We start from the raw sequence: 57,671 nt of genomic DNA, 5'->3' as shown, positions 1-57,671 counted from the left end.
TGGACGAAATTTTCGGCATAATGGGGCTGCTGGAAGACCCGCACCTTCTTGCGCAGGCCGGACGTGCCCGGCTTCTGGTCGTCGAAAGGCTGCGTCGCGAAGGTCTGTATCACCCGGATCCCCTTGGTCAGTGGAAAGTCAGGCCTACTCTATGGCGTGGGACTGCGACAGTCCGCAATCCACCCTGGCCATTTCACCGTGAGGGCAGGGCGGACGGACGCGCAATTCGCCCGTCTCAGTCCGCCAGCCGCAGCGCCACCTCATTCATGAACCGCGCATCCTCTCCCTTGGCGAGCCACTCCGCCTCCGCCCCGATCGCGCCCAGCATATCGGCCAGCGCGTCCATCTCGCTCTTGTGATAATTGCCCAGCACATAGCCGTGCACCCGGTCCTTGTGCCCCGGATGGCCGATGCCGATCCTCACCCGGCGAAACTCCGCCCCTATATGCGCATCGGTCGAACGCAGGCCGTTATGTCCCGCATTGCCGCCGCCGCGCTTCACCTTGACCTTCATGGGCGCAAGGTCCAGTTCGTCGTGAAAGACCGTCACGTCCTGCGGCGTCAGCTTGTAGAAGCGCATGGCTTCCCCAACCGAGCGTCCGCTCTCGTTCATGAAGGTTGCCGGTTTCAGCAGGACGATCTTCTCAGGGCCGATGCGTCCTTCCTGCGCCCAGCCCTGGAACTGCTTCTTCGGCGGAGAGAAGCGATGCATGTCCGCGATCAGGTCGACCGCCATGAAACCGACATTATGCCGGTTCATCGCATATTGGGTTCCGGGATTGCCCAGGCCCACCCAGATCTGCATCGCGTCGATACTCCCGATAAGACAAACCCCCGTTCGTCCTGAACCTGTCGAACGGCCTCACTTCTTCGAAAAGAACGGGGCTTCGACAAGCTCAGCCCGAACGGGGGTTGAGCGAACCGATAAACGGCCAGCCAGACTAGGGGCTTATTCGCCCTGAGCCGGCGTCTCATTGTCGCCTTCGGCGCTCTTTAGAGCCGAGGGGGCAACGATGGTCGCGACGGTGAAGTCGGTTTCGTCATGGGCAGCCTTGGCGCCCTTGGGCAGCTTCACGGCGCCGATGTGGATCGACTCACCGACATCCAGGCCGGTCAGGTCGACGACGACATCGTCCGGAATCTCGGCCGCATCGACGATCAGTTCGATCTCGTGCGCGACGATGTTGAGCACGCCGCCCTTCTTCAGGCCGGGCGAAGCGTCTTCATTGCTGAAGACAACCGGCACGTTGACGTGGACGGTGGCATGTTCCGAAACGCGCAGGAAGTCGGCGTGCAGCGGACGGTCGGTCACGGGGTGGAAAGCCACATCCTTGGCGAGGGTGCGGACCTTCTTGCCGCCCACTTCGACGAAGACGACCGAATTGAAGAAATGGCCGGTGCCGAGCAGCTTGTTGAGAAGCTTTTCCTCGACGTGGATCGACTGCGGTTCTTCATTGTTACCATAGATGACGGCGGGTACGCGGCCCTCACGGCGGAGAGCGCGGGAGGCTCCCTTGCCTGCCCGATCGCGTGCCTCTGCCGACAGCGTAAGCTGCTCGCTCATTGCGTGTCTCCAAAAGCAAATTGATGTAGGTGCCCGCCACGCCTCCAGGGATGACCATGTCGGGACCGCGGCCCAATAGCAGAAAGGCGCTGGAAAGCAAGGGCCGGGAAGCGGGATGGGTGCTACTGCATCCGCGTCACCCTGTATCCACCGGCCCGAAGCAGGTCGACCAGATTGTCCTTGCCCGCCAGATGTCCAGCGCCCACCGCGATGAAGGGCCGCCCCTTGAGCGTCTCCACCGACTTCACCCAGTCACGGTTCCGGTCCACCAGCACCGCTTGTTCCACCACTGGATCGGGCGTCTCGCCCAACCTGCCGTCCCGCGCAAGGGTGGCGAGATCGCCCCTGATCCAGGCGTTGAGGATATGATCGTAAAGCCGCCGCATCTCCTTCGCCTCGCGCACCGTATCGACCAGCAGCCGCCGCTGCGCATCCGGGGGGAGCGTATCGAAGGCCCGAAACTGCCGCTCCACAGTCTCCAGCCCGCTTATGGGCTTGCCCGCCTTTCCGAATATCGCGATCAGCGCGGGCTCAACGCCATGATCCTGGCGGACATGCAGGGCCTGTTGCGCCGCCGCCGAAAGCAGCATCGCCGCCGCCCAATCCTTATAAGCGGAGAGAGTTTGCATATTGGTGCCGCCATTCCCGACGATCTCCTCCAGCGTCGCCTTGTCTCCCGCCGGAACGCGCGTCTCCAGCAGGGGCAGCCCCGGACTGCGCCCCATCCTCTCGAACTGCGCCAAAGTGCCCGCCTGATCCTGTATTCCGGCCGATTCCAGCACCAGCCTGTCCGCTCGTCCGATCGCCTCCCCGATCGGCCCGGTCCGCCATTCCACGCCGCCCGGCAATATATGGATGGTGCCGAACAGCCAGCCGTCGACGCCCTTGCCCTCCACCCGCCAGAGCGCGGGCCCTCCACCGGGCGGCGGGGCAGGGGGATTCTCCCTGCAAGCGGCAATCAGGCATAGGACGGCCAGCCCCAGCCAGCGCGCCAGAAGGCCGATCATCCTATTGTTTCACCCTTGCCGACGCGATGCCCAGCGCCGCCAACTGGTCCTGTACGCTGCCCTTGCCCGCCAGATGCCCGGCGCCGACGGCAATGAACAGGGTGCCCGGCTGGTCGAGCCGCCGCTTGATCCATTTCGCCCAGTTGGCGTTGCGCTGGATCAGCAGCACCTGGGCCAGTTCCGGCGTCGCCTCCAGCGATTCGTTCATCTCCGCCGCCAGCTTGTCCGGCTCCCCGCCCTGCCAGTGCGCGACCAGGCTGGCGAACTCCCGGTCCATGTCCGGCAGGCCCTCTATGGTCGCGGTCAGGAAGTTCACCTGCTGCTCCATCGGCAGGCCGGCGAAATAGCCGAGCTGCTGTTCCACCGTCTCCAGCGCGCCGACCTTCTTGCCCGAAGCCCTGGCCGCCGACGTCAGCACCTTCTCCGCGCCCAGGTCCGACTTGTAGCCCAGCGCTTCCAGGGGCTTCACCGACAGCGCCATGCCCGCCATCCAGGGATTGAACATCTCGAAGGCCTGCCAGGGAAGCCCGTTCGTGCTCATCGCCGCCTGATATTTGGCGCGGTCGTCCGCGCCCAGGCGGTCCGACAGCTTCACGCCGTCCCGCGCAAGCGCCGCGCCCGCCATGGTGGACGCCAGCCCATTGGGATCTTCCGGCTCGACGATCTCCAGCACCAGCTCGTCCGACTGATCGAAGGCCGATCTGACCCCGCCCTTGAACCAGTCGACCCCCGGCTTCATCACATGGACGGTGCCGAACAGGTAGATGGTGGTGTCGGCGTCCTTCACCTCCCACAGGGCCGGCGTCACATAGGCGGAGCGCGTCGCCGCACCGCGGGCGGCGGCGGGCTGTTCCAGCGCGCATCCGCCAAGCAGCATCATGGCGGGGGCCAGCCAGCGGAAAGAGGGCCATCTCATCTGAATTGCGGGTCCGTTTCCTTAAGGGTTTTCCCTTCCATGCGGGCCACCGGCCGCCAGAGCAAGCGGATTTACGGTTAAGCCCGCCCTCTTTCCCTTGACCCTGCGCCCTCGCTGCGCCAAGGCGCGCCGCAATCGATCCGTCATTTTCTTAAAGCCGTGATTTCTGGGGACCACCGGTGGCGACAAGTAAAGCGCTTTCCTTTCAGGACCTGATCCTGACCCTGCATGCCTATTGGGGACGGCAGGGCTGCGTGATCCTGCAACCCTATGACATGGAAGTGGGCGCGGGCACCTTCCACCCCGCGACGACGCTGCGCAGTCTTGGCCCCAATGCCTGGAACGCCGCTTATGTCCAGCCCAGCCGCCGTCCGACCGATGGCCGCTATGGCGAGAACCCGAACCGTCTCCAGCATTATTATCAATATCAGGTCATCATGAAGCCCAGCCCGGCAAACCTCCAGGAACTTTACCTGGGTTCGCTGGCGGAGATCGGCATCGATCCGCTGGTCCACGACATCCGCTTCGTCGAGGACGATTGGGAAAGCCCGACGCTGGGCGCCTGGGGGCTTGGCTGGGAAGTGTGGTGCGACGGGATGGAAGTCACCCAGTTCACTTATTTCCAGCAGATGGGCGGTTTCGACTGCAAGCCGGTCGCGGGTGAGCTGACCTATGGCCTGGAACGCCTCGCCATGTACATCCAGGGCGTCGACAGCGTGTATGACCTGAAGTTCAACGATGCGGGCGTCACCTATGGCGAAGTGTTCCTGGAAAATGAGCGGCAGATGTCGAAATGGAATTTCGAGATAGCCGATACCGAAAAGCTGTTCCGCTGGTTCAGGGATGCGGAGGCGGAGTGCAAGGCTTCGCTGGAGGCAGGCGTTCCGTTCGCCGCCTATGATCAGGCGATCAAGGCGAGCCATGTCTTCAACCTGTTGCAAGCGCGTGGCGTCATCTCGGTGCAGGAACGTGCCAGCTATATCGGCCGCGTTCGCGACCTCGCCAAGGGCGCCTGCGAAAAGTGGATGGAAGTGAACGGGTGGGCCGCATGATGGACTCGGTTATCTCCGCCATGCCCACCAAAGCCGGGATTTCGGACCCGGCGGCGTCCCACTTGCGGCGCGGCGCGCCCAACCTGGAGGAAGCCGCATGACTGATTTCCTCCTCGAACTGCGCTGCGAGGAAATCCCCGCGCGCATGCAGATCAAGGCGTCGGAAGACCTTGCCCGCCTCTTCACCGAGGAACTGGCAAGGTCCGGCCTGCAGCCTGAAAGAATCGACAGCTTCGTCACCCCCCGCCGCCTGGCCCTGATAGCCCGCAACCTGCCGCTGGAAACCGCCGCTGTCAGCGAAGAATTCAAGGGGCCCCGCACCTCGGCGCCCGCGCAGGCGCTGGAGGGCTTCCTTCGCAAGACCGGCCTGACCCAGGATCAGCTTGAGGATCGTGACGGCGTCTGGTTCGCCACGGTCAACAAGCCCGGCCGCGCCACTGCCGAGGTTCTGGCCGAAGCCGTCCCTGCCATTATCCGCAGCTTCCCCTGGCCCAAGTCGATGCGCTGGGGCCCCGCGTCGCAGACTACGGAAAGCCTGCGCTGGGTCCGCCCGCTGCAAGGCATCGTCGCGATCCTGGGCGAAGATCTGGTCGACATCGAAATCGAAGGCATCCGCAGCGGCTACGCAACGCTGGGACACCGCTTCCACCATCCCGGCGAGATCACCATCGGCGGCGCGCATGACTATGCCGAAAAGCTGCGCGCATACCATGTGATCGCCAGCCATCAGGAACGCCAGTCGATCATCGAGGCAAGGGCTGCCGAAGCCGCAGCAGCCCGCGGCTACGCGGTGATCGAGGACAAGGGCCTCGTCGCGGAAAATGCGGGGCTGACCGAGTGGCCGGTCCCGCTCTTGGGCGATTTCGACCCGGCCTTCCTTGAGGTGCCGCCTGAAGTCATTCAGCTAACCCTGCGTATCAACCAGAAATATTTCGTCCTGCGCGACGCGAACGGCAAGCTGGCCCCGGCCTTCATCTGCACCGCCAATATCGAGGCGAAGGATGGCGGCGCGGCGATCGTGGCGGGCAACCGCAAGGTTCTCGCCGCCCGCCTGTCGGATGCCCGCTTCTTCTGGGAGCAGGATCGCAGGACGAAGCTGGAGGATCACGCAAAGAAGCTGGAACGCATCACCTTCCACGAAAAGCTCGGCACCGTGGCCGATAAGGTGGAGCGTGTCGCAAAGCTGGCGCGCCGGTTGGTGGAAGAAGGCATCGTCGACCCTGCGAAGGCGGGGGCCCATCCCCAGACCTCTCACCCGGACGCAACATCGGCGATGGATTCCCGCCTGCGTGGGAATAACGAAGGGAAAAAGGCGCTGGCGGACTTGGCCGAACAGGCTGCCCGTCTCGCCAAGGCCGACCTTGTCACCGAAATGGTAGGCGAGTTCCCCGAACTTCAAGGCATCATGGGCGGCTACTATGCCCGGGCCGAAGGCCTGCCCGATGGCGTGGCAGATGCCATCCGCGACCATTACAAGCCGGTCGGGCAGGGAGATGAAGTCCCGACCGCGCCGCTGACCGTGGCTGTATCGCTGGCCGACAAACTGGATACGCTCCGCTCCTTCTTCGGCATCGATGAGAAGCCTACCGGCTCGCGCGATCCCTTCGCCCTCCGCAGGGCAGCGCTGGGCGTCATCCAGATCGTCACCGCCAATAATTTGCGTCTGTCCGTGGCGGAGGGTGAATTGCTCGACTTCTTCGCGGACCGTCTGAAGGTCCAGCAGCGTGAAGCCGGCGTCCGCCATGACCTGATCGACGCCATATTCGCATTGGGCGGCGAAGACGATCTGGTCCGTCTGCTAGCCCGCGTGAAGGCGCTCCAGTCCTTCATCGCCACGGACGACGGCGCCAACCTCCTCGCCGGCTACAAGCGTGCGGCAAACATCCTCAAGAAGGAAGGCGCCGAAACAGCCGGGCAGGTCGAACTCTCCCATGCCCCCGAACAGGCGGAGGCGGATCTGATCGCCGCGCTGGACGCCGCGGAGCCTCGCGCTGACGCCTCTCTGGCGGCGGAAGATTTCGAAGGGGCCATGGCAGCACTTGCAACATTGCGGGCGCCGATCGACGCCTTTTTCGAAACCGTCACCGTCAACGATGCCGATCCGGCGAAACGTTCCGCTCGCCTCGCGCTGCTTGCGCGGGTGCGGAACGCCGTCCACGCGGTGGCCGACTTCTCGAAAATTACGGGCTAATACCAAAACATACCCGCACAAGCGGGAAAATCAGTGGAATCGGAGAGCAATCGTCGTAAAAGCGGGTGCGTTTGTCGCCCGCCTGTTGTTTAAGTTTTGTTGCATCGCACAAATACACGGCAATCAGTGCAGGAGAGCCGCGATTATGTTGACAATGGAAGAGGCCAGCATGAGCACGACCGCAACCCGTTATGTTTATCGTTTCGGCGGCGGCGTCGATGATGGCGGCAAAGGGGACAAGAATCTTCTCGGCGGCAAGGGTGCGAATCTGGACGGCATGGCTGCGATCGGCCTGCCGGTGCCCCCGGGCTTCACCATCACCACGGAGATGTGCACCCGCTATTATCAGGACGGCGGGGTCTATCCTGAAAGCCTGAAAGCGGAAGTCGCCAACGGCATCGCCCATATCGAGGGCATCACCGGCAAGAAGTTCGGTGACAAGGCCGACCCGCTGCTGGTTTCCGTTCGTTCCGGCGCGCGCATCTCGATGCCCGGCATGATGGACACGGTCTTGAACCTCGGCCTCAACGACGAAACCGTGCTGGGTCTGGCTGCCGCTTCCGGCGACGAACGTTTCGCCTGGGACAGCTATCGCCGTTTCATCCAGATGTATTCGGACGTGGTGCTGGAACTCGACCATGGCGCGTTCGAGGAAGCGCTGGAAGTCGCCAAGGAAGACCAGGGCTACACGCTCGACACGGAAATGACCGCCGACGACTGGAAGGCGCTCGTCACCGAATATAAGGGCCTTGTTTCAAAACTTTGGAACAAGCCCTTTCCGCAGGATGTGAACGACCAGCTCTGGGGCGCGATCAGCGCCGTCTTCGGCAGCTGGCAGGCCGACCGGGCCAAGGTCTATCGCCGCCTGAACTCGATTCCCCATGATTGGGGCACGGCCGTCAACGTGCAGGCGATGGTGTTCGGCAATATGGGCGATACTTCCGCCACCGGCGTCGCTTTCACCCGCGACCCGGCGACCGGCGAGAATGCCTATTATGGCGAATATCTGATCAATGCGCAGGGCGAGGATGTGGTGGCGGGCATTCGCACGCCGCAATACCTTACCAGGCAGGCGCGCGAGCGGGCAGGGGCCAAGCCGCTGTCGATGGAAGAGGCGATGCCGGAAACCTATGCCGAACTGGCGCGGGTGTTCCAGATCCTCGAAACCCATTATCGCGACATGCAGGACATCGAGTTCACGGTGCAGCAGGGCAAGCTCTGGATGCTCCAGACCCGCTCCGGCAAGCGCACCGCCAAGGCCGCGCTCAAGATCGCGGTCGACATGGCGAATGAGGGCCTGATCACCGAGGAAGAAGCCGTCGCCCGCGTCGATCCCGCTGCGCTTGACCAGCTTCTGCATCCGACGCTCGATCCCAAGGCGCCGCGCGATGTGCTGACCAAGGGCCTGCCCGCCTCTCCGGGCGCGGCTTCGGGCGCCATCGTGTTCGACGCCGACACTGCGGAGCGCCGCAACGAGCTGGGCGATTCGGTGATCCTCGTTCGTGTGGAAACCTCTCCGGAGGACATTCACGGCATGCATGCGGCCAAGGGCATCCTGACCGCGCGCGGCGGCATGACCAGCCACGCGGCCGTGGTGGCGCGCGGCATGGGCCGTCCCTGCGTTTCCGGCGCGGGCAGCCTGTCGATCGACAACGCCGCCAAGACGCTGCGCATCGAAGGCCGCACGCTCAAGGAAGGCGACATCCTCACCATCGACGGTTCGACCGGTGAGGTGATGGCGGGTGAAGTGCCGACCGTGCAGCCGGAACTGGCGGGTGACTTCGGCACGCTGATGGGCTGGGCCGACAAGGTCCGCCGCCTCAAGGTCCGGGCCAATGCCGAAACGCCGCTGGATTGCCAGACCGCCCGCGATTTCGGTGCTGAAGGCGTGGGCCTCTGCCGTACCGAGCATATGTTCTTCGACGCGGCCCGCATCACCGCCGTGCGCGAGATGATCCTCGCGGACACGGAAAAGGGCCGCCGCATCGCGCTCGACAAGCTGCTGCCGGAACAGCGCGACGACTTCGCGCAGATCTTCATGGTGATGGCGGGCCTGCCCGTCACCATCCGCCTGCTCGATCCGCCGCTGCACGAATTCCTGCCGCATGGCGAAGCGGAGTTCGAGGAAGTGGCCAAGGCTGCGGGCGTCGGCGTGGAAGCATTGAAGCGCCGCGCTGCCGAACTGCACGAATTCAACCCGATGCTTGGCCATCGCGGTTGCCGTCTGGGCGTCACCTATCCTGAAATCTACGAGATGCAGGCCCGCGCCATCTTCGAAGCCGCGCTGATCATCAAGCAGCGCAGCGGCGAGGCGCCGATCCCCGAAATCATGATCCCGCTCGTTGCCACGAAGAAAGAGCTGGAACTGATGAAGGCGATCGTCGACAGCGTAGCCAAGCAGGTTTTCGAGGAGCAGGGCGCCAGCGTCGACTATCTGGTCGGCACGATGATCGAACTGCCGCGCGCCGCGCTGAAGGCAGGCGAGATCGCGGAAGTGGGCGAATTCTTCTCCTTCGGCACCAACGACCTGACGCAGACCACCATCGGCATCAGTCGCGACGATGCCGGCCGCTTCCTGACGCAATATGTGGACAAGGGCATCTTCGCCCGCGACCCGTTCGTCAGCATCGACGTGGAAGGCGTTGGCGAACTGATCGAACTGGCCGCCGAACGCGGTCGAGCGACCCGCGAAGGCATCAAGCTCGGCATTTGCGGGGAACATGGCGGCGACCCGGCCTCCATCGCCTTTTGCGAGAAGACCGGTCTCGATTATGTGTCGGCCTCGCCCTATCGCGTGCCGATCGCGCGACTGGCTGCGGCTCAGGCGGCGCTGGCGAACCGGAAATGACAGGAAGGGGGCGGGAGATTATCCCGCCCCCTTCATTTTCAGACAGGCGTGGCGCGCTGGTCGTAGAGCCGCGCATGTTCATGATCCTGACGCGCATCCAGCAGGCGGGCCTGTTCCCGCCATTCCTCCCGGGAAATCACGCCGCTTCGCAGGCCGAGGCGCGTTTCAAGCGCTGCCTCCTGCTCGCTGCTGATCGCCGCGATCTGATCGTAGCGATGATAGCCCGCCTGATTGAGCGCGATCTCGTCCTGAGGGGTGATGCCCCGGATGCGGCTGAAATCATCCCGCTCATGCGCGCTTCCGGCGGTCCCAAGGGTGGCGGAGCGTGGAGGAACCGACTGAAGTTCCAGTTCGGCAATCCGCTCCTGCGCCGCCGTCAGGCGGGCGTCGCGGTCCTTGACCGCCTGGGCGTGGGCAAGCTGCTCATCACGCCAGTAGCGCTTATATTTGCCGCGTCCGCTCATGATGAGGCCCAGAAGCAGCCCGATCAGCAGCGCGATCACCAGCAGCGCAATTTCGTTGGGAGTGAAGGTCATCTCAGCATCCTTTCCTGCCTCTCGAACGACCGGAGCGGGACAAGGTTGCGGTACGGCGCCTTCGATCAGGCAGTCCGCCAAAAAAGTGTAAAAAGGGCTTGCCCAAATGTCTGGCCGCTTCTATCTGCGCCACTCCAACGCACCCGTAGCTCAGCTGGATAGAGCATCAGACTACGAATCTGAGGGTCGGACGTTCGAATCGTTCCGGGTGCGCCATTTCCCCAAATTCCGTTTTCCCTTGCTCGCACGGGCGTGAAGCCGCTTGTCTTCAGGCTCGGTCGCACGGCATCTTTTAAATTCAAGATTGTCCAGTTTAGGGGTTGCCAGACTGCCCGCCCCCTTCTATCTGCCCCTCCACAACGCACCCGTAGCTCAGCTGGATAGAGCATCAGACTACGAATCTGAGGGTCGGACGTTCGAATCGTTCCGGGTGCGCCATTCCCTTCACATTCCTGCGAAACCCGTTTCAAGGAACGCAGCGGTCCGGTGCGGGCCTGTCCAGGTCCACGACGGTGATGATCGTGGAGACGGTGGCGCTGGCGGACACGCTGCATGTTCTGGCGCGGTCGAAGGTTCCGGCGGGCCATTCCTCCGGATATTCGGCATTGAACGCCGGCTTGCCCGCCGTAACATAGGGCGCGCTGTCGGCACAGAAATCGCCCAGCACGCATCCTTCGAACAATATGGCGTCGAACAGCGGCACCAGCGCCGCGGACGAACCGCTGGCGTTCTTCTGCACCGGTTTCAGTCCATAGCCGCGCGCCCGGGCGGACAGGGCGGTCACATAGGCGATCATGTCCTGTTCGGTTAGGTTGAACCCCGTCGTCGCGGCTCCATCCTCGAACGCATCCATCACGTCGAATTCGACATAGTCGAAACCCTTGTCCCGGCACATGCGCAGCCGGTCGTCCATGATCTGGATGAATTCGGGGTAGCGGCGAATGTCGATATAACGTTCGCCCGCAAAGCCGGGATAGCTGTTGCCCAATAGTCCGGATATGGCCGAGAGGCTGGCATAGTCGGGCCGGTTGCTCTCCGCCGATCCGACATCGAGATAGCAGATCGTCCTGGTTCCACGGGATTTGGCCAGCGCCACATAGGATGCGGCCGTGTCGAACCCGTCGACGTCGAGATAGGCAACGGCAGGCGGCGCCGGGGGCAGGCCCTGACTCTGCAATATCCAGTCCCAACTGGAAAGCGTCGCGGGCGCCGGAGTGGGCGTGGGCGTGGGGGAAGGGCTGGGGGAGGGTGATGGTGTCGGGACCGGGGTCGGCGTGGGTGCGGGGGTTGGCGAACCTTCATCTCCGCCTCCACATGCAGCCAGCATCAGCGTTGCGACGGCAAGAAGGCCGATCGACGATAGTTTTTCGCACGCCCCAAGCACAATCCCAGTCCCTTCTCGCGGAACATCGATCCCGATCTGATGAACGGCCTCCGGCGGGACAGGTGGTCGAAGCGGAAGCGGTATAAAGTAAAATAAAGAAGGTAGGGATATGGCTATGGATATAAACCGTCAGCTATACTTAACGAAGTAACGTCGTTAATTGTCGTCATATTTGCCGTTATTTTGGATTTTTCCGGAGATTCTGTTCATTGAAGTTGACATTGGAACATGCCTAACCGCAAATTAACCATGGGTAAAAACTTCAAAAACCGAGTCGCCCCAGATAGATGCGCGGTGTGACTGTAGCCTTGGGCGGAATCCCGGTCATGGGAACTGCTACGGGCATGAGAAGATGACTTCTATACCCTGATACAGCCTCATCGACATGGATAATGGCTGGGCATGACCCGGAACGGCATCCTTTGTCTTGGGTATCGGGCAAAAGCGTTGTGCTTCATTACCCGATGTGCAGGCGTGGCTGGTTTTTACTTGGAAAAACCAAAAGATATTCGGTCGCAAACTTATGAAATGATTTCGGCATCCATAAGTTTGGGGGTTTGTCATGACCTATGGCCACAGCGTCACCATCGACGGCTCTCTGAATGACTGGCTCGCAACCGACCGGATCGACGACAACAGCGCCCCCGGCTATCAGGTTTATGCGACCCTGGACAATGACGCCTTCGTCTTCGCCCTGACGGCCCCGGTCGCCATAGGCGCGGACACCACCGTCTGGCTGAACACGGACGGCAGGACCGCCACGGGCTATCAGATTTTCGGCTTTGCCGGCGGCGCCGAATATAATGTGAACTTCGCGGCGGACGGCACGGTGAACCTCTACACTGGCGCAGCGGGGGAGACGCTGGTGCTGTCCGGGCTGCAGGCGGCCTGGTCGGCTGACCGGACCACGGTCGAATTCCGCCTCCCCACTTCGGCGGTGGGCAATCCGGCGGCGATGTACACCTATTACGACATCAACAACCTGTCGAACAGCTTCATGCCGTCCAATTATCTGTCGGCGCCGTTCACGGTCTTCAACCAGACGACCGCAACGCAGGCGCCTGACATGCGGATCGGCATCGTCTTCTCCCAGACGACAGCCGACGCCTATTTCAGCCCCACCGCCTATTCGCAGCTATTCATGTCGGTTCAGGCGCAGGCGATCCAGGCCGGCATCCCCTTCGACATATTGACGGAAGCGGACCTGACCGACCTTGCCAAGCTGTCCCATTACGATGCGCTGGTGTTCCCGTCCTTCCGCAACGTGCCCGTCGACAAGGTGGAGGCGATTTCCCACACGCTGGAAATGGCGAGCAAACAACTGGGCATCGGCCTGGTCACGGCGGGCGAGTTCATGACGAACCAGCCCCATGTGCAGGGCGGCACGATCGGCGGCGATCCGCTGCCCGGCGATCCCTATGCGCAGATGAAGCTGCTGTTCGACGCAACCCGCGTCACCGGAGGCACCGGCAATGTGGTGGTGAATGCGACCGACGCGACAGGCCTCGTCCTCGACCATTATGCCAATGGCCAGCAGGTGAACAGCTACACCGGCGTCGGCTGGAACGCCTTTACCAGCGTCAGCGGCACGGGCCACCAGATCGCGACCGAGACCATCGATGGCGGCTCCGTCTATTCGGCCGCGCTCGCGACGCAGACCGGGGCGGCGCGCAACATTCTGTTCTCCAGCGAAGGCATCATGGCCGATGCCAATATGCTGCAGCAGGCGATCTCCTATGCGACGAACGGCACCGGCCTGTCGGTCGGCCTGCACCTGTCGCGAGATTCCGGCATCGTCGCGGCCCGCGTCGACATGGACCAGAGCCAGGAACTGGAAGACGTCAATCCCGCGGGCAGCACGCCCGGCATCTACGACAAGCTGTTGCCCATCCTGACGCAGTGGAAGGCGGATTATAATTTCGTCGGCAGCTTTTATCTGAACGTCGGCGACGGCACGAACGGCACCGGTACCGACTGGGCGGTGTCCCTGCCTTATTACAAGGCGCTGCTGGACCTTGGCAATGAGATCGGCACGCACAGCCTGACGCATCCGGAAAACACCAACCTGCTCAGCGCGCAGCAGATCCAGACCGAATTCCAGAACAGCATCACGATCCTCAACCAGCAGATCGGCGCCTATCTGAACCAGCCGTTCCAGATCACGGGCGCGGCCGTGCCCGGCGCGCCGGAACTGCTGCCGACCTCGCAGGAGATCATGAAATATGTGTCGGACTATCTGACCGGCGGCTATGCGGCGCAGGGGGCGGGCTATCCCAATGCCTTCGGCTATCTGACGCCGGACAATCAGAACCAGATCTATTTCGCGCCCAACACCTCCTTCGACTACACACTCATCGAATTTCAGAAGAAGACCGTGGCGGAGGCGACAGCCGCCTGGATCGGGGAGTTCGACAAGCTGGTCGCCAATGCGCAGACGCCGGTGATCGTCTGGCCCTGGCATGATTATGGCGCTGCGGATTTCCTGTCGGGCAGCCCGACGGTGGACAGTCCCTATGATATTTCGATGTTCGCGAGCTGGTTGCAGCATGCGGTGGCGGCGAACATGGAGTTCGTCACCCTGGACGATCTGGCCGCGCGCATGACGGCGGTCAGGAATGCGACGATCACGACCACGGTGGCGGGCAACAGCATCACCGCCAGCGTCGGCGGCGCCAATGTCGGCAATCTGTCGCTGGACGTCGACCGCCAAGGCGCTCTGGTCATCCAGAATGTGACCGGCTGGTACGCCTATGACAGCGACAGCGTCTTCCTTCCCCAGAGCGGCGGAACCTTCAGGATCAATCTGGGAGCAGCGGCGGACGATGTGACGCACATCACCGACCTGCCGATGCGGGCCGTGCTGCTGAGCGTCGCCGGCGACGGTCACAATCTTGCCTTTTCCGTTCAGGGGGAGGGGAAGGTCGTCATCGACATCGCCAATCCGGGCACGGACGGGATCGTCGTCACCGGAGCCTTGGGCTATAGCCGGGTCGGGGAGATCGTGACGGTCGATCTGGGCGGCTATGGCCTGCACAATGTCACGCTGGAATATAAGAATCCGCCGGTGATCGTCTCCGGTGGCGGCGGTCCGACAGCGGCGCTTTCCATGGCGGAGAACGGCACCGCGGTGACGACCGTTGTCGCGACCGACGCGGATGTCGGAACGGTGATCGGCTATTCCATCTCCGGCGGAGCGGACGCCGCGAAATTCAAGATCGACAGCGCGACGGGCGCTTTGGCTTTCCTCACCGCGCCGAATTTCGAAGCGGCTACCGATGCCGGGACGAACAATGTCTATGACGTCGTGGTGCGTGCGTCCGACGGCACGCTGTACGATGATCAGGCGATCGCGGTCACGATCACCAATGTGAACGAGGCGCCGGTCATAACCTCCAACGGCGGTGGCGCGTCCGCGGCTATTTCCGTCGCCGAAAACACAACCGCCGTGACCAGCGTGACCGCGACCGATCCCGATGCGGCTACGGTTCTCGCCTATTCGATCGTCGGCGGACCCGATCGCGCGCTTTTCTCGATCGATGCATCGACCGGCGCGCTCGCCTTCCTCAGCCCGCCCAATTACGACCTGCCCGGCGATGCGAACGCGAACAATGTCTATAGCCTGACGGTAAGGGTGTCCGACGGCGCGCTGTTCGACGATCAGGCCATCAACGTCACCGTCACCAATGTGAACGAGCATGCGCCGGTGATCACTTCCGGCGGCGGCGGCGATACGGCTGCCGTTTCCGTCTCCACCGGCACGCGGCCGGTGATGAAGGTGACGGCGGTCGATCCGGATGCCAACACGACGCTGGCCTATTCCATTGCGGGCGGCGTGGATGCGAGCAAATTCACGATCAACGCTTCGACAGGGCAGCTCAACTTCGTCAACACGCCCAATTATCTGCTGCCGACGGACACCGGCAAGGACAATGTCTATGACGTCATCGTCCGCGCGTCCGACGGAACATTCTATGACGACCAGGCCATCGCCGTCACCGTCACCATCCTCAACGCCGCGCCGATCATCATCTCGAATGGCGGAGGCGCGTCCGCAACCATCCGAATGGCCGAAAACGGCACGGCCGTGACGAAGGTCGTGGCGACGGACGTCAATCTGGGCCAGACAATCACCTATTCGCTGGGGTCAGCCGTTGACGGCGCACTCTTTTCCATCGATCCCCAGACCGGCGTCCTGACCTTCAAGAGCGCTCCGGATTTCGAGGCGCCCGCAGATTCCAACCTGGACAACCGCTATCAGGTGCAGGTGCTGGCCACGGATAGCCTGGGCGCGCAGGATTCCCAGAACCTGACGGTCGTCGTCAACAATGTCTCCGGCCTGTCGCTGACGGCGGCAAGCGGTGGATCGACGCTCATCGGTCAGGGGGAGGAAGACACGCTGAGGGGCGCCGGCGGCAACGACACGCTGATCGGCAATGGCGGGTCCGACACGCTGAACGGCGCGGGCGGCAACGACATTATCGATGGCGGGGCAGGCGCCGACCGCATCACGGGAGGGGCGGGCGCGGACATATTGACCGGCGGCGCCGATGCCGACCTGTTCATCTATAACGCCACAGGCAACAGCACGCCTGCGATCATGGATCGGATCATGGATTTCCAGCAGGGGATCGACCGGATCGACCTGTCCGCAATCGATGCCATGCCGGCGCTGTCGGGAAACCAGGCCTTCAGCTTCATCGGCAATGCGGCCTTTTCAGGGCCGGGCCAGCTTCATGTCTATTCCAACGGTACGGACAGCTTTGTCGAGGCGAATGTCGACAATAATCCGGCGACGGTGGATTTCGCGATCAGGCTGATCGGGGTGCACAACCTGACCGCGAGTGACTTCCTGCTTTAGCGACGGGGCCGGGGGAATGGCTGGCATCGGCTTCAGACTGGACCGGATAGCCCGGGAGGACGGCTTGGGCGGGATCGCCAATGCCGCCTTCCACGGGGCCGTTGTCAGTTCCGGCCCGTGGCTGATGACCGCGCTCGCGGTCTTCCTGCTACAGGGCTGGACGCGGTCCACCATGGTTGCGGCCGATCATGCGATCATCCAGACCAGCCTGGTCTATGCCTTCGGCGTTTCAACGGTGATCACCGCGCCATTGGCGATGATCGCGACCCGCATGGCGTCGGATCGCTTCTACCTGGGGGAACGCGACGCGATCCCCGCCATCCTGCTGGCGGCGCTGGTCTGGGCGACGCTGGCGTCGCTGATCGCGGGGGGCCTGCTGTTCGGCCTTGCCGGCGGGATGCGGCCGGACCTGTTCCTGCTGGCCACCGCGATCCTGACGCTGTTCTCGCAAATCTGGATCGCCAGTCCCTTCCTGCACGCGACATGGCGGCACCGGCCGATATTCCTGGCCTATCTTTGCGGGATCGCGATGGTGGCCCTGTGCCTGGCGCTGGTCCGGCCGACCGCGCCCGCCGCTGTCCTTGCGGCGATCGCGGCGGGTCTGATCGTGACGCTGGCGCTGCTGATCGCCGCGATTCGGGATGATTTTCCCAACAGTCCCGAATGGCGGCCGGGCTGGATCGGCAGGACGCCCGGCGTCCTGGCGCTGGGCGCGGCGGGGTTGACCAACGCGCTGGCGATCTGGATCGACAAATGGCTGCTCTGGTGGGCGCCGGGCAGCGTCCAGGCCGTTGGCGCCCTGCGGGTCAATCCGGTCAACGATCAGGCCAGCTTCCTCGGCCTGCTCACGATGATTCCCGGCCTGACGCTGATCCTCGTCACGACGGAGACGCGGTTCGACCGGGCCTTTGCGGCGCTGATGAGCCATTGCATGGGCACGGCCAACCGGCGCCGGATCGAAAAGGCGCGGCAGAAGGTCGGCATGACGATCCGGCTGGACCTGCGCCTGTTGATGGTCGAGCAGGCGATCCTGGCCGGCTTCTGCTGGGTTCTCGCGCCGGAGATCATCCGCCTGCTCGACATGAACGCGCGCGGCATATTCGGCTTTCGGCTGACCGCGGTGGGCGTCGTCTTTCACCTCGTCGCGATCCAGATGAGCATCATCCTGTCCTATTATGACCTTGCCGGCCGGATCGTGGCGGTCTGGGGCAGCTTCCTGCTGGCGAGCGCGGCGGGCACGCTGCTGTTTCGCGACAGCGGCTTCGCGGGCTTCGGCTTCGGCTATCTGGCGGGTGCGGTGACGGCAGCCTCGCTCGCCGTCGCGCTGGTGGCGGAGGCGACGGGCAAGCTCACCTATCTGCTCTTCGTCGGCAATAATCCGGCGGTGGCGGGCAATAGCGGCCTGTGGGCGAGATTCTGGCCATGAGCGTTCTTCCCTTCCGCCGCCGCGATCTGCTGGCGCTGTCCCTCATGGTGTTCGGCCTTTCGGCCCGCGCCCTGCCCGAAATCGGCGGGGCCAACGCCTGGGGGGTGGATTATGGCGAAGCGACCGATCCCGCCATCGCCCGCCGCTTCGGCCTTCTGGTGCTGGAGCCCGACTTCGCCCGCCCGCTTGCCCCGCTGCGTGGCCCCGGCAGCCGCCTGCTGGGCTATATCAGCCTGGGGGAGGTCCATGACGGTCGTCCCTTCGCCGCAGAACTGGAAAAGGCGGGCGCGCTGCGGCAGGCCAATCCGAACTGGCCGCAGGCGCGGCTTGTCGACCTGCGCGATCCGGCCTGGACCGCCTTTGTGGTCGATCGCCTGATCCCCGCCATATTGCGCAAGGGCTATGACGGCATCTTCATGGACACGCTCGACAATGCGGAGGCATTGGAGCGGCAGGATGCCGACCGCAACAAGGGCATGGTGGCCGGCGCCGCGCGGCTGGTGCAGGCCATTCGCACGCGCTTCCCGGACATGGCGATCATGATGAACCGGGGCTATGCCCTGCTGCCGCAGGTTGCGGGTCAGATCGACCTCGTGCTGGCGGAAGCCATGGCGTCGCGCTGGAACTTCGCGGAGGGGCGCTATGAGATGACCTCCGCCGACGACTGGCAATGGCAGGCGGACCATCTTTTCGCAGCCCGGCGGATCAATCCCCGTCTGGGGCTTGCCACGCTCGACTATTGGGACCCGCGCGACAAGGCCACCATCGCCAGCCTCTATGCGCGGGAGCGCGCCGCCGGATTCCAGCCCTATGTGTCCACCCTGGCCCTCGACCGGCTCATACCGGAGCCCCTGTCATGAAGATCGAAGCGCTGCGCCACCCGAACATGGCGGTCATCGGACCGATCGCGGGAGGTGGGCTGCTGCTCGCCGCTGCGGTGCTGCTGATGCCCAGCCACTGGCAGATTGCCGATGCGATCCGGCGAGCGACATTCGCGCCGCCGCCGGTCGCCATCCCCTTGCCTCCACCCGATGCGGCCATGCTGATGCAGCGCTTCGCGCAAGGGAAAAGGCTTTCTCCTCCGGACCTTCAACGGTTGTTGAACGCTTCCGTGACGACGGCCGACGCGAAGGTTCTGGGGCAGCTTGCGGATGCGCTGGCGGGGAAGGGCGCGCCGGTTCCGAGCGCAAGGCTGACCTATGACATCATGGCGGGCGGCCGTCCGGAGGTCGCGCTTGCCTTTCTGGAGGGCCGTCCGGACCACGCCGCCCCCGCCCATTGGCGCCTCCGCTTCGACCTGCGTCGCAAGGCCAGAGACGCGCAGGGTGCCGCCGACATGGTTCGGGCGGCGGCCATGAATCCCGGAACGGCTCCGGCCAAGGATCTGGTCGAGGCCAGCTATGCGCTCTGCCAGCCCGATCTGCTGATCCTGGCGGCGGAGCATGGCGCCATAGCGCCGCTCGACCCGGCACAGTCGCTCGATCTGGCGTCCTGGGCGAGTGGGGCGGGGCGCTATGACCTCATTGCTCGGATCGACCGGTCCGGGACGCCGGGCTGGCGCGACCGGAACCCCTGGCTTGCCATGACGCTGGCGCAGCGGTCCGGCGACATCCGTTCGGCGCTTCGCTATGCCGCAATGCTGCTGACGGGGCGCGATGCTGCGCGGGAAAGCATCATCATGGGCTCCGGAAACAGGGATGCAATACGGCAATGGCTGCTGGGTCGGGCGGCCGAGACAGGCGCCGACCGCCCCGCCATCGCGCAACGCCTGCTGGAGAAGGGTTTCCGGTCGGACGCCATCGCGCTGCTTCGGCAGCAATCGACGGCCAAAAGCGATGACCCATCCGACGCGCGCATGCTGTACCTCATGGGGCCGCGCCCTGTCGCGCAGGACCTTGCCTGGTTGAAGGCGCGGGCATTGGCCGATCCGAAATGGGCGCAGGCCTATGTCGAGCGCGCAAGGCCTGCGGACGCGCTGGCGTTTCTGGAAGCGACTGACGCCGCCGACAGCAGCGACATGCTGGTCCAGCGCATCGCACTGGCCAATGCGGCGCGCGACAGGGCGGCGGCGGCGCGGGCGCTCGACCGGCTGCTCGACGGCCGCACCCTTTCCGCCCAGCAGTTGAAGGCGGCAGCCGGCGCGCAGGTTCCGCCCGATAGAGCGGCCTATTATGATCTGGCGCTTGCGAACGCCCGCGTCGCCAACAGCGCCGCTGAGCCGTCGGATCGCCTTCGCCTTGCCTGGGACGGCTGGAACAGGGGGGATGCGCGGGCGACCGCCGACCAGTTGAATTTCTATCTTCGCGAACGTCCCGACGACCGGGCAGCGCTGAGCCTGATGGCCGATGCGCAGACGAAGCTGAAGGGCGAAGCCGGGGCCCGCCCCTGGATCGAAAGATCGCTGGCGCTCACCCCGCCGCTTTCGGTGGAGCGGGCGGAACTGCTGACCCGGCTGGGCCGGACGTCGGAGGCGACGGCCATGGTCGAAGCACTGCGCCGGGCCACTCCGGCAGACCGCAAGCTCGACATCATGCTGGCCCGCTTGCTTATCGCTTCGGGTGATCCGGGACGCGCGCGCAAGGTGTTGCGGCCATGACGCCACTGGCCGCCGCCTTGCTGCTGATGGGGCCGCCGCCGCTCATGGTCGCGGCATTGCCGCCCGACACGGATGTGACGGCATCGGAAGTCAGGACTGTGGACCTGCAATGGAGCGGGGACGTGCATCTCGAACTGGAAGACAGCGGCTATGAGCTGGTCGTCCGGTTCGACCGGCCGATTGCCGATGCCGTCCTCAAGGACTTCGCCGCCGACGCCGGGGCGGACCTGGCGGATTTGCGCTGGAATGACGAGAGTCTGGTTCTGCGCGCCGCCGAGGGGCGGAAGCTGGAGGCGGTGGCGGACAAGCATGGGCTGCACGTGCGTTTCCTGCCCGATGGGGAGCCAGCGCCTGTCTCCCCCATCGCAGGCGAACCGCAAACGTCGCATCTCGACGTCGAACTCGCCATCGCCCGGGCGCAAGCCGATGCCGCCGCCGGTTATCCCGACCTGGCGCGGCGGCGGCTTGCTCCGCTGGCGGCGGCATATCCCGGCGACAAGCGAATCCAGCGCCTGCTGGGCGACATGGAGGTTGCGGAGGGCGCGCTGGCCCTTGGCGCGGCCCGTTATCGCAATCTCGCCGCGGACGATCCCTTCGCCCGGCAGACATTGGCCGAATCGGGCGGCAATGTCGCCGGGGCCGTGACGGCGCGCGGCGGCAAGGTCTTCTGGCAGGCGGAGGCAGGCCTCAATGCGCTGGTGCCGTTCAACAACCGCCTCTCGCTCGGCGCTGGCGTCCGCTGGTTCCGCTCCGAAGCGGACACCGTCCATGGCGCCAACGGCATTCTTGCCAACCGCACGTCCCGCTCCGCCATCGGGGACCTGTTCGCGACCGTCAATCTCGGCGCGGTTTCCCGCATCGAGTTTCAGGGCAGTGCCCAGTTGGACGAAAAGGTGGCGGGCGCCGGCCTTCGGCTGTTCACCGGTCCTCCCGAAAGGCAGGGAAGGCTGGTCCTCGCCTACCGCCTGCCGGATCTCGCCACGCCGGAACAATCGACCTTCGGCGGTCATATCAGCCGCGTGGGGATCGGGGGGACGATCCGCCTGACGCCGGAACTGGCGGTGCAGGCGGATGGCGGCTGGAATGGCTATGGATTGACCGGCACCGGCGTCCGGACGCGCAGCATCACCGTGGCGGGCGGCCTCGATTATCTGCTCCGCCGCGGATCGCCATCGCTGGCGGTCAGCTACCGGCTGGATGCGGAATATGTCGGCCGCAGGGCGCTGCGGCCCAATGGCCTTGCCTATATCCCTCTCAGCGACAGGGAAAATCACAGCTTCCAACTGCTGTCCGGCATGTCCTGGACAGGTTGGCAGCTCAGCGGCGCGGCAGGCTGGACCTTCGACCGCAAGGGCAAGACCGACGGTCCCACCGCGAACGTCAGCGCGACCGGGCGGCTGAGCGAGGGCTGGCGCCTTCAGGCGAGCGGCGGGATCAGTTCGATCAGCCGGCCCGGCATTTCGGGACGCCAACTCTATCTGCGCGTGGCGCTCACTCGCTTTCTTGGGAGGCATTGATGCTGAAGAAGCGGCCCATCCTGCTGCAATGCGCGGAAATGCTGATCCTGTTCGCCACGCTGATGGCGATCGACCAGGGATTGATGAGCGGCAATGCCTTTTCCGACATCAACCCCAATCCCTATTGGCTGCCGGTGCTGGTCATGGCGACGACCTATGGCACCGGATCGGGGCTAGCCGCCGCCGCGATCGCCTCCGCCATCTGGTTCCGCTGGTCGAACCCATGGTCGGGCGCGACGGATCATATCGAACAGCAGCTGCGCCTCTCCATCCAGCCCATGCTGTGGATGGTGACGGCCCTGGTGACGGGCGAGGTGACCGCGAGCCGCAGGAACCGCATTGCCGATCAGGAACGGCAGCATCAGGCGATGGACCGCAACTGGAAGAAGCTGGCGGAAATCATCGCCCGTCTTACCGACACCAACCGCAAGCTGCAGGTCCGGATCGCCATCGGGCAGCGCACGATCGTACAGGCCATGGCTGCCGGCCTCGACCTTTCCAAACCCGATCCGGAAAGCCAGGCCGACGCGGTCGCCCGCCTGATCGCGCTCGCCGCGCAGACGGAGGATTTCACCTTCTACGATGTGCGCGGCGCCCAGGTGACGGCGCGCTTCGGCGGCAAGGCGGCCCAGGGGCAGGCCCCGGACCTTTCGCGCTCGCCGATGGCGCAGGCGATGCTGGCGACGCCCAGGCCGTTGCGGGCCGATCGTGCCGCCGACCGGCCGCTGCTGTCGGAATGGGGTCTTCTGGCCGTGCCGGTCGCGGGGGCGGAGGAAGGATTGGCGGCCATCATTCTCGTCCACAGCGCCGCCGGGATCAGGATCACGGAGGCCTATGTGGCGCAACTGCTACAGGTTGCAGACCTGCTCGGCAAATGCCCGGCGCTGTTCGGGCGTGAACAGGCCTTTGCGCCGAAATGGCTGGTCCCGGAAGGAAAAGTGGCTTGATCGCCCTGCTCATCCTGTTTTCGGCTGCCGATCTGTTCCTGCTGTTCACCGGTTTGGCGGTGGGAGAGGGGAGCATCCTCTGGTTCGCGCCCATCCATCTGGCGCTCTCCTGCGCCGCGCTGCTGATCATGATGAAAGGGCTGGATGGGCTGGGCGTGCGCCAGCGTTTCGCCCTGCCGATCGGTGCCGCCATTGGGCCTGCCGGTATGCTGGCCTGCCTGATTCTGGCCCCGCTGGTCCGGCCGTCGAGACGGAAAAGGCAGATTGCCTATCGGGACGTCCGAACGAGTAAGCGGCGGGACGTCAACGACCTGTCGCCGGTAGAGCGGCTGGGCCGGATACTCGACGATCGTGTGCGTTATCCCGAAAGCGACGAGATCGGTTCACTGGCCACCATGCTCCGCTACGGAAATCTGCAGGCCCGCTATCGGGCCCTGGAAACCGCCGTGATCTCTTTCGAGCCGCGATTGTCCCCCCTCATCGTCATGGCCCTGTCGGACGAGGACCAGACCATCCGGGCGCTCGCCGCCGCTGCGGCCGCGCAGGTCAGCTATAATCTGGCGCAGCAACGCAGCGAATTGCAGGCGAGGATCGCCCCCGCCCAGCATCTGGACGATCGCTATGCCCTTGCCATGCTGCTGGCCGATCATGGCTGCTTCAACCAGTTGCTGCCGCAGGGGCAGAGGCTTCGGCTCTGTCAGGACGCGAACAGGAAGCTGGATGAGATTGCCGGCTTGCTGAAGAGCGGTGACATAAGGCGTCGGTCATTGCAGGCGGCGCGCGCCCGGATAAGGCGCGCGCTGGAACGGCATCTGGCAGGCAAAGCCCGGCCCACGCGTAGGGGGGACGTGGAGCCGGCGTCATGATGTCCGAGGGGCAGGACAGCGACATATGCCTGATCGTCGAAGGCGCTTATCCATTTGTGGTCGGGGGCGTTTCCAGCTGGTTGCAGGACCTGATCCTCAGCATGCCCGACCTGCGATTTTCGCTCGTCGCCATCAAGGCGGGCAATGGCGCGCAGCCCTGGCGCATGGCGCCGCCGCCCAATGTCGTCGAAGTGGTGGAAATCCCGCTGCTGATCGAACCCTGCCTGCCGCGCCGCTATCCGGCGTCGCAGATGAAGCGGATCGGCCGCCTGCTGCTCGCCTTCCTGTCGACGGGCGGCAAGGATGAACTGATCCGTCTGCGGCAGGCGCTGGAAGGATTGAAGCCGTGCCCCGGCGCGGGCGATCTCCTCTCCAATCCGGAGATATTCGACCTCTTCACCCATTATTACGACACGGCTTTCCGCTCGGCCTCCTTCCATCATTTCTTCTGGGCGATGCGGGTGCTGCTGGGCGGGCTGCTCAAGATGCTGCTCGCGCCCTTGCCGAAAGCGCGTGTCTATCACACCATATCCACCGGCTTTGCGGGCCTGCTGGCTGCACGGGCCGCTTATGAGACCGGCCATCCCGCCTTCATCACCGAACATGGAATCTACATGCTGGAACGGCAGATAGAGATCATGATGGCCGACTGGATCGGGGACCAGATCGAAACCGGGCTGACGCTCGACCGGGAAGGGCATGATCTGCGCGACCTGTGGCTGGCGGTCTTCCAGACCTATACCCGCGCCTGTTACGACGCCTGCGACCCGATCATCGCGCTGTACGGAGCCAACAACCAGACGCAGCGCCGCCTGGGCGCCCGGCAGGAACGGCTGCGAGTCATTCCCAACGGCATCGACGCGGAGCGCTTCGCGTCGATGGAGCGCGCCTGCGATCCCGCCCGGCCGCTGGTGACGCTGATCGGCCGGGTCGTGCCGATCAAGGACGTCAAGACCTTCATCAGGGCGGCGGCGCTGGTCCTGACGGACATGCCTGAAGTCCGCTTCGCCATATTGGGGCCGCTCGATGAGGATGCTGACTATGCCGCGGATTGCGAGGCGCTGGTCGCTGAATTGGGCATCGGCAATGCGGTGCAATTTGCCGGGCGGGTCAATGTCGCGGAATGGCTGCCCCGGATCGACCTGATCGTCCTCACCAGCCTGTCGGAAGCCCAGCCGCTCGTCATATTGGAAGGGGGCGCGTGCGGGGTGCCGGTGGTCGCGCCCGATGTCGGCAGTTGCCGGGAAATGATCGAGGGGCGGGCGCCTGGGATCGACCGGCCGGGCGGCATCGTCACCGAACTGGTCAACCCGGAGGGCACGGCGGCGGCGATCCTGCACCTGCTGCGCTCGCCTTCCTTGCGCCGGGCGATGGGCGAAGCGCTGCGCGAGCGGGTCGTGCGGGATTATGACCGTAGCGCCATCATCGCCGAATATCGGCACATCTACGAGGCGCTGGGCGCGCGGGTCCGCTTTTCCGAACTGCAATGACCGTCTGGCTCAATGCTCCCGGAAGGACAGCCAGAGCGACTGGGTCAGCGGTTCCAGCGCATATTGGAGCGCAGTCCGCCGCCGCAGCGGCACCAGAACCTGCACCGGCATCCCCGCCTTCAGGCTGAAATCCTTCCCCCGCACGCTCCTGATCCTGTCCAGTTCCATCGGCGGCACCATCACCTCTGCGGTGTAGAAGGAGACTCCCGCCTTTTCATCCTGGAAGCTGTCGGCCGAAAGCCGCGTGATCCGGCCGTCCATGATCGGCAGGTCGCGTTCATGCAGGCTGCTGAACTTGATCTGCGCCTGCTGCCCCACTTTCAGGTCGTCAATGTCTTCCGGCGAAATCCGCGCCTCTATGACGAGGCCCGCCCGGTCGGGAACGATGTCCATCAGCTTCTGGCCGGCGGAAATGACGCCGCCGACAGTGAAGACGTTGAGGCCGACGATGGTGCCGGTGGCGGGTGCGCGGATTTGCAGCCGGGCAAGCTGATCCTTGGCGGCGCGATATTTGGGCAGCACTTCGTTGAGCGAGAATTCGACGTCGCGCAATTCCGATGAGGCGCGTTCCTTATAGGCCTTTTCCGCTTCGAGCGCCTTCAGCCGGTTTTCCCCCGCTTCCGCCCCGGACCGGGCGATGCTGGCGGAAAATTGCCCCTCCTGTCCCTGAAGATCGGCCCTTGCGCGTTCCAGGGCCCTGATCCGGGATTGGGACACAAACCCCTTTTCCGCCACGCCGCGCAGGCTCTCCAGTTCCTCTCCGATCAGACGGGCCTGCTCTGACGAGGCCGCCAGTTGCGAACGATAGCCGCGCGCCGTCTGCTGCACCTGACTGGCCTGCTGGCGCAGCACGCCGGTCTGCGCCGCCAGTACGGAGCTACGCGCGTTGAACTGGGTCAGCTGAAGGCGGATCGCCTCCTCCGCATCCGCCTTCTCCTGTCCCTTCAGCATCGCAAATTCGGCAGGCCACAGGACATGGCTTGCGCCAAGCTGCTCGGCAATCAGCCTGGCCCGCTGCGCCTTCAACTCGATATATTGCGCGCCGAATATGCGCGCCTGCGCCCGCACCTCGGCGGAGGCCAGTTCCATCAGCGGCTGGCCTTGGCTGACATGCTGGCCTTCCTTCACGAAGATCGCGCCCACCACGCCGCCGTCGCGATGCTGCACCGATTGCCGCTGGCCCGACACGGTGAGCCGCCCTGGCGCATAGGCGGCCGCATCGAGCCGCGCAAAGGCCGCCCAGCCGAGAAACAGGACGAAGAACAGCGCCGCGATGATCATGCCGGCGCGCATGTCGCGCTCAGGCCGATCATCGATGATCTCCGCGCCGTTTCCGGCGGGATAGTAAAGCTCGACGGCGCCTGCCGCATCCCTGATCTGAATAGTTCCCATGGCGCCTTACCCCTCCGCCGTCTGGGGAGCGGGACGTTCTTCCGACCGGATCGCCTTCAAACGGCCCAGCACGTCGTCGCGTGCGCCAAAGGCCTCGACCCTTCCGTCACGCATCACCATGATCTTGTCGACCACGCCCAATATCCCCATGCGATGGGCGACGATAATGACGGACGCATTCCTCTTCTTGAGGTCGGCCAGCGTCGCGACCAGCCGCACCTCTCCCTCCGCGTCGAGATGCGCATTGGGTTCGTCCAGAAAGACCAGCGGCGGCGCACCGTAGAGCGCCCGCGCAAGACCGACGCGCTGCGCCTGCCCGGCGGAAAGGCCGCGTCCGCCCCAGCCGAGCGTCAGATTATAGCCGCCCGGCAGATGCTGGATCATGTCATGCGCGCCGCTCAGCCGGGCGGCTTCGATGGCGGCATTGTCTATCGCTTCCTCATCGTCCGACAGGAAATTGCCGAAGCGGGCGATATTCTCCTTGATGGTCCCTGCGAACAGGGACGTGTCCTGCGGCAGATAGCCGACGAAGCTCGCCAGTCGTTCCGATTCCCAGTCCTGGATGTCCGCGCCGTCATAGCGGATCGATCCGCGCAGCGGCCGCGCCGCGCCGGACAGCATGCGCAGCAAGGTCGATTTGCCCGCGCCGCTGGGTCCGACAATGGCGATGACCTCCCCCGGCTCCACCGTGAAGCTGATGTCGGCCAGCACAGGTCTTTCCTGGCCTGGGTTGAAACAGGTCAGATGTTCGACCGCGATATGGCCGTTCGGCGCGGGCAACCGGGTGAGGGCGATGTCGGCATCCCTCGCGGCCAGCAGATCGTTGAGCGTCGCATAGCTCGCCCGCGCATGGACGACGCTGCGCCACGCGCCCAGCAATTGGTCGATCGGCGCCAGCGCCCGGCCGACCAGAAAGGAGGAAGCGAAGATCGCGCCCGCCGAAATCTGGTCGTTGATCGCCAGCCACGCGCCCAGGCCCAGCGCCAGCGATTGCAGGGCGAGGCGGATGAACTTGCTGATGGCGACATAATGCCCGCCCGCGAAGCTGGCATGGGCCTGAAGGTTCAGCATCGCCCGGCGTTCGAGCAGGTGCCGCCGGACCAGCGCGTTCCGCATGCCGAGCGCGCGGATCACCTCCGCGCCCGCGATCGTCTGTTCCTGGCTGACATAGGCCTTGTTGGCGGCGTCATTGGCCTGCTTCAGCGGCGAATTTGTCCGCCTTTCATTGCAAAGCGCGATGAAGAGGAGCGCGCCGCCGCCGGCCACCGCCATGGCTGCAATGGCCGGATGGATCAGGAAGCAGACGACGACATAGATGGGGCTCCAGGGAAAATCGAAGATCGACAGGATCGTCGGCCCGGTCAGCGTCTGGCGGAGCGTGTCGAATTCCCGGAGGGCCTGTCGGTTCATCGCCTCGCCCGTCGAGCCGCGTCCACTGAGCGTCGTGTCGAGCAGCAGCCCCGAAAGCTGCCGGTCGAAGCGGATGCTGGCCCGCACCAGCAGGCGGGAGCGCACCTGCTCCAGCAGGGCGAGCGTGCCGATCACGAAGATGATGATGATTGTCAGGAAGAACAGGGTAAGTCTGCCCTGTCCCGTCACGACCCGGTCATAGATTTGCAGCATGTAGAGAACGGGTCCGATATAAAGGACGTTCATCAATGCGCTGAATATCAAGGAAGAAAGAAAGTGGCGCCTGCATGATAACAGGGCAGCCTTCATCGGAGCGGATGGTTTATGAAGGTCACGCAACATAAGTTCCGCCTCGCCCCCATGTCGCGCCATACTGTCGGCGCTATGTCCTATGCTTTGCTTATACTATCCTGCTGATTTTCGGTAAATATAACCAATAGCATAGGTGCGCATGCGTGCCGTAATGGCCCGGCCCGCCGGCAAGGCTCCAACCGGGTCAGGCGGTGGCGATCCGGATCAGCGCCTGCACATCGACATGCTCTTCCAACTGCATTGCGATCTGGTCCAGCGCTTCATGCACCGAAGCCTGATAATCCTCCGATGCGGCTTCATGCCCCAGGCGGGACAGAAGGGCGGCGCGCAGCGCGGTGCTGGCGAACAGGCCGTGGACATAGGTGCCCATCACCGCGCCGTCTCCGCTCGATGCGCCATCGGGACGACCGCCCTCCAGCATGGCGAACGGGCGCGCGCAATCGGCGCCGTCCGTCCGTCCGACATGCATCTCATAGCCCGAAAAGGCCCGGCCCATGGCGGTTCCGCCGGTCCTTTCCAATGTCTTGACCTGTGTCAGCCGGGTTTCCACGTCTAGCAGGCCAAGCCCCTCGATGCCGCCGGGCGGCCCCTCGATTCCGTCCGGATCGTCTATCCTGCGGCCCAGCATCTGGTAACCGCCGCATATCCCCAATATCGGCCGCCCGCGCCGGCGATGGGCGAGAATGTCGATGTCCCATCCCTGATCGCGGACCGCCTGCAGGTCGGCGATCGTCGCCTTGGAACCCGGCAGGATGATGAGCGCGGCCTCCGCCGGAATGGGCTGGCCCGGCGGCACCATCATGACTTCGACGCCCGGCTCCAGTTTCAGCGGGTCCAGATCGTCGAAATTGGCGATCCGGGGCAGGATGGGGCAGGCGATCAGCAGCTTTTCGTGGCCGCCGCCCTGTCGGCGTTCGAGCACCACGGCATCCTCGCTGGGTAAGCGGCTGGCCTGTCGCAGCCAGGGGATGACGCCAAAGCCCTTCCAGCCGGTCAACTGCTCGATATGGCGATAACCGTCCTCGAACAGCGCGGGGTCGCCCCGGAACTTGTTGATCAGGAATCCCCGGATCATCGCCGCATCGGCGGGATCGATGACTGTCCTTGTTCCGGCGACGGCCGCAATCACGCCGCCGCGATCGATGTCGCCCACCAGGATCACCGGCACATTCGCGGCCCGCGCAAAGCCCATATTGGCGATGTCGCCGGCGCGCAGGTTCACCTCTGCGGGCGATCCGGCGCCCTCCACCACGACAATGTCGCATTGCGCCTGCAAGCGGCGGTAGCTGGTCAGCACGGCCTCCAGCAATTCGCCGCGCGCAGACCGGAAATTTTCGCTGCCCAGCTTGCCGCGCACCTGGCCATGGACGACAAGCTGGGACGTGCGGTCGGCCTGCGGCTTCAGCAGCACCGGGTTCATGTCCGTATGCGGTTCGATTCCTGCCGCCATGGCCTGAAGAGCCTGCGCCCGCCCGATTTCTCCGCCATCGGCGGTGACGGCGGCATTGTTGGACATGTTCTGCGGCTTGAAGGGCCGGACGCTGTATCCGCGCCGCACCAGCGCGCGGCAAAGGCCCGCCACCAGCAAGGATTTGCCGACGTCCGAACCCGTTCCCTGAAGCATGATCGCAGCCATGACGCCGCTCCTGCATGGAGCGGGCGGCAGATACAAGTTAAATGGCGCTGTGCCGCATCTCCACGGCGTCCAGGATCATGCCGCCGGCCATGAAGACGCTGCCGGTGCAGGCCAGCGCCAGCAAATGCCCCCCGGTGCCGGGATATTGCTGCATGTAGACGAAGCCGCGCTCGGTCGCGCCAAGGGCCAGGGCGTAAATCACCAGAAACGCCTCGAACTTGGTCTTGATCGTGAAGAGGCGCTTGATCCGTTCCATCGGTCCCACTCGGCTTGCCCGCCGTCAGGGGATTAGATCGCCTGAAAGTTGCAAATGGTCAACAACCGTTAACCATGATTGTTCGATGCGGGCGATCAGCCGGGTATCGGCCAGATCCTCTGGCGCTATGGCTTCTGGCCAATAGTTGCGGACGATGTCGGCAATGCCGTCCAGCTTCGCCTCGTCCACCAGGAAGCGGGGATCGATATTGGCAGGATCGGCCACCACGCGCAGGCGCAGGCAGGCAGGACCGCCGCCATTGGCCATGGATTGGCGAACGTCGACGGGCACGAGCTTGCGAATGGGGCCGTTGCCCGCGACCATCTTCTCCAGCCAGTTCCAGATGGCGGGCATATCCCGCGCCTCCGTCGGCAGGATCAGCGCCATGCCTGTCCCGGGCAAATTCGAAGGGTCGCCCGTGGGCAAGGTGACGAGCTGCGCATTGAAGATATAGCTGCGGATCGCGTCTGACAGGCTGATGGCGCTGGCGGGAACCTCCACGATCTCCACCGACGGCAGCCTGGCGCGGAGATCGGCGTAGAAGCGCTCCTTGTCCGCAAAGGCATGTTCATGCGTGAAGAGCACGCGTTCGTTGGCGACGGCGACCACGTCATTGTGGAAGGCGCCCGCCGCGATCGCTTCCTCCGACTGCATGACGAACAGCGTGCGATCCGGATCGAGCCGGTGCAGCCGGGCGACGGCCTTGCTCGCCTCGACATGCTGGCGGGCGGGAAAGGGGCCGCCGGACTGGCCATAGACGAACACCTCGACGCCTGCCTCGCCATGGCTGTCGCACAGGCGCATGTGATTGGCCGCGCCCTCGTCGCCGAAGGGGGCGGGGACAGGGCCATGCACGGCGAAGGCGTTCCGGTCGGAAAAGGCAAGGCGCAACTGGGCCAGCGTCTGCGGCCATTCATGGCTGCGATGCGGCATGGTGACGAGATTGGCGACGGTCAGGTGCGTGCGCCCATCGGCCGTATCGGCGGCCGGCGAAACGGTCGCGGCATTGGCGGCCCACATGGAGGAGGCCGACATGGCGGCGGCGCGGATATGCGGCTCCGCATTGCCGACATCGGTCCCGAGAGCTGACAGCCAGGCGCCATCCGGCCGCCACTGGGGCAGGAACAGCCCCTGCGGCAGCCCGAGGCGAAGGTTGGACCGCATCTTCTCTATCCCCTGGAGCGCCGCCGCTCGGGGATAGGAGATGGCGCCCGCGTTGCGCGCGGAGGCAAGGTTGCCCAGGCTGAGGCCCGCATAATTGTGGCTGGGACCCACCAGGCCGTCGAAATTGATCTCCCTTGCCGTCATGCCCGTTCCGCCATGGTGAATGTCTGTCCCGGTTCCACCCCCAGCAGTTCCGCGGAAGCCCGGTCGAGCGATATGCCGCCATCCTCCCGTTCCGTCACGAAGCCATAGGTGCAGCGGAAATCCGCGAGCCGTCCGGTGGTCACCAGCATCTTGTCTCCGCCCTTCTCGTGCACCGCGCCCAGCACCGCGTCGGAGGCATGGGCGATGGTGCGCAGCGAATTGATTTGCCCCACCATCGTCGGTCCGCCGTCGAATATGTCGACATAGCCGGGATTGGTGAAGCCCTCCGTCTCCAGCATGCGCATGGCCGCGCGGCCATTGGGGTGGGGCATGCCGATGACGCCGCGCGCGGTGTCGGTCAGCATGGCGGTGTAGATCGGCGTCTTCGGCATCAGGTCGGCAATGAACTGGTTGCCGTTCACCGCGTTGAACTCGTCCGCCTCCTGAAAGCTCATGCCGAAGAAGCGCCCCGCGAGGCCGTCCCAGAAGGGGGAACCGCCTGCCTCGTCGATCACGCCCCGCAGTTCCGCGATGATCCGCTCTCCGAAGCGGGCGCGATGGTTGCGGATATAGAGATAGCGGCTGCGCGCCAGCAGCAGACCCAGCCCCTCCGCACGCTCGCGGGGGTGAAGGAACAGGCCGCCCACTTCCGTCGACCCTTCGAGATCGGTGACAAGCGAGAGCATCTCCGCCCTGAAGGTGCGCGAAAGCTCCCGGCTATGTTGGGTGAGAACGCCCAGCCGATAGGAATAGAAGGGCCAGCTTTGCCCGACCTTGCTGAATATCTGGCAAGTGCCGCGGACCTGACCCGTCTGGCTGTTTTCCAGCACCATGACGATCAGTTCGTCCTCGACCCCTTCGCCTTGCCGGGCCAGCGCCTGTTCCGTCCGCTCCAGCTTGGCGGCAAGCGACTTCCGGTCCGGCGGCAGGTTGGTGAACCCGCCCCCGGTCAGCTTCGCCATTTCATAAAGGGTCTGCAAATCGTCGGCGCGCGCCGTGCGCATGAAAAAACTCACGCCTTCATCCCCCCGGTGAAATGCCCCTGGGCGATGCGGAGCAGCGCCAGGGCCGATAGTTGCGCCCGTTCGGCCAGGCTGTCGACGATCAGATATTCCGAATCGCTGTGGATGTTGCCGCCCCGCACGCCCATGGTGTCGACCACGGGCACGCCGCAGGCCGCGATATTATTGCCGTCGCACACCCCGCCGGTATCCCGCCAGGCGATGGAAAGGCCCAGGTCCGCGCCGCATTGCCGGACTAGCCCGAACAAGGCTTCCGCCCGCCCATCCATCGGCTTGGGCGGCCGGCCGAAGCCGCCATGCCGATGAAGCGTCACCTCATGCTCCAGGGCGATCCGCGCCATGGCGTCCTTCAGCAGTTCGTCCGCGGCCTGCTCGTCGGCAGGCGTCTTCGGACGGAAATTGACGTGCAGAACCGTGTGGTCCGGCACGACATTATTGGGACTGTCGCCCTCGATCCGCGCGGGATTGCAGGAAAAGCCGCCGCCGCTCGCCGCCTTCAGCCGCAACGCCAGGTCGGCGGCCGCGAGCAACGCGTTGCGGCCATCCTGCGGATTGCGCCCGGCATGGGCGCTTCGTCCGGTGACGACGATGGCGAAGTTGCCGCTGCCGGCGCGGGCCCCGGCCAGCGTGCCGTCGGGCAGGGCCGGTTCATAGGTGAAGGCCGCGATCTTTCCCGTCGCAACCTGCCGCAACAGCGCCGCCGAGGAAGGGCTGCCGACCTCCTCATCGCTGTTGATGATGACGTCATAGCCCAGCCGCCTTGCATCCGGTGCGGCTTCCACCGCGCGCAGGGCGGCCAGCATGACGGCGATCCCGCCCTTCATGTCCGCGACGCCCGGTCCGTTCAGCGTCGCAGGATCGACCCACCGCAGCGCCTGAAAGCCATGGTCGGCGGGGAAGACCGTATCCATGTGCCCGGTGAGCAGGATCTGCACCGGAGCCTCCGGCCTGACCGAGAGGCGCAGGTGGCTGCCATGCGCGACCATCGCCAGACGACCGTCGGGCCGGACGGTTTCCACCGGCTCTGGATCGACAAGGGACATCGCGCCCGGCAGGCCGGCGAAGGCATCGGCAAGCATGGCCGCCATGGCCGCAAGACCGGGAAGATTGCGCGACCCGCTGTTCACCGCCGCCCATTTTTCAGTCTGGGCGAGCATGGGCGCGTCGGCGGCGCTTTCCATGACGCTCCGTTCGAACGACGAAATGCCTCTCATCCTAACGACCCTATCAGAGCGGAGGGCGCGCCTCCACCCCTGGTCCTGAAAGTCGGCGACCGCCTAGAAATCATAAGTGAGGGTCAGGCGACTCATCGTGTCCGAATCCCGCGCTGAAAGCAGCGTCTCCGATTCATATTGCACATTGTAGGAAAAGGCAGCCGACCAGCGTGTTCCCACCTTCGTCACCAGCGAGGTCAGCGAATTCAGCGTATAGACGTCGCTTTCGGCATAGCCGGAGGCTGTCTGCCTGAAGGTCAGCGCAGGGGTCAGGCGCCAGGCGAAGTCCATGGACGCACGGGCGCCCAATTTGGTCTCCCGCTCTCCCGTCACATATTTGGCGTGGCGGATCGAAGGACCGGCATCCAGCGAGAGGTCGACCGGATCGCTGACGATCAGCTTGTAACCGATGCCGGCCGAGGCGGTGTAGCGCGCGTCATAGCCGATCGACGTATCCCGCTCGAACTGCGTCAATCCATAGGCGAAGCCCCGTGGATCGAATTCGTAGCGCGGCTCATAGCTGGCGGTATAGCGTTCGCGCGAGGTCACGCCGTTGGCGCGCCGGTAATCGACGCTGGCGGCCAGCTTGTGCGACCATTGGATGCCGGTGCGCTTGACCGCTGCGCTGGCGCTGATGCCGATTTCGCTTGTGGAGCCGGTGGAGCGGAAGCCGCCCGCTTCGATCTTGCCCGTCCACAATTCCGTGAAGCGCGCCTCGCGGATCACAGTTTCCTGCGTCGCCCTGGTCCGTTCCTTCCAACTGTTGACCATGCGCTGAATCTCGTCGGCGGAACCGGGATTGGTCTGCTTGGCGATCTTCGCGACGGTCGCGATCTCGGTCTCATTGCCGTTGGCGATGGCCGCCTCCAGCATTTCCCGCACCGATGGCGGCAGGAGCACGGGGTAATCGGCGAGCGCCGGGGTGGAGAGGAAGAGGGGCAGAACGGCCAGCCAGTAACGCATGCGCCTTCTCATACTGGCATGGCGGCGGATTTTAACCCTTGTTTTCAGATCAAATCCCTGAATTCCTGCAAAATATCCCGATACAGCTTGCGCTTGAACGGCACGATCAGGTCAGGCAGGCTCTCCGGCTCCGTCCATTTCCATTCGCGGAATTCAGGATGCGCCGTCTGGATGTCGATGTCCTCATCCGACCCCAGGAAACGCGCAAGGAACCAATATTGCCGCTGGCCGCGATATTTGCCGCCCCACAGCTTGCCGATCAGTTCCGGCGGCAGATCGTAGAAATGCTCTTCGCGCGCCTTGGCGATGATCTCCACATGCTCGCGAACGATGCCGGTCTCCTCGTTCAGTTCCCGAAGGGCGGCCGCCTTCATATCTTCGCCGTCGTCGATGCCGCCCTGTGGCATTTGCCAGGCTTCCACCGCATTATCGATCCGCTGACCGACGAAAACCTTGCCATCCATGTTGACGAGCATGACACCGACGCATGGCCGGTAGGCGAGTTCTGAATCATTCGGCATCGAAGCCATCATAGTCCCTGGTCGTTAATCCCGACAAGCCGTCCGGAGGCTCCAGCCCGCCCGTCGCTTTGTGCAGTGCAAGAATAAGCGGGGCGGGGCGGCGCGTCCATGCCGGAAAAATCCTGACGCGGCGATTTGTGCTGTGCATCGCTTCAAATGGGCGGGGGCTTGGAACATCGGGCGGCCCATGGCATGCCCGATCGCATGTCAGACCCCGTAATTCTCTGGTTTCGTCAGGACCTGCGCCTTGCCGATCAGGCCGCACTGGCAGCCGCCGTGCAGGAAGGGCCGGTGATTCCCGTCTATGTGCTGGACGATCAGGCGCCGCGCCAATGGAAGGTGGGCGGAGCGTCGCGCTGGTGGCTGCACCATAGCCTGAAGAGCCTGGACGAAAATCTTCGGGAGAAGGGATCGCGCCTGATCCTGAGGCAGGGAAACTGCATCGATCAGATCGTCCAGATCGCTGAGGAAACGGGCGCCCGGCGCGTGCATGCCCTGCATCATTACGAACCCTGGTGGCGCAATGCGGAGAAGGCGCTCGTCAAAAGGCTGGAGCTGTGCCTGCATGACGGCGCATTGCTGCTGCCGCCCGGCGCGGTGCGGACGGGCGAAGGAAACAGCTATCGGATCTATACCCCCTTCGCCCGCGCCGTGATGGAGCATATGCCGCCGGCCGAACCGGTTCGCGCGCCTTCGCGCATCGATGCGCCAGGACGTTGGCCGAAAAGCGATTCGCTGGACCGATGGGGCCTTTCGCCGACCAAGCCCGATTGGGCCAGGGCCTTTTCACGCGACTGGACTCCTGGGGAAGCGGGGGCGCGGGCCAATGTCGCCGCCTTTCTCGACCAGGTGGCGGATTATGACAGGGCCAGGAACCTGCCCTCGCTGGAGGGGAGCTCTCGCCTGTCGCCGCACCTCCATTTCGGGGAGGTCTCCCCCGCCTATGTCTGGCGCCGGGTTGCCGGAGCGCCCGGCGATGCGACGACCTTCCTCAAGGAACTGATCTGGCGCGACTATGCCCATACGCAGATATGGGCCATGCCCGCCTATGGATCGGAAAATGCGCGGCCAGCCTTCGACGCGATGCCCTGGCGCGATCTTCGCGAGGCTGGTGCCGATTTCAAGGCGTGGAAGACAGGGCGCACGGGCTATCCCATTGTCGATGCCGGCATGCGGCAGCTCTGGACGACGGGCTGGATGCATAATCGGGTGCGCATGATCGCGGCCAGCTTCCTGATCAAGCATCTGCTGATCGACTGGCGGCATGGGGCGCGCTGGTTCTGGGATACGCTGGTCGATGCGAGCTACGCCAATAATAGCGTCAACTGGCAATGGGTTGCAGGCAGCGGCGTCGATGCCAATATCTTCTCGCGGATCATGGCGCCCCTGACCCAGTCGGGAAAGTTCGACGCCGCGGACTATATCAGGGCCTGGGTGCCGGAACTGGCGCATCTGAACGATGACATCATTCACGACCCCGAAGCGCATGACGCGCGTCCGTCCGATTATCCGGCCAAGTGCATCGGTCATCGGGAGGGGCGTGAACGGGCTCTCGCCGCATGGCGCGGGATCAGGCCATGATTGCGACGCGTTAAACCATCGGGCAGAGTGGAAGCATGAACGCCATTGAACCCCGTCGTGGCCGGGCCGCAGTGCCGGTCAGGCGACCGCTGGAGCGCCGCAGCCATGGCTGGCCGGATCGTCTCGCCGCCCGGCAGTTCCACAAATTGCTCGACCGCATCGACCTTGGGCTCGAACAGGGTTCTTTGCTCGCCATTCTGCCGGACGGCAGCCAGCGCCTGCTCGGCGGCCGCGCAGCGGGACCGGAATGCGAGGTTCATCTGCTGCGCTGGCGGGCGCTGATTCGCCTGATCGCCGGGGGATCGGCCGGCTGGTACAGGGCCTGGGCCCGGGGAGAGTGGACCAGTCCCGATCCGGTTCCGCTCTTCGCCCTGTTCATGGCCAATGCAGCCAGCCTGGGCAATGTCGCCCGGCCGCATGGGCCGGCACGCTGGATCGGGCGCGCGTTCCATTGGGCGCGCCGCAACAGCCGCAAGGGTTCGCGGCGCAACATCGCCTATCATTATGATCTGGGGAATGATTTCTACCAGCCATGGCTCGACAAGGGCATGCATTATTCCAGCGGCCTGTTCCGCGACCCGGACGACCGGATCGAAAGCCTGGAGCGGGCGCAGCAGCGGAAGGTCGACGCCATTCTCGACCGGCTCGACATCGGCGATGGCGATTCGCTGCTGGAAATCGGCTGCGGCTGGGGCGGCTTGGCCGAACAGGCGATGGCGCGTTGCCCGATCCGTTATGACGGGCTGACCCTGTCTGTGGAACAGGCGCATTTCGCACGTGACCGCCTGGGGTCGGGAGCGAACATCATATTGCGCGACTATCGCGACGCGCAGGGGCAATATGACGCCATTGCCAGCGTGGAAATGGTGGAGGCAGTCGGGCAACGTTACTGGCCGGCCTATGTCGGGGCGATCGAGCGTCTGCTCAAGCCCGGTGGGCGGGCAGCCATACAATATATATTGATCGATGACGCGATCTTCGAAGGCTACGCCCGGGGCGCGGATTTCATCCAGACCTATATCTTCCCAGGCGGCATGCTGATTTCGGAAAGCCGTTTCCGGGCCTTGGCCGAAGCGAGTGGTTTGGAGTGGCGTGATGTACGCCGCTTCGGCCTGCACTATGCCGAAACGCTGCGGCGGTGGCGCGAACGCTTCGATCGGGCGGTCGACAGGGGATGGTTGCCGGCCGGTTTCGACCAGCATTTCGTCGATCTATGGCGCTATTATCTGATGTATTGCGAAGGCGGCTTTCGCGGCGGCACCATCGATGTCGCGCAGGTCACGCTGGTGAAGCCGGCTTAGGGCGGGAGGAATTCGGTTCGGCTAGAGCGTTTTCCAAGCAGATGGGATCATCTGCTGACCCGGAAAACGCGACAAAACAAAAATTTAGAGCAGTCGAGCCGATGCAATCGGATCGGAATCTGCTCTAGCGGCCTTGGCGGGTGGATGGGGGAAGTGCTATGCCCGCAACCGGCCAGTCTAGTCATCCCCAGGGCTCAGCCTCTAATCGATACGCGTCCGGTATCCGTCGGGCGTGTCCGCAATCACCAGGTCGAGAATCGCCTGACCCACGGCAGCCGGTTCCTTGAGCGTCGCCGGGTCTTCACCCGGAAAGGCCCGCGCCCGCATCGCTGTACGGGTGGCGCCGGGATCGACGATATGGGTGCGGATGGCGGAAATGTTCTTCACTTCCTCGCCATAGGCGCCGACCAGGGTTTCGAGCGCCGCCTTCGAAGCGCCATAGGCGCCCCAATAAGCGCGCGGCGTCGCGCCGACCGAAGAGGTGATCGCCACCACGCGCGCATCGCCGCTCGCCCGCAGCATGCCGTCGAACGCCGCGATCAGCGCCTGGGGCGCGGCAACATTGAGCGTCAGCAACCGGGCGAATTCCTTGGCGTCGATGGCTGGAACCGAAGCCAGGCTGCCCAGCGTCGCCGCGTTCAGGACCAATATGTCCAGCGCCTGCCAGCGACCCGAAATGGCATGCGCCAATCGTCCGATGCTTTCGCCGTCGATGAGGTCCAGCGGCGCGATGGTCGCATTGCCGCCGCCCTCGTGAATGCGATCCTCCACCTCTTCCAGCCCGCCAGTGGTGCGGGCGGTCAGGATGACATGGGCGCCGGCGGCGGCGAGTGCTTCCGCCGTGGCGGCGCCGATGCCGCGGCTCGCTCCGGTGACGAGGGCGAGCTTACCGGAAAGGGGTTGGCCGGAAAGGGGTTGGGTCGACATGAATGTCCCTCATGGGGTCAGGAAGGAGCAAGCCCGAGGCCGCAAAGCGTCGGGCTGTCCGTCCAGCGGTAGGAAAGGCGTTCAGACCACTCGTTCGGCCAGCAGTTCGAGCTGGTTCTGAACCACGGCTTCGTCCTGGTCGGTCAGAGTGGTGGGATAGTCGCCGGTGAAGCAGGCGTCGCAATATTGCGGCCGTATGTCGGCGCGCTTCGCCTCGCCCAAGGCCTTGTACAGGCCGTCGATCGAGATGAAGGACAGGCTGTCGGCATGAATGAAGTCCTGCATCCCGCCAATGTCCAGACGGTGCGCCAGCAGCTTGGTCCGTTCCGGCGTGTCGACGCCATAGAAGCAGCTATGCTTGGTCGGCGGACTGGCGATGCGCATGTGCACTTCCTTGGCGCCTGCCTCGCGCATCATCTGCACGATCTTGAGCGAAGTGGTGCCGCGCACGATCGAATCGTCGATCAGGACGATCCGCTTGCCCTCGATCAGGGCGCGATTGGCGTTATGCTTCAGCTTCACGCCCAGATGGCGGACCTTGTCGCCCGGCTGGATGAAGGTGCGCCCGATATAGTGCGAGCGGATGATGCCCAGCTCGAAGGGAATGCCCGATTGCTGGGCATAGCCGATTGCTGCCGGAACGCCGCTGTCGGGCACGGGGATGACGAAGTCCGCCTCGACCGGATTTTCGATGGCCAGTTGCGCGCCGATCGCCTTGCGGACCGAATAGACGCTGGAGCCGTCCACGACCGAATCGGGACGGCTGAAATAGACATGTTCGAAGATGCAGGGCCGGGCATGGGTGTCGCCGAAGGGACGGTGGCTGCGCACCTCGCCGTCATGGGTGACGATGACCAGTTCGCCCGGTTCGATGGAGCGGACATGCTCCGCGCCCACCACGTCGAAGGCGACGGTTTCAGAGGCGAAGATGATCGAATCGCCCAGCTTGCCCATGACCAGCGGCCGGATGCCCAGCGGGTCGCGGCAGGCTACCATGCCTTCGGGCGTCATGACGATCAGCGAATAGGCGCCCTCGACCTGCTTCAGCGCATCGATGAACTTGTCGAGCAGCGTGCGATAGGTGGACGTGGCGACCAGATGGATGATGACTTCCGTGTCCGACGTCGACTGGAAGATGGAACCGCGGCGGATCAGTTCCCGCCGCAGCTTCATGGCGTTGGAGATGTTGCCGTTATGCGCGACGGCGAAACCGCCCGAACTCAGTTCCGCATAAAGCGGCTGGACATTGCGGAGCGATGTCTCGCCGGTGGTGGAATAGCGGACATGGCCGCAGGCGGCGGTGCCGGGAAGGCCCCGAATCACTTCGTCGCGGTCGAAATTCCCGGCCACATGCCCCATTGCCCGATGGGTGTGGAAATCATGGCCGTCCCAACTGGTGATGCCCGCGGCTTCCTGGCCGCGATGCTGGAGCGCGTGAAGGCCAAGGGCCACCATGGCGGAGGCGGTTTCAGCGTTGAAGACGCCGAAAATGCCGCATTCCTCACGCAATTTGTCGTCGTCGAACGGGTTGGTCGTAAACATGGGTTTTTGATGGTCCACTGCCGATCCTGTGCGCCCTCATCGGGACGGCTTTCGCGCGCATATAGTGCGTTGAGGACGATTTGTCGCCTGCCTGTCACAAAAAAGGGATGCAATACCTACCGGCCGCTATTTTCCAGCGATGAAATTGGGAAAAAGGCCTACTGGCCTTGAGCCATTGGGGAGGCTAATAGCCTCTTCTCATGCATCGTTTCGCCAATCCTGCACGCTTCCTCAGAATTGCCCGGCCGTTGACCGCCTGGCTGTTCTGGCCGGGGCTGATCCTGCTGCTGGCCGGCGCCGGCTGCGGCCTGTTCGTGACCCCGGCGGACTATCTTCAGGGGGATACGGTGCGCATCCTCTACATTCATGTGCCGGCTGCGTGGCTGGGCATGGGCGGATGGACCGGAATCGCCGTCGCTGCCCTCATGCAGCTCGTCTGGCGCCATCCGCTCGCGGCCGTCGCGGGCCGGGCCATCGCCATGCCGGGCGCTTTCTTCACGGCGATCTGCCTTGTCACCGGATCGATCTGGGGCCGGCCGACCTGGGGTACATGGTGGGAATGGGATGGACGCATGACCTCCATGCTGGTGCTGTTCTTCCTCTATCTCGGCTATATCGCGCTCGCCAATGCCAGCGCGCGGCAGGGCAGCGGCGGGGTGAGCCCGGTGACAGCCATTTTCGGGCTGGTGGGCGCGATCAACATCCCGATCATCAACCGCTCCGTCGTCTGGTGGAACAGCCTGCATCAGGGGCCCAGCATCACGCTGCGCGGGTCCAGCATCGATACCGCGCTGCTTTGGCCGCTCGGCTTCACCCTCGCCGGATTTACCTTGCTTTTCGCCGCGATCGTGCTGATGCGCATGCGCGCCATATTGGCGCAGAACAAGATCGAAGCGCGCATGCAAAGGCTGGCGCGGGGGTGAGGATATGAACCAATGGGCTTTCGTCATCGGCGCCTATGCGCTGACCTTGTCGGGCACCGGCCTCATCAGCCTGTTCAGTTGGCGCGCGATGCGCAACGCTGAACGCAGGGCATCGGCGGACAGGGTATCGGCGGACAGGGCATGAAGGCAAAGCATCAAAGGCTGATCCTGGCCGTGGTGGCCCTGCTCGCGCTGATCGGCGCGGGATTGCTGGCCGCTTCCGCGCTGAAGGACGAGGCGGCTTATTTCTACGCGCCCAATGACGTTAAGACCAAGGGCGTCGAGCCGGGCAAGGCGATCCGGCTGGGCGGCATGGTGGTCAAGGGCAGCCTGAAGCGCGCCAGCGACGGCGTCACCATCCATTTCGACGTCACCGACGGCAAGGCGACCGTTCCGGCGAGCTTCAAGGGCATCACGCCAGACCTTTTCCGCGAAGGTTCAGGTGTGGTGGCGGAAGGTGCTTTCGATGCGGGCGGCACCTTCCAGGCCACCAACCTGTTGGCCAAGCACGACGAACGCTACATGCCGCGTGAACTGGAAGGCATGAGCTATGATGAAAAAAACCACAAGATGAAGGCCGAAAGGTGAGCGAGAGCCAGCGTCATCGGCAAGGTCATGCTGGGGTTGGTTCAGCATCCATCAGGCCCCGCGCTCCGCAACTCGAAGGGGCGGAGCAGGCCCGGCATCTGGTTCATGGCCATGAAGCATTCGGGAGGAAAGCGGCAGCATGATCGCTGAAGCCGGCCTTGCCGCATTATGGCTCGCCGCGTCCTTGGCGCTGCTTCAATTGGCGCTGGCCGCGATCGGCCTGGCGGGTGGCAAGAGCGAGCTGCTGGGCGCCGTCCGTCCGGTGGCGGTCGCGCAGGGGGTGCTGACCGCGACGGCCTTCGCCTTGCTGATCATGCTGTTTCTGCGATCCGACATGTCGGTCCTGCTCGTCGCCACCAACAGCCATTCGATGAAGCCGTGGCTCTACAAATTCGCTGGAACATGGGGCAATCATGAAGGGTCGATGCTGCTTTGGGTGACGGTGATGGGCGTCGCCGGATCGGCCGTCGCCTTGTTCGAGCGGGCCTTGCGGCGTGACACCCATATGGCGACGCTGGGCGGACAGGCGGCGATCAGCCTTGGTTTCTACGCCTTCCTGCTTTTCGCCTCCAATCCCTTCGCGCGGATCGACCCGCCGGCGGCAGACGGGCAGGGGCTCAATCCGCTGTTGCAGGACCCCGGCCTCGCCTTTCATCCGCCGACGCTTTACCTTGGCTATGTCGGGCTGTCGGTTGCCTTTTCCTTCGCTGTCGGCGCATTGCTGACCCGGCAGGTGGACGCCGCTTTCGCCCGCGCCATGCGGCCCTGGGTATTGGGGGCGTGGATATTGCTGACGCTCGGCATCACGGCGGGCAGCTATTGGGCCTATTATGAGCTGGGCTGGGGCGGCTGGTGGTTCTGGGACCCGGTGGAGAACGCCTCGCTCATGCCGTGGCTGGCGGCGACGGCGCTGCTGCATAGCGTGACCGTGCTGGCCACCCGCGACGCCCTGCGCGCCTGGACGGTGATGCTGGCGGTCGTCGCCTTCTCCATGTCGATGGTCGGCACTTTCCTCGTCCGGTCGGGCATCCTGACCAGCGTCCATGCCTTTGCCGTCGATCCGGAGCGCGGAACCTTCATCCTGGCGTTGCTCGGCTTCTATATCGGCGGGGCGCTGGCGCTGTTCGGCTGGCGCGTGGGCGCGGTCCGCGAGGGCGCGCCGTTCGAGCTGGTCAGCCGGGAAACCATGCTGGTCGTCAACAATCTGCTGCTGTCGGTCATATTGGGGCTGGTGCTGATCGGCACGCTTTATCCGCTGCTGACCGAGGCCTTCGGCCATAAGGTGTCGGTCGGCGCGCCCTATTTCGACCGCATCGCCGGGCCTGTCGCGCTTGCCTTGATGATCGTCATGGTCCTCGGGCCGCTGACCCGCTGGCGGCGCGACCGGATGCGGGAGGTGAGCCGGCGCATAGCCGTCCCGCTGATAATGGCGGGATTGGTTTTCCTCGCCTTGTCGGCATTCGCCTGGGGACGGATCGGCATATTGCCTTTCCTCGGCCTGGTGATCGCCCTGGCCGTCGCTGTGGGGAGTGTCGCGCCGCTCTGGAAGCGCAATCTGCGTCGCACGCCGCTTTTCACCTGGGGCATGGTGATCGCGCATCTGGGCTGCGCGGTCAGCCTGGCGGGCATGGCCTGCGATTCGGCTTTCACGGTGGAAAAGCTGGTGGCCGCCCGCCCTGGCGATACTGTGGAGACGGCGGGCTGGACGATCCGGTTCAAGCAGATTCTGCCGATAGCGGGCGATAACTGGACCGCGCTCCAGGCGGATATGGAAGCCAGCCGGGATGGTGGGGAGCCGGTCCTGATCCACCCGCAGTCCCGCTTCTTCGCCTCGCCGCCCACGACGACGACGGAGGCCGCTCTGCTGACCCGCTGGAATGGCCAGCTCTATGTCGTGCTGGGGCAGGAGGCGGATGAAGGCCGCTGGCAGCTCCGCATCTGGTGGAAGCCTTTCGTGACGCTGATCTGGCTGGGCGGTTTCCTGATCGCTGTGGGCGGCGCGCTGGCGCTGGTCGGGCGGGAACGGCGCGGATGGCTGCTCAAATGGCGGGCACGCAGGGCCGTGGAGGCCGGCGCATGAGGAAGCTGCTGATCTGGCTGCCGCTGGCGCTGTTCCTTGGTTTTTTCGGGCTGTTTGCCAGCGGGCTGCTGCGTCCGGACGACCGGATCATCAATTCGAAACTGGTGGGCAAGGCGCTGCCTGCCTTTGTCCTGCCTGCCGCCGCGAGCGACCGGCCGCCGCTGGCAAGTTCGGAACTCGCGACCGGCAAGCCGCGCCTGCTCAATATCTTCGCGAGCTGGTGCGTGCCCTGCGCGGCCGAGGCGCCGCAGTTGCTGGCGCTCAGGCAGGCGGGCGTGGAGATCGACGCCATCGCCATCCGCGATGCCCGGCCCGATGTCGACGCCTTCCTCAAGCGCTATGGCAATCCCTATTCCCGCATCGGCCTGGATGCGCGGAGCGAGGTGCAGATCGCCATGGGTTCGTCGGGCGTGCCCGAAAGCTTCATCATCGATGGAAGGGGCCGCATCGCCTATCAGCATGTCGGCGACATCCGTCAGGATGATGTGCCGATGATCCTGGACCGGCTGAGGAATGCGCAATGAGGATGCTGGTCGCCCTGCTGGCGCTGATGCTGAGCGTGCCGGTCTTCGCGCAGTCCGCGCTGCCGCCGGCGCCCTATGCCGACCGCCAGATCGAAGACCCGGCCCTGGAGAAGAAGGCGCGGACGCTGATGGAGACGATCCGCTGCCTCACCTGCCAGAGTCAGTCGATTGCCGACAGCAATGCCAGCATGGCCGGCGACATGCGCTCCCAGATTCGCGAACGCATCATGGCGGGGGAAGAGCCCGAGCATATCCGCGCCTGGCTGATCGAGCGCTATGGCGACTGGGTCAGCTATGAGCCGACAGCCGATCCGATCCTCTGGCCGCTCTGGGCCGCGCCCCTGATCCTGCTGGGATTGGGGCTGCTGCTGCTGCGCGGTCGGATCAAGCGGGGGAGGCGGGCATGACCGGCTGGATCATTGCCGGCGCCCAGCTGGTCCTGGTGAGCGTGGCGCTCGTCCTTGTCGGGCGGGTGCCGAGGTCGGCCTGGGAAATCACGGCCGCTGCGCTGTTGCTGGGTTTGGCCGGCTATGCGTGGCAGGGCCGTCCCGGACTGGCTGGCTCGCCCCGGCAGGCGGCCGACAGGGGCGGCGCCGCGTTCGACGAGAAGCTGGCCGAGCAACGCCGGGGCCTTGCCGAGCGCTATGGCAAGGCGGGCCAATGGCTGATGCTTTCGGACGGCCTTGGCCGACAGGGGAAGACGAAGGAAGCGGCGAACGTCCTTTTGTCCGGACTTCGCGAGACTCCGGACGATCCCAATTTGTGGCTGGGCTTCGGCAATGCGCTGGTCGCGCATGCAGGCGGAGTGCTGTCTCCCGCCGCCGATTTCGCCTATCGCCGGTCGATGGCGATCGATCCCGAAGGTCCGGCGCCCCGCTATTTCTACGGACTGGCCCTCGCCCGGGCGGGGCAACTCAAGGAAGCACGCGCCCTTTGGGGCCCGCTGGCCGCCAGCGCCCCCGAAGGCAGCGAGGTCAAGAAGGAACTCGAAGGCAATATCGCGCGTATCGATGCCATGCTCGGGTCCGAAGGCCGATAGACGGTCGAAGCCGCAGCGGCATCATTGCCACCACCCGGGAGCCGTGATAGGGCGCGGCGGTTTGCGGGGGCTTATGGAATGACAAGACGGGCCGCTTCCCCGTTCGGGTGTCCAAAGATCATGACAATTCGGCATTTTCTTCATGGCTGACGAGATCACCAACGGCGCCGTGCGCGTCGATGACGAGGGCGCCCATGATCACGGTCATGCCGGACAGAAGGCCACGCTGAAGCTGGTCGTCGGTGCGATCGGCATCGTCTTCGGGGACATCGGCACCAGCCCGCTTTATGCCTTCCGCGAAACATTCGCCGGGCATCATCATCTGGACCTCGATCCGGATCATATATTGGGCGTCATCAGCCTGATGTTCTGGTCGATGATGCTGGTCGTGACGCTGAAATATGTCACCGTCATCATGCGTGCGGACAACAAGGGGGAGGGGGGCAGTCTCGCCCTGCTCGCCCTGATCAACGGCCAGACCAGGACGCAGCGATGGTCGCGCGGCATCGTCCTGCTCGGCGTGTTCGCGACGTCCCTTTTCTACGGCGACTCGATGATCACGCCCGCCGTGTCGGTGCTGTCGGCGGTCGAGGGACTGGCGGTCTACAACAGCAGCCTTGCGCCGCTGATCCTGCCGGCCGCGATCGTCATCCTGCTCGGCCTGTTCTGGATACAGGGACTGGGGACCAACCGGGTCGCATCGCTGTTCGGCCCGATCATGCTGTTCTATTTCCTGACCATCGCGGTTCTGGGCATCATCAGCATCGTCAAGACGCCGGGCATCCTCCACGCCTTCAATCCCTATTGGGCGGTCATGTTCTTCGTCACCGACCCGCTGCCGGCATTCCTCGCCCTGGGCGCGGTCGTGCTGGCCGTGACGGGCGCGGAAGCGCTCTACGCCGATATGGGGCATTTCGGACGCAGTCCGATCCGCGTGTCCTGGCTGACCTTCGTCCTGCCTGCCTTGATGATGAACTATATGGGGCAGGGCGCGCTGCTGTTCCGGGAGGGCGCGGCCGCCCTTCACAGCCCCTTTTATTATCTGGCGCCGCAATGGGCGCAATTGCCGCTGGTCGGGCTGGCCACGCTGGCCGCGATCATCGCCAGCCAGGCGGTGATCTCCGGCGCTTTTTCCGTTACGCAACAGGCGATACAGCTCGGCTTCATGCCACGCCTGCGGATTGCGCATACCAGCGCGTCGACGGCCGGCCAGATCTACATCCCCCTCATCAACTGGGGGCTGATGGTCATGGTGATCCTGCTGGTGCTGGTATTCCAGACCTCCTCGAACCTCACGGCCGCCTATGGCATCGCCGTCACGGGCGCGATGTTCATCGACAATGTGTTGCTGACGGTGCTGCTCTACCGGCTATGGAAATGGCGCTGGTATTATTCAGCGCCCCTGCTTTCGGTGTTGTTCCTGGTGGACGGCGCCTATCTGGCGGCCAATTTCACCAAGGTGCCCGATGGCGGCTGGTTCCCGCTGCTGATCGGCTTCGTGATCTTCACCCTGCTCACCACCTGGTCGCGCGGGCGCCGTCTGGTTCAGGACCGGCTGCGCGAAGCGGCCATGCCGATTCCCGTCTTCGTCGCGTCCGCCGCGAACAGCGCGGTTCGGGTGCCCGGTACGGCGGTTTTCATGACCTCCACGCCCGATGGCGTTCCGCATGCGCTGCTGCATAATCTCAAGCACAACAAGGTGTTGCATGAGCGCGTCATCCTCTTGACCGTCAAGATCAAGGATGTGCCGGTTGTAGAAGATGACGGGCGCTTCAAGCTGGAGGATCTGGGCCGCGGATTCTTCCGGCTGGTGCTGCAATATGGCTTCATGCAGGAGCCCGACGTCCCCGCCGCGCTCAAGAATGTGACTGGTTGCGGTCAGGCGTTCAGGATGATGGACACCAGCTTCTTCCTAGCCCGGCAGACGCTGCTGCCGTCGGCCAAGCCGGGGATGCCGCTGTGGCGGGAGAAGATTTTCGCCTGGATGCTGCGCAATGCGGAAAGCGCAATGGAATTCTTCCGGCTGCCGACCAATCGCGTGGTCGAACTGGGCAGCCAGGTCGAGATCTGATCCATATAAAAGGGCGCGGCAGAACCGCCGCGCCCCATCTTCCATCCACGCGGATCAGGCCGCGTCGCGATCGGCATTGATCTCGACGAGCTGACCGCCGTTGATCGCGATCTTCTTCGGCTTCATCGCCTCCGGAACCTCACGCACCAGTTCGATCGTCAGCAGACCATCGGCCAGGTCGGCCTTTTCGACCCGCACGAAATCGGCGAGTTCGAAGCGGCGTTCGAAGCTGCGGTTGGCGATGCCGACATGCAGGAAGCGAGAGCGGTCGCCGCCCTGCGATTCTTCCTTGCGCCCGGTGACCTGGAGCAGGTTCTGCTGGGCAGTGATGTCGATCTCGTCCGTCCGGAAGCCCGCGACGGCCAGCGTGACGCGATAGCGATCTTCGGAAATCCGTTCGATGTTGAACGGGGGATAATTGTCGCCTTGCTGCAACCGGGCGTTGTTCTCGATCAGGTCGAAGAGACGATCGAAGCCCACGGTCGAGCGGCGATAGGGGGTAAGGTCAAAACCACGCACTGTCATAATCTCCCAAAGAGCAAAATGAACATGCCGGACCCAGAACAAGGCATCCGGCGGTACCATGTCCAACCCCATATGGCGGCTGAACGGCTTTGATATGGTTCGATGGAAAAGCGTTTCAAGTGGTCTGGCGACGGGATTTTGGATGCGTGGCGGGCGCCATGCGCAGCCTTGTTCACATGCCCGGAGGCGGCCCAATGGCTGGTCGTTCAAGCCCGAAAAGAAAAGTACCCGGGCCGTGTTTCCACGACCCGGGTACTAATGGACGATTGCTCGTCTCCCCCTTGGCCTGCCTCAACCGCTTCTCAGCCCCCTAAGCTCGAAGCGGGATGCAGTATCCCTGAACCACGGCCATTTACCTGTGCTTCGTCGCCTGTGCTATGTATAGAGCAGGCCGCTGTCACGGGCTATTTCCCAGCCTTGTGATTTTCCCCGCGAGGCTGTGGCTCCGGTGCAACAATCCGGCAATGCTTGCCGTCGTTCGATAGCATGCTAGACGGGCTGCCTGTCCAATCGAGAGGCCATTCGCGCCGTCATGATTCTATCCCGATACGAACGCATGATTGCCAAGCGTTACCTGCTGCCCGGCAAGGGGGAGGGGTTCATATTCCTGGTTGCCGGCATCAGCCTGGCCGCCGTGATGCTGGGGGTGGCGGCGCTGATCATCGTGATGAGCGTGATGAACGGCTTTCGCGCCGAACTGTTCGACAAGATCGTGGGCCTTAACGGTCATGCCGTCGTCCAGGGCTATGGCGGACGCCTGCCGGACTGGAAGGCGGTGTTGAGGGAGGCGAAGGCGACGCCCGGCGTGACCAGCGCCACGCCATTGATCGAGCAGCCCCTGCTGGGCAGCTTTCAGGGGCGGGTGGAAGCGGTGCTGGTGCGCGGCATGACCGTGAACGACATCCGCAACAATGCAACGCTGAAGGCGAAGGTCGTGGCCGGCAGCCTGAGCGCGCTGACCCCCAATGGCGGCAAGGTGGCGATAGGGTCGCGGCTGGCGGAAAATCTGGGAATCCAGTTGGGCGACAGCCTTACCATCATCAATCCCGCGGGCCGTTCGACGCCCTTCGGCACGGTGCCGCGGCAGGTATCCTATCAAGTGGCCGCCATTTTCGAGGTCGGCATCTACGATTATGACAAGGCCTTCGTCGTCATGCCGGTGGAGGACGCCCAGACATTGCTGCTGTTGGGCGACGTCGTCAGCATGATCGAGGTGGAGACCGTCAACGCCGACCAGGTGGCCGCCATATTGGAACCCTTGGCCGGCAAGGTCGCGGGCCGCGCGATCGTCACCGACTGGCGGCAGATGAATGCCTCGCTGTTCGAGGCGCTGGCGGTCGAGCGCGTCGCCATGTTCGTCGTGCTGTCGATCATCGTGCTGGTGGCGGTTTTCAACATCCTCTCCTCGCTCATCATGCTGGTGCGCGCGAAGACGCGCGACATCGCCATCCTGCGGACCATGGGTGCGAGCCGGGCCGGGCTGGTGAAGATATTCATGACCGTGGGCGTGACGATCGGCGCGCTGGGCATGGCGGCGGGCATGGTGCTGGGCTTCACCTTCCTGTTCTTCCGTCAGAGCGTGGTGAACGCGATCCAGTTCATGACGGGGCAGAATCTCTGGGACCCGTCGATCCGCTTCCTCACCGAATTGCCGGCCAAGCCCGATCCGGTGGAGATCGCCATCATCTGCCTGATGGCGTTGATGTTCAGCTTCCTGGCGACGCTCTATCCCGCGTTCAAGGCCGCCAATACCGATCCCGTGCAGGTGCTGCGTTATGAATGAGATATTGAAGGTCGCAGGCCTCAAGCGCAGCTTCACCCAGGGCGGCGTCACCATAGAGGTGTTGCGCGGTGTCGAGTTGTCGGTGGCGCCGGGAGAAATCGTGGCGTTGCTCGGTCCGTCGGGATCGGGGAAATCGACGCTGCTCCAGGCGGTAGGACTGTTGGAGGGCGGCTTCGACGGATCGATCCGCATCGCGGGCGAGGAAGCGGCGAAGCTCGACAATGACGGACGGACGCGGCTTCGCAGGGATGCGCTGGGCTTCGTCTATCAATTCCACCATCTGCTTCCCGACTTCAATGCGGTGGAGAATGTCATCCTGCCGCAGGTGATCCGCGATGAGGAGATGGCAACGGCCCGCGCTCGCGCCGAATCCCTGCTCGGGTCATTGGGGCTTGGCCATCGGCTGGAACATCGGCCCAGCCAGCTTTCCGGCGGCGAGCAGCAGCGCGTGGCCGTGGCGCGGGCGCTCGCCAACCGGCCTGCGCTGGTCCTTGCGGACGAGCCCACCGGCAATCTGGACGAGCGGACCGCCGACGTCGTGCTGGCCGAATTCCTGCGGCTGGTGCGCGAGGAAGGTTCCGCCGCGCTGGTGGCGACGCATAATGAAAGACTGGCGGAGAAGATGGACCGGGTTGTCCGCCTTCATGAAGGACTGCTGGAGGAAAGTTCAGGCGGAATGTGATGCCGCATCCCGGACCGTCGCGATGACGATCTGGTTCCTTCCCTGATTCTTCGCCCGAAGCAGCGCGGCGTCCGCCGTCCGGACCAGTGTTTCCGCCCTGCCATGGTCGGGGAAGACGGCAAGGCCGAAGGAGGCTGTGATCGGCCCCAGTTCTTCGCCCCGATGCTCGACTCGCAGTTCCTGCAATTTCTGCTGCACCTGAATGGCGCGGTCGATGGCCTGATCCTGCGCGAAGCCGGGCATCAACAGCACGAACTCCTCCCCGCCCAGACGGAAAGCGCAATCCTTTTCCCGCAACGCTTCGTCCAGCACGCCGCCCACGGCGCGCAGCACGGCATCGCCCGCATCATGGCCATGGGCGTCGTTGAACCGCTTGAAATGATCGATGTCGACCATCAGGCAGGCCAGCGGCGTCAGGGCGCTTTCGGCATGGGCCACCTGTTCGTTGAACACCGCATCGAAGCGGCGACGATTGGCCAGCCCGGTCAGCGGATCGGCCATGGCCATCTGCCGCAACGCATCGCGCAGCCGCAGATTGGCAAGAGCCAGGCCGATATTTTCCGCCAGCATCTCCAAATATTTCTCGGTGCGGCCGATCTGGTCGGCGGTACGATCCTCGGGCTGCTCGACATAGAGCAGGCCGATGCTCTCCCCCTGCGCCGTCAGCGGTATGCAGATGGTGCGGACCTGCGCATTTCCCGTCAGATGCTCGCAGGGAATGTCGACCAGATCGCCGGCCGGCTTGTGAATCTGCCCCCGCCGCAGCGCCCAACAGGCGGCGGGTGTAAAATCGCCGCCCGACTGCCGGGGCGACAGCCAGTCGCAGGCCTGCACCATCATGTTGCGGCGCGTGTCGTGAATGTAGAGCCGCCCGGCAAAACCCGGCGCGATCTCAGGCGCGAAACGCCGGACGACCTCGACCAGATCGCTGGTGCTGTCGCATCCCTGCAGGCGTTGCGTCATGCGGGAAAGCTGGTCGCGCGTGATCCGGTCCGCATCGCGTTCCTGCTCCAGCCTTTGCCTTTCCAGGCCGTTTTCCCGGAAAATGCGGATGGCCTGCGCCATGTCGCCAATCTCGTCCACCTGGGGAAAGTCGGGCGGCACAGCGGCGTAGTCCTGCGCGGCAAGGCGCGTCACGACATCGCTCAGCCTCACCACCGGACGCAATATGCGCTGCTTCAGGATGAAGTAGAGCACACACAGGAACAGCAGGGCGGTAGCACCCAGCATGATTTCCGACATGATGCGCCACTGCCGGGCCGCTTCGGTCGCCTGCCGGACGGTGTTTTCCGCCCGCTGATCCAGCATATACTGGAATTTGCCGATCTGGGCGGCGACGCGATCGAGTTCCCGGCCATATTCGTCCCCGAAGACTATGGTGCGCGCGGTCTCCCGGTCTCCCTTTTCGGCGGCGTTGATGGCGGCTTCCTGCTCATCGGTCAGCGCGTCGGCCCAGTGCAACCCCTGCCGCAACGCCGCCAGTTCGCTGATGCTTGCTCCCCGGTCGCGCAGATGCAGAATACGCTGCTCGACAGAGCGGAGCGCCGCCTTCTCCCGCCGATAGGCGATGATATGCGACGGATCGCCCGTAATCACATAGGCGCGGGCCTGCTCGGTCAGCCGATAGGTGTCTTCCTCCAGCGTGGCGGTCATCTGGTCGAACACGGCCCGCTGCTCGACGGCGGCCCGCTCCTTTTCTTCCGCGCTGGAGGCCATCAGCATGACCGCCCCCGAAGCGAGGGTAAGGGCCACGGTGGCGCCATAGGCATAGTTGGTGATGGTGGATAGACGCATGATCCGCTCAGGCTAGAACTCAATAGTTGGAGATGTGTTAACCATCGGCCAGTGACGGTGCAATTTTACCCACGACTTTCTGCGTCCGGGGGCTGGCGCCGAATCGGTGGGAATGCCTAGATGAGGTCATGCCTCATGCCGGTTTCGTCCCCCTTCGCGTCTTTTCATCCTTCACCATGCTGGAGGGGGCGATCGACCCCAAGAAGATCGCGAAGCAGGCGAGGGCTCTGGGCTTTCCCGCCGCAGCCATCACCGACCGTAACGGCCTGTATGGCTCCATGGCCTTTTCCGACGCCTGCAAGGGGGAGGGGGTGCAGCCGATCATCGGCGCGATGATCGGCATTTCGCGCCCCGACCGCCCGGCCAATGCGGCGCCCGTGCACGACTGGATCGCCCTCTATGCGCAGGATGCGGCCGGCTATGACAATCTCTGTGCGCTGGTATCCATGGCGCATCTCGACCGGCCCGTCGAAGAGGTGCCGCATATCAGCCTAAACATGCTGGAGGGGCGGACCGATGGCCTGATCGCCTTGACTGCCGGAGGGGAAGGCGCGCTGGCGCGGCTCTTCGCCGAGGATCAGCCCGCTGCGGCGCTGGCCTATGCCAGGCGGCTGGAAGCGCTGTTTCCCGGAAGGCTCTATATCGAAATCTGCCGCCGTTTCGACCCCATCGAAGGGAAGGCGGAACCGGAACTGCTCGACCTTGCCTATGCCCGCGACCTGCCTCTGGTGGCGACCAACCCGACCTGCTTTGCCGAGCCGCATTTCCACGAAGCGCATGACGTGATGCTCTGCATTGCCGACAGCGCCTATGTCGAGACGCCCGACCGTCGCACCAGTTCGCCGGACGCCTGGATGAAACCGGCGGCGGAGATGAGGCGGCTGTTCGAGGATTTGCCCGAAGCGCTCGCCAATACGCTGGTGGTCGCCCAGCGCTGCGCCGTTGCCGCCCCCAAGCGCAAGCCCATCCTCCCCAGCCTGGCCGGCGACATAGAGGGCGAGGCGAAGATGCTGCGCGAGCAGGCGACGGCAGGGCTGGAAGCCCGGCTGGCCAAGGCCGGCATCACCGACGAGGAAGCGCGAAAGCCCTATTTCGGCCGGCTGCGGTTCGAAACCGACATCATCATCCAGATGGGATTTCCGGGCTACTTCCTGATCGTGGCCGACTTCATCAAATGGGCGAAGGATCATGACATTCCGGTGGGGCCGGGACGTGGTTCGGGCGCTGGATCGGTCGTCGCCTGGGCGCTGACGATCACCGATCTGGACCCGCTGCAACTGGGATTGCTGTTCGAGCGCTTCCTGAATCCGGAACGCGTCTCCATGCCGGACTTCGACATCGACTTCTGCGAAACGCGGCGAGGCGAGGTGATCCGCTATGTCCAGCAGAAATATGGCACGGACCATGTCGCGCAGATCATCACCTTCGGAAAGCTGAAGGCGCGCGCCGTTCTGAAGGACACGGGCCGCGTCCTGCAGATGAGCTATGGGCAGGTCGACCGCCTGGCCAAGCTGGTGCCCAACCATCCGACCGATCCCTGGACGCTGGAACGCTCGCTGAACGGCGTGGCGGAGTTCAGGGCGGAATATGACAATGACGCGCAGGTCAGGCGACTGATCGACTATGCGATGAAGCTGGAGGGCTTTCCGCGCCACAGCTCCACCCATGCGGCGGGCGTGGTGATCGGCGACAGGCCGCTGTCGCAACTGGTGCCGCTCTATCGCGATCCGCGCTCCGACATGCCGGTGACGCAGTTCGACATGAAATATGTCGAGGGCGCGGGGCTGGTGAAGTTCGACTTCCTTGGCCTCAAGACGCTGTCCGTCTTGCAGAAGGCGGTGCAACTGCTTGCGGGCCGGGGGGTGGAGGTCGACCTCAATTCGCTCGGCTGGGACGATCCGGCGGTCTATGAACTGCTCCAGCGGGGCGATACGGTCGGCGTGTTCCAGTTGGAATCGGAGGGCATGCGCAAGACGCTGGCCGCCGTGCGTCCGACCAACTTCGGGGACATCATCGCGCTGGTGTCGCTCTACCGCCCCGGGCCGATGGATAACATCCCCATGTTCGGCCGTCGCAAGAACGGTCAGGAAGAGATTGAATATCCACATATATTGCTGAAACCGATCCTGGAAGAGACCTATGGCATCTTCGTCTATCAGGAACAGGTGATGCAGGCCGCGCAGATATTGGCGGGCTATTCACTGGGCGATGCCGACCTTCTGCGCCGCGCCATGGGCAAGAAGATCAAGGCGGAGATGGATGCGCAACGCGCCCGCTTCGTCGAGGGGTGCGCGAACAGCGGCATCGCGGCGGGCAAGGCGAACGAACTGTTCGACTTGATCGACAAGTTCGCGGGCTATGGCTTCAACAAGTCGCACGCCGCCGCCTATGCTCTGCTCGCCTATCAGACCGCCTGGCTGAAGGCGCATTATCCGGCGGAATTCTATGCCGCGTCCATGGCCTTCGACATCCACCTGACGGACAAGCTGACCGTGTTCGTGGACGACATGCGGCGCATGGGGCTGAGCTGCCTGGCGCCGGACATCAACCGCAGCCTGGCGGATTTTTCGGTCGAGCCGGTCCAATATGAAGGCGACGACCCGCGCCTGGGCTTTGCCGTACGCTATGCGCTGGGCGGGCTGAAAGGCGTGGGCGAGAAGGCGATGGAACAGCTTGTGGCCGAGCGGGAGGTTGGCGGCCCGTTCAAGTCGCTGGATGATTTTGCCGACCGGATCGAGCCGCGTCTGCTCAACCGGCGGCAATTGGAAAGCCTGGCGGCGGCTGGCGCCTTCGACGGCGTGCATGCCGACCGGGCCGGCGTCCATGCAGCGGCGGAAACGATCCTCAGCGTCGCCTCCAGCGCTGCGGAGGCAAGGGAAAGCGGTCAGGGCGGTCTGTTCGGAGATGTCGAAACGCCGCATGCGGATGTCCGCATCCCGCCGCACCAGACCTGGTCGACGGCGGACCGCATGGCGCAGGAAAAGGATGCCTTCGGCTTCTATTTCTCCGCGCATCCGGTGGACCGCTACCGCCATCTGGCAGAGGCGCGCGGCGCGAAAAGCTATGGCGCGATTTGCGCCGAACCGGTGGCTGAGGGCGGACGTGCCACCGGCGTGATGGCGGCCATGGTCGAGGATGTGCGCTGGCGTGAAACCAAGCGGGGTGCGCGTTATGCCGCCGCCACATTCTCCGACAGCAGCGGTCAGTTTCAGGCGAGCTGCTTCGATGAGGATGCCTGCAAGGCTATCGAGGATATGGCGCGCGAAGGCGATTGCGCGTTGCTGATGGTTGAACTGGACCGCTTGCCGGGCGAAGAAACGCCGCGGGTGACGGTTCGCGGGGTGGAGCCTTTCCGCCAATTGGCCAATAGTTCCCGCATGGAACTGGTGGTCGATGTGAGCGATGCAGCCGCAATCGGGACGTTGGCGCAACTTCTGGCGCGCGCGAAGGGAGGACGGAGCGAAGTCTTCCTGCGTGCGCCCGTGGGGGGAGGCAAGGCGGCGCGGTTGTTCCTGGGCGACGATTATCTGATCGGCGCGGACCAGGTCGACAGCATCGCGACGATTGCCGGCCTGCGCATTGGCTCGTTCGAACGGATGGAAGCCAAAGCGGACGGCTATCGCGCACGCAATCGGCGTTCGGGCTTGCGCTTGGTGGCGGGTTGAGCTTCCTCCGGCCAAGGACAGCTTGCCCTCACCGTCGCCATGTGCAGGAACCTCAGTTTCGAAGCTCGATCTGGAGCCTGAAACCCTAGAATAGGCTCATCTGGTCACCCTCCGGCCTTCGGAACAGATCGGTGCGCAGAGTCACCCGTTCTCCAGTGAAGCCCGCCCGTTTACGTGCCTTTTGGAAGCGCGTGCGGATCAGGTCGGCCCATACTCCCTGTCCGCGCATCCGGCTGCCGAAATTCGCGTCATTGTCGCGACCGCCCCTTATGTCATGGATGATTGCCATCACCTTGGCCGCGCGGTCGGGATAATGTTCTTCCAACCAGGCGCGGAACAGCGGGGCGACTTCATGGGGCAGGCGGACGGGGATATAGCTGGCGTCCCGTGCGCCAGCCGATGCGACACGAGCGACAATATCCTCTATCTCATGATCGGTGATAGCGGGAACGATGGGCGATATGCTGGCGACGACCGGTATGCCCGCATCCGCCAACCGCCGGATCGCCTCCACCCGGCGAAGCGGATGCGGCGCGCGCGGTTCCAGCGTTCTGGCCGTGGCGGGATTCAGCGAGGTCACCGAAATCATCACCGCGACCAGCCTTTCCCGCGCCATGCAGGTCAGCAGGTCGATGTCGCGCAATATCCGATCGGATTTGGTCGTGATATAGACCGGATGACGGCATTCCCACAATATTTCAAGGCATTGTCTGGTGATCCTCCAGTCCCGTTCGATCGGCTGATAGGGATCGGTATTGGTGCCCATCGCGATCGGGTTGACCTGATGGGATTTCTTGGAAAGCTCCTTGCGAAGCAACGTTGCCGCGTCGGGCTTCGCAAACAGCCGGGTTTCGAAATCCAGGCCCGGCGACAGGTCGTGATAGGCATGGGTCGGACGGGCGAAGCAATAGATGCAGCCATGTTCGCAGCCCCGATAGGCGTTGATCGACTGGCTGAAGGCAATGTCGGGAGAGTTGTTGCGGCTGATGATGGTTCGAGGGCGTTCTACCGTCACCTCCGTACGCCGCCGCGGCGGGACGCCGTCAATGTCGGTCAGGGCATCCAGCCAATCGCCGTCGGACGTTCGTTCGGGCATGTTGAAACGCCGGCTTTCGCCGTTTACCGTCGCACCTCTGCCTTTCTCAACCGCCATATCGGAATTAGAACATAAAGGGAACATGTTGACAAGGCCGTATCCGCCGGTTCATCTGAAGCCCGTTCGAAAAGGGGGACATGATGCGGAAGATCATCGCCGCGGCAGGCTTGTGGATGGCTCTGGCAACGCCCGGCCTGGCTGCCGACACTGGGGCCTGCGATGCGGGCCTGATATGCGCGAGCGATCCGCAAACCGTGGTGCAGGCGCTTCAGGCCGCCGGATACAAGGCGCTGTTGGGCAAGAGCAAGCAGACCGGCA

The 57,671-nt window shown here is 64.2% G+C and carries 46 protein-coding genes and 2 tRNA genes (2 of these 48 only partly in view); 27 read left to right on the top strand and 21 right to left on the bottom strand.

All coding sequences use genetic code 11. The annotated features are described in order from the left end of the window. The 5 genes from LDB29_RS07605 to LDB29_RS07585 all read right to left on the bottom strand — a co-directional run. Positions 1-113: the 5' end (the start) of an alpha-D-glucose phosphate-specific phosphoglucomutase gene (locus tag LDB29_RS07605; RefSeq protein ID WP_025550156.1), read on the bottom strand. It extends 1,516 nt beyond the left edge of the window; 113 of the gene's 1,629 nt are visible here — the first part of the coding sequence; the start codon lies at positions 111-113; its stop codon lies off the left edge, out of view. Positions 114-235: 122 nt separating this feature from the next. After that, positions 236-805 (bottom strand): aminoacyl-tRNA hydrolase, encoded by a 570-nt coding sequence (gene pth / locus LDB29_RS07600; protein ID WP_025550157.1) that lies wholly within the window; start codon positions 803-805, stop codon positions 236-238. A gap of 144 nt (positions 806-949) precedes the next feature. Then, positions 950-1,564 (bottom strand): 50S ribosomal protein L25/general stress protein Ctc, encoded by a 615-nt coding sequence (locus LDB29_RS07595; RefSeq protein WP_025550158.1) that lies wholly within the window; start codon positions 1,562-1,564, stop codon positions 950-952. Between the two features lie 122 nt (positions 1,565-1,686). Beyond that, positions 1,687-2,571 (bottom strand): TraB/GumN family protein, encoded by an 885-nt coding sequence (locus tag LDB29_RS07590; protein WP_025550159.1) that lies wholly within the window; start codon positions 2,569-2,571, stop codon positions 1,687-1,689. A gap of 1 nt (position 2,572) precedes the next feature. Continuing rightward, the gene (locus LDB29_RS07585) at positions 2,573-3,487 is read right to left on the bottom strand and encodes a TraB/GumN family protein (RefSeq protein WP_025550160.1); all 915 of its coding nucleotides are present in this window, start codon (positions 3,485-3,487) and stop codon (positions 2,573-2,575) included. Between the two features lie 179 nt (positions 3,488-3,666). Here LDB29_RS07585 and LDB29_RS07580 point away from each other — a divergent pair, with 179 nt between their 5' ends. The 3 genes from LDB29_RS07580 to ppdK all read left to right on the top strand — a co-directional run bounded on the left by LDB29_RS07580 (position 3,667) and on the right by ppdK (position 9,578). Then, positions 3,667-4,539, top strand: coding sequence for a glycine--tRNA ligase subunit alpha (locus tag LDB29_RS07580; RefSeq protein WP_025550161.1), 873 nt, complete (start codon positions 3,667-3,669; stop codon positions 4,537-4,539). A 97-nt stretch (positions 4,540-4,636) separates the two neighbouring features. Then, a complete protein-coding gene (gene glyS, locus LDB29_RS07575; protein WP_025550162.1) occupies positions 4,637-6,730 on the top strand; it encodes a glycine--tRNA ligase subunit beta in 2,094 nt (697 codons plus the stop codon). 145 nt (positions 6,731-6,875) lie between these two features. Next, positions 6,876-9,578, top strand: coding sequence for a pyruvate, phosphate dikinase (gene ppdK / locus LDB29_RS07570; RefSeq protein WP_044662403.1), 2,703 nt, complete (start codon positions 6,876-6,878; stop codon positions 9,576-9,578). 38 nt (positions 9,579-9,616) lie between these two features. On the opposite strand, the gene LDB29_RS07565 is transcribed toward ppdK, so the two are convergent. Next, positions 9,617-10,114, bottom strand: a complete 498-nt coding sequence (locus tag LDB29_RS07565; protein ID WP_257556769.1) for a hypothetical protein — start codon at positions 10,112-10,114, stop codon at positions 9,617-9,619. A gap of 139 nt (positions 10,115-10,253) precedes the next feature. Here LDB29_RS07565 and LDB29_RS07560 point away from each other — a divergent pair. Together LDB29_RS07560 and LDB29_RS07555 are read left to right on the top strand one after the other, a co-directional pair. Further along, positions 10,254-10,330: transfer RNA gene (locus LDB29_RS07560), tRNA-Arg, on the top strand. A gap of 145 nt (positions 10,331-10,475) precedes the next feature. Then, positions 10,476-10,552: transfer RNA gene (locus LDB29_RS07555), tRNA-Arg, on the top strand. Between the two features lie 28 nt (positions 10,553-10,580). On the opposite strand, the gene LDB29_RS07550 is transcribed toward LDB29_RS07555, so the two are convergent. Then, positions 10,581-11,498, bottom strand: a complete 918-nt coding sequence (locus LDB29_RS07550) for an endo alpha-1,4 polygalactosaminidase (RefSeq protein WP_255308852.1) — start codon at positions 11,496-11,498, stop codon at positions 10,581-10,583. A gap of 562 nt (positions 11,499-12,060) precedes the next feature. On the opposite strand from LDB29_RS07550, the gene LDB29_RS07545 reads away from it, so the two are divergent. Genes LDB29_RS07545 through pelF form a run of 8 tightly spaced genes read left to right on the top strand, consistent with a single transcriptional unit; the run spans position 12,061 to position 25,198 of the window. Next, positions 12,061-16,356: a cadherin domain-containing protein gene (locus LDB29_RS07545; protein ID WP_025550061.1), complete on the top strand. Its 4,296-nt coding sequence runs from the start codon at positions 12,061-12,063 to the stop codon at positions 16,354-16,356. A gap of 16 nt (positions 16,357-16,372) precedes the next feature. Next, positions 16,373-17,782, top strand: coding sequence for an exopolysaccharide Pel transporter PelG (pelG, locus tag LDB29_RS07540; protein WP_025550062.1), 1,410 nt, complete (start codon positions 16,373-16,375; stop codon positions 17,780-17,782). Further along, the gene (locus LDB29_RS07535; RefSeq protein ID WP_025550063.1) at positions 17,779-18,642 is read left to right on the top strand and encodes an endo alpha-1,4 polygalactosaminidase; all 864 of its coding nucleotides are present in this window, start codon (positions 17,779-17,781) and stop codon (positions 18,640-18,642) included. The genes pelG and LDB29_RS07535 overlap by 4 nt, the downstream gene beginning before the upstream one ends. Then, complete coding sequence (locus LDB29_RS07530) at positions 18,639-20,378, top strand: hypothetical protein (protein WP_025550064.1); 1,740 nt, start codon at positions 18,639-18,641, stop codon at positions 20,376-20,378. Before LDB29_RS07535 ends, LDB29_RS07530 begins: the two co-directional genes overlap by 4 nt. Continuing rightward, complete coding sequence (locus LDB29_RS07525) at positions 20,375-21,895, top strand: hypothetical protein (protein WP_193666792.1); 1,521 nt, start codon at positions 20,375-20,377, stop codon at positions 21,893-21,895. The genes LDB29_RS07530 and LDB29_RS07525 overlap by 4 nt, the downstream gene beginning before the upstream one ends. Next, positions 21,895-22,842 carry a hypothetical protein gene (locus tag LDB29_RS07520; RefSeq protein WP_025550065.1) on the top strand — a complete coding sequence of 316 codons (948 nt, stop codon included), beginning with the start codon at positions 21,895-21,897 and terminating at the stop codon, positions 22,840-22,842. Before LDB29_RS07525 ends, LDB29_RS07520 begins: the two co-directional genes overlap by 1 nt. Beyond that, complete coding sequence (locus LDB29_RS07515; protein WP_025550066.1) at positions 22,839-23,708, top strand: hypothetical protein; 870 nt, start codon at positions 22,839-22,841, stop codon at positions 23,706-23,708. The genes LDB29_RS07520 and LDB29_RS07515 overlap by 4 nt, the downstream gene beginning before the upstream one ends. After that, complete coding sequence (pelF, locus tag LDB29_RS07510; RefSeq protein ID WP_025550067.1) at positions 23,705-25,198, top strand: GT4 family glycosyltransferase PelF; 1,494 nt, start codon at positions 23,705-23,707, stop codon at positions 25,196-25,198. The genes LDB29_RS07515 and pelF overlap by 4 nt, the downstream gene beginning before the upstream one ends. A gap of 9 nt (positions 25,199-25,207) precedes the next feature. Here the strand turns inward: pelF and LDB29_RS07505 are convergent, their stop codons facing one another. The 9 genes from LDB29_RS07505 to LDB29_RS07465 form a co-directional block, all read right to left on the bottom strand. Further along, positions 25,208-26,590 (bottom strand): HlyD family type I secretion periplasmic adaptor subunit, encoded by a 1,383-nt coding sequence (locus LDB29_RS07505; protein WP_025550068.1) that lies wholly within the window; start codon positions 26,588-26,590, stop codon positions 25,208-25,210. Positions 26,591-26,596: 6 nt separating this feature from the next. Beyond that, positions 26,597-28,309 (bottom strand): type I secretion system permease/ATPase, encoded by a 1,713-nt coding sequence (locus LDB29_RS07500; RefSeq protein WP_099185766.1) that lies wholly within the window; start codon positions 28,307-28,309, stop codon positions 26,597-26,599. A gap of 187 nt (positions 28,310-28,496) precedes the next feature. Continuing rightward, positions 28,497-29,948, bottom strand: coding sequence for a cobyric acid synthase (locus LDB29_RS07495; RefSeq protein ID WP_025550070.1), 1,452 nt, complete (start codon positions 29,946-29,948; stop codon positions 28,497-28,499). Between the two features lie 37 nt (positions 29,949-29,985). Then, positions 29,986-30,204, bottom strand: coding sequence for a hypothetical protein (locus tag LDB29_RS07490; protein ID WP_025550071.1), 219 nt, complete (start codon positions 30,202-30,204; stop codon positions 29,986-29,988). A gap of 24 nt (positions 30,205-30,228) precedes the next feature. After that, positions 30,229-31,512: an N-succinylarginine dihydrolase gene (locus tag LDB29_RS07485; RefSeq protein WP_025550072.1), complete on the bottom strand. Its 1,284-nt coding sequence runs from the start codon at positions 31,510-31,512 to the stop codon at positions 30,229-30,231. Then, positions 31,509-32,528 (bottom strand): arginine N-succinyltransferase, encoded by a 1,020-nt coding sequence (locus LDB29_RS07480; protein WP_173676444.1) that lies wholly within the window; start codon positions 32,526-32,528, stop codon positions 31,509-31,511. Before LDB29_RS07480 ends, LDB29_RS07485 begins: the two co-directional genes overlap by 4 nt. Continuing rightward, the gene (locus LDB29_RS07475; RefSeq protein WP_025550073.1) at positions 32,525-33,748 is read right to left on the bottom strand and encodes a hydrolase; all 1,224 of its coding nucleotides are present in this window, start codon (positions 33,746-33,748) and stop codon (positions 32,525-32,527) included. Before LDB29_RS07475 ends, LDB29_RS07480 begins: the two co-directional genes overlap by 4 nt. Positions 33,749-33,811: 63 nt before the next feature. Further along, the gene (locus LDB29_RS07470; RefSeq protein ID WP_025550074.1) at positions 33,812-34,711 is read right to left on the bottom strand and encodes a YdiY family protein; all 900 of its coding nucleotides are present in this window, start codon (positions 34,709-34,711) and stop codon (positions 33,812-33,814) included. A gap of 44 nt (positions 34,712-34,755) precedes the next feature. Continuing rightward, positions 34,756-35,241 carry an RNA pyrophosphohydrolase gene (locus LDB29_RS07465; RefSeq protein ID WP_044663162.1) on the bottom strand — a complete coding sequence of 162 codons (486 nt, stop codon included), beginning with the start codon at positions 35,239-35,241 and terminating at the stop codon, positions 34,756-34,758. Positions 35,242-35,436: 195 nt separating this feature from the next. Here LDB29_RS07465 and LDB29_RS07460 point away from each other — a divergent pair, with 195 nt between their 5' ends. Together LDB29_RS07460 and LDB29_RS07455 are read left to right on the top strand one after the other, a co-directional pair. Further along, positions 35,437-36,813: a deoxyribodipyrimidine photo-lyase gene (locus LDB29_RS07460; RefSeq protein ID WP_099185979.1), complete on the top strand. Its 1,377-nt coding sequence runs from the start codon at positions 35,437-35,439 to the stop codon at positions 36,811-36,813. Between the two features lie 35 nt (positions 36,814-36,848). Further along, the gene (locus tag LDB29_RS07455; RefSeq protein ID WP_025547434.1) at positions 36,849-38,114 is read left to right on the top strand and encodes a cyclopropane-fatty-acyl-phospholipid synthase family protein; all 1,266 of its coding nucleotides are present in this window, start codon (positions 36,849-36,851) and stop codon (positions 38,112-38,114) included. 201 nt (positions 38,115-38,315) lie between these two features. Here the strand turns inward: LDB29_RS07455 and LDB29_RS07450 are convergent, their stop codons facing one another. Both LDB29_RS07450 and purF read right to left on the bottom strand, forming a co-directional pair. After that, the gene (locus LDB29_RS07450; protein WP_025547432.1) at positions 38,316-39,041 is read right to left on the bottom strand and encodes an SDR family NAD(P)-dependent oxidoreductase; all 726 of its coding nucleotides are present in this window, start codon (positions 39,039-39,041) and stop codon (positions 38,316-38,318) included. 81 nt (positions 39,042-39,122) lie between these two features. After that, entirely contained in the window at positions 39,123-40,583 is a 1,461-nt protein-coding gene (purF, locus tag LDB29_RS07445) for an amidophosphoribosyltransferase (protein WP_044662385.1), read from the bottom strand. 200 nt (positions 40,584-40,783) lie between these two features. On the opposite strand from purF, the gene ccmC reads away from it, so the two are divergent. The 8 genes from ccmC to LDB29_RS07405 all read left to right on the top strand — a co-directional run bounded on the left by ccmC (position 40,784) and on the right by LDB29_RS07405 (position 47,808). After that, the gene (gene ccmC, locus LDB29_RS07440; protein WP_025547429.1) at positions 40,784-41,506 is read left to right on the top strand and encodes a heme ABC transporter permease CcmC; all 723 of its coding nucleotides are present in this window, start codon (positions 40,784-40,786) and stop codon (positions 41,504-41,506) included. A 4-nt stretch (positions 41,507-41,510) separates the two neighbouring features. After that, entirely contained in the window at positions 41,511-41,651 is a 141-nt protein-coding gene (locus LDB29_RS07435; protein WP_165363354.1) for a hypothetical protein, read from the top strand. Beyond that, positions 41,648-42,094, top strand: a complete 447-nt coding sequence (gene ccmE, locus LDB29_RS07430; protein ID WP_025547427.1) for a cytochrome c maturation protein CcmE — start codon at positions 41,648-41,650, stop codon at positions 42,092-42,094. The genes LDB29_RS07435 and ccmE overlap by 4 nt, the downstream gene beginning before the upstream one ends. Before the next feature lie 139 nt (positions 42,095-42,233). Continuing rightward, positions 42,234-44,174, top strand: a complete 1,941-nt coding sequence (locus tag LDB29_RS07425; RefSeq protein ID WP_099185768.1) for a heme lyase CcmF/NrfE family subunit — start codon at positions 42,234-42,236, stop codon at positions 44,172-44,174. Beyond that, positions 44,171-44,698, top strand: a complete 528-nt coding sequence (locus tag LDB29_RS07420) for a redoxin family protein (RefSeq protein ID WP_025547425.1) — start codon at positions 44,171-44,173, stop codon at positions 44,696-44,698. The genes LDB29_RS07425 and LDB29_RS07420 overlap by 4 nt, the downstream gene beginning before the upstream one ends. Next, positions 44,695-45,105, top strand: a complete 411-nt coding sequence (locus tag LDB29_RS07415; RefSeq protein ID WP_025547423.1) for a cytochrome c-type biogenesis protein — start codon at positions 44,695-44,697, stop codon at positions 45,103-45,105. Before LDB29_RS07420 ends, LDB29_RS07415 begins: the two co-directional genes overlap by 4 nt. Then, positions 45,102-45,737, top strand: coding sequence for a cytochrome c biosynthesis protein (locus tag LDB29_RS07410; protein ID WP_044662380.1), 636 nt, complete (start codon positions 45,102-45,104; stop codon positions 45,735-45,737). Before LDB29_RS07415 ends, LDB29_RS07410 begins: the two co-directional genes overlap by 4 nt. Before the next feature lie 142 nt (positions 45,738-45,879). Next, a complete protein-coding gene (locus LDB29_RS07405; RefSeq protein ID WP_025547421.1) occupies positions 45,880-47,808 on the top strand; it encodes a potassium transporter Kup in 1,929 nt (642 codons plus the stop codon). 54 nt (positions 47,809-47,862) lie between these two features. Here the strand turns inward: LDB29_RS07405 and LDB29_RS07400 are convergent, their stop codons facing one another. Continuing rightward, positions 47,863-48,333, bottom strand: a complete 471-nt coding sequence (locus tag LDB29_RS07400) for an Hsp20 family protein (RefSeq protein ID WP_025547419.1) — start codon at positions 48,331-48,333, stop codon at positions 47,863-47,865. Positions 48,334-48,865: 532 nt separating this feature from the next. Here LDB29_RS07400 and LDB29_RS07395 point away from each other — a divergent pair. Together LDB29_RS07395 and LDB29_RS07390 are read left to right on the top strand one after the other, a co-directional pair. Further along, positions 48,866-50,116, top strand: coding sequence for a lipoprotein-releasing ABC transporter permease subunit (locus LDB29_RS07395; protein ID WP_025547417.1), 1,251 nt, complete (start codon positions 48,866-48,868; stop codon positions 50,114-50,116). Then, on the top strand, positions 50,109-50,798 hold the full coding sequence (locus LDB29_RS07390) for an ABC transporter ATP-binding protein (RefSeq protein ID WP_025547415.1): 690 nt from the start codon (positions 50,109-50,111) through the stop codon (positions 50,796-50,798). The genes LDB29_RS07395 and LDB29_RS07390 overlap by 8 nt, the downstream gene beginning before the upstream one ends. Here the strand turns inward: LDB29_RS07390 and LDB29_RS07385 are convergent. Then, complete coding sequence (locus tag LDB29_RS07385; RefSeq protein WP_025547413.1) at positions 50,784-52,592, bottom strand: diguanylate cyclase; 1,809 nt, start codon at positions 52,590-52,592, stop codon at positions 50,784-50,786. The two genes, LDB29_RS07390 and LDB29_RS07385, sit on opposite strands and share 15 nt — an antisense overlap. 128 nt (positions 52,593-52,720) lie before the next feature. Between LDB29_RS07385 and dnaE the strand changes: the two genes are divergently transcribed. Beyond that, entirely contained in the window at positions 52,721-56,257 is a 3,537-nt protein-coding gene (gene dnaE, locus LDB29_RS07380) for a DNA polymerase III subunit alpha (protein ID WP_025547412.1), read from the top strand. An 85-nt stretch (positions 56,258-56,342) separates the two neighbouring features. Here the strand turns inward: dnaE and LDB29_RS07375 are convergent, their stop codons facing one another. Further along, positions 56,343-57,410: a PA0069 family radical SAM protein gene (locus LDB29_RS07375; protein WP_025547410.1), complete on the bottom strand. Its 1,068-nt coding sequence runs from the start codon at positions 57,408-57,410 to the stop codon at positions 56,343-56,345. 80 nt (positions 57,411-57,490) lie between these two features. Here LDB29_RS07375 and LDB29_RS07370 point away from each other — a divergent pair, with 80 nt between their 5' ends. Next, positions 57,491-57,671: the 5' end (the start) of a YbjN domain-containing protein gene (locus LDB29_RS07370; RefSeq protein WP_244968672.1), read on the top strand. The gene runs 329 nt beyond the window's last position; the window shows 181 of its 510 coding nt (coding positions 1-181); the start codon lies at positions 57,491-57,493; the stop codon falls past the right edge of the window.

It is taken from the genome of Sphingobium sp. CFD-2, assembly GCF_024611135.1.
GTDB classification, from domain to species: domain Bacteria; phylum Pseudomonadota; class Alphaproteobacteria; order Sphingomonadales; family Sphingomonadaceae; genus Sphingobium; species Sphingobium fuliginis.
Note: the sequence above shows the minus strand (reverse complement) of the source record. Positions and strands in the feature narration are given on the sequence as shown.

Coding starts and splice junctions, on each gene's coding strand:
- pth (WP_025550157.1), bottom strand. CDS start 805: ATGCAGATCTGGGTGGGCCTGGGCAATCCCGGAACCCAATATGCGATG.
- LDB29_RS07595 (WP_025550158.1), bottom strand. CDS start 1,564: ATGAGCGAGCAGCTTACGCTGTCGGCAGAGGCACGCGATCGGGCAGGC.
- LDB29_RS07590 (WP_025550159.1), bottom strand. CDS start 2,571: ATGATCGGCCTTCTGGCGCGCTGGCTGGGGCTGGCCGTCCTATGCCTG.
- LDB29_RS07585 (WP_025550160.1), bottom strand. CDS start 3,487: ATGAGATGGCCCTCTTTCCGCTGGCTGGCCCCCGCCATGATGCTGCTT.
- glyS (WP_025550162.1), top strand. CDS start 4,637: ATGACTGATTTCCTCCTCGAACTGCGCTGCGAGGAAATCCCCGCGCGC.
- ppdK (WP_044662403.1), top strand. CDS start 6,876: ATGTTGACAATGGAAGAGGCCAGCATGAGCACGACCGCAACCCGTTAT.
- LDB29_RS07565 (WP_257556769.1), bottom strand. CDS start 10,114: ATGACCTTCACTCCCAACGAAATTGCGCTGCTGGTGATCGCGCTGCTG.
- LDB29_RS07545 (WP_025550061.1), top strand. CDS start 12,061: ATGACCTATGGCCACAGCGTCACCATCGACGGCTCTCTGAATGACTGG.
- pelG (WP_025550062.1), top strand. CDS start 16,373: ATGGCTGGCATCGGCTTCAGACTGGACCGGATAGCCCGGGAGGACGGC.
- LDB29_RS07535 (WP_025550063.1), top strand. CDS start 17,779: ATGAGCGTTCTTCCCTTCCGCCGCCGCGATCTGCTGGCGCTGTCCCTC.
- LDB29_RS07530 (WP_025550064.1), top strand. CDS start 18,639: ATGAAGATCGAAGCGCTGCGCCACCCGAACATGGCGGTCATCGGACCG.
- LDB29_RS07525 (WP_193666792.1), top strand. CDS start 20,375: ATGACGCCACTGGCCGCCGCCTTGCTGCTGATGGGGCCGCCGCCGCTC.
- LDB29_RS07520 (WP_025550065.1), top strand. CDS start 21,895: ATGCTGAAGAAGCGGCCCATCCTGCTGCAATGCGCGGAAATGCTGATC.
- pelF (WP_025550067.1), top strand. CDS start 23,705: ATGATGTCCGAGGGGCAGGACAGCGACATATGCCTGATCGTCGAAGGC.
- LDB29_RS07505 (WP_025550068.1), bottom strand. CDS start 26,590: ATGGGAACTATTCAGATCAGGGATGCGGCAGGCGCCGTCGAGCTTTAC.
- LDB29_RS07500 (WP_099185766.1), bottom strand. CDS start 28,309: ATGAAGGCTGCCCTGTTATCATGCAGGCGCCACTTTCTTTCTTCCTTG.
- LDB29_RS07495 (WP_025550070.1), bottom strand. CDS start 29,948: ATGGCTGCGATCATGCTTCAGGGAACGGGTTCGGACGTCGGCAAATCC.
- LDB29_RS07490 (WP_025550071.1), bottom strand. CDS start 30,204: ATGGAACGGATCAAGCGCCTCTTCACGATCAAGACCAAGTTCGAGGCG.
- LDB29_RS07485 (WP_025550072.1), bottom strand. CDS start 31,512: ATGACGGCAAGGGAGATCAATTTCGACGGCCTGGTGGGTCCCAGCCAC.
- LDB29_RS07475 (WP_025550073.1), bottom strand. CDS start 33,748: ATGAGAGGCATTTCGTCGTTCGAACGGAGCGTCATGGAAAGCGCCGCC.
- LDB29_RS07470 (WP_025550074.1), bottom strand. CDS start 34,711: ATGCGTTACTGGCTGGCCGTTCTGCCCCTCTTCCTCTCCACCCCGGCG.
- LDB29_RS07465 (WP_044663162.1), bottom strand. CDS start 35,241: ATGGCTTCGATGCCGAATGATTCAGAACTCGCCTACCGGCCATGCGTC.
- LDB29_RS07460 (WP_099185979.1), top strand. CDS start 35,437: ATGTCAGACCCCGTAATTCTCTGGTTTCGTCAGGACCTGCGCCTTGCC.
- LDB29_RS07455 (WP_025547434.1), top strand. CDS start 36,849: ATGAACGCCATTGAACCCCGTCGTGGCCGGGCCGCAGTGCCGGTCAGG.
- LDB29_RS07450 (WP_025547432.1), bottom strand. CDS start 39,041: ATGTCGACCCAACCCCTTTCCGGCCAACCCCTTTCCGGTAAGCTCGCC.
- purF (WP_044662385.1), bottom strand. CDS start 40,583: ATGTTTACGACCAACCCGTTCGACGACGACAAATTGCGTGAGGAATGC.
- ccmC (WP_025547429.1), top strand. CDS start 40,784: ATGCATCGTTTCGCCAATCCTGCACGCTTCCTCAGAATTGCCCGGCCG.
- LDB29_RS07435 (WP_165363354.1), top strand. CDS start 41,511: ATGAACCAATGGGCTTTCGTCATCGGCGCCTATGCGCTGACCTTGTCG.
- ccmE (WP_025547427.1), top strand. CDS start 41,648: ATGAAGGCAAAGCATCAAAGGCTGATCCTGGCCGTGGTGGCCCTGCTC.
- LDB29_RS07425 (WP_099185768.1), top strand. CDS start 42,234: ATGATCGCTGAAGCCGGCCTTGCCGCATTATGGCTCGCCGCGTCCTTG.
- LDB29_RS07420 (WP_025547425.1), top strand. CDS start 44,171: ATGAGGAAGCTGCTGATCTGGCTGCCGCTGGCGCTGTTCCTTGGTTTT.
- LDB29_RS07415 (WP_025547423.1), top strand. CDS start 44,695: ATGAGGATGCTGGTCGCCCTGCTGGCGCTGATGCTGAGCGTGCCGGTC.
- LDB29_RS07410 (WP_044662380.1), top strand. CDS start 45,102: ATGACCGGCTGGATCATTGCCGGCGCCCAGCTGGTCCTGGTGAGCGTG.
- LDB29_RS07405 (WP_025547421.1), top strand. CDS start 45,880: ATGGCTGACGAGATCACCAACGGCGCCGTGCGCGTCGATGACGAGGGC.
- LDB29_RS07400 (WP_025547419.1), bottom strand. CDS start 48,333: ATGACAGTGCGTGGTTTTGACCTTACCCCCTATCGCCGCTCGACCGTG.
- LDB29_RS07395 (WP_025547417.1), top strand. CDS start 48,866: ATGATTCTATCCCGATACGAACGCATGATTGCCAAGCGTTACCTGCTG.
- LDB29_RS07390 (WP_025547415.1), top strand. CDS start 50,109: ATGAATGAGATATTGAAGGTCGCAGGCCTCAAGCGCAGCTTCACCCAG.
- LDB29_RS07385 (WP_025547413.1), bottom strand. CDS start 52,592: ATGCGTCTATCCACCATCACCAACTATGCCTATGGCGCCACCGTGGCC.
- dnaE (WP_025547412.1), top strand. CDS start 52,721: ATGCCTCATGCCGGTTTCGTCCCCCTTCGCGTCTTTTCATCCTTCACC.
- LDB29_RS07375 (WP_025547410.1), bottom strand. CDS start 57,410: ATGGCGGTTGAGAAAGGCAGAGGTGCGACGGTAAACGGCGAAAGCCGG.